Genomic DNA, 57,671 nt, shown 5'->3' on the forward strand with positions numbered 1-57,671 from the left:
CGAATCAATATCGGCATAATATTCGGTCAGATCACGGACATTATTCAGTTTTTGATGGGGCAGGTGAGCGCGGCCGTATTTGCGCAGGTCAACAGCATAAAAATTATAGTTGTGCTGGGTAAATTCTTCCGCCATTTCCTTCTGGAAGAAATAATCGTTAAAACCGTGAATGTACAGTACCGCCCTGTTAGTGGTATGGACTGCCTTTTTACGGATCAGGGTTGTAATTACGCTGCCTTCGTAGTCGTCCGGCTGCCGGATAACGGTTTGCTCAAAACCGGCTCCCAGTATATCTTCTTTATAGTCCTGTGCTTTTATTGTCATGTGGGTTGTGATTAGGATCAAAAAAATGAAGCGAAACGATTTCATACAGCTGCCGTTTTGATTGTTCTTAAAGTTACAAAAAGTTTTAAAAAAGAACCCTATAATAACAGTGATTCGGCCTTGCAGGAGTCCTGCTTTATTTTTTCTTTAAAATCCGGACAAAGTGCAGCCGCAAAGCATTTTTGACGACCATTAAAATTTTGGATAAAAATAGCAGGTGCATTATTTTATCTATTAAAAACCGGAAATTCCACATAAATATTAACTAAAAAAATAATTTTTTGACATTAAGAAATCTCTTTTATTTTTATTTAGTCTAAATAAGTAATTTTACCGGATTAATAATAAAACTATGCAGTAAAACTATTTATTTATGTATTCAAATGACAAAAAACAAAGCAACCTCAGGTTGTATCAATGGAAAATGAAATGTTTTCTGTTGGGACTCTTTATCCTGCCAACGACCACTTTTGCGCAGGTTTCCAATTACATTTTCTCCCAGAATCCGGGAACTTATACAGAACTTGCCAATCCGGTAGTTCTGGCAACGGCAACAGCGTTGTCCGGTTCGGCCTCTTTAGACGATGTGATCTACACTATTCCGGACAATAGCATACCGTTTGCTTTTACGCTGAACAATATTGCTTATTCCGGTGCGAAAGTAAGCACAAACGGTTTTGTTACATTGGGAGCTACCGCTCCGAGCTCGTCGCTAACAAGCCCGATCTCGAACAGTACCGGATATACTGCTGCAATCAGTGCTGTGGGTTCCGATTTAAATGCCTTATTTAATATTGAGGGCAAAACCGGATCCATAGGATATGAAGTAGTGGGAACCGCTCCAAACCGTGAGTTTGTAATTGAGTGGAAACATTTCAGACCGTATTCGTCTTCTGCTACTGTAAGCAGTTATTTCGACTGGAATTTCCAGATCCGTTTGCGGGAAAACAATACTGTCGCCATTGTATATGATTTAAAAATCACCGGAGTGCCCACTTCGGCACTGGTTCAGGTTGGATTAAGAGGCGCTTCGGATGCAGATTATACAAACCGGTCTGCAGGCGGAACGGCAAACAGCCACTGGATGGCTACCGCAGCGGGAACCTCAAGTTCGTCAAGTGTTACCTGTAATTCAACTTCATTGCCAACATCCGGATATACTTTTGTATGGACACCACCGTCACCATGTGTGGCACCTGTTGCACAGCCATCCAATTTAGTGCTAACAGTGGCCGGAACTACGGTTAACGGAGTGTTTGAAGCGGCATCACCGGCAGTTGACAAATACCTGGTTGTGAGAACACCGCTGGGAACAGCTCCAACGCCGCCGGTTAACGGTATGACCTATGCCACCGGAACAGGACTGGGCGGTTATATTGTTTCCAATACCGCATCACTAACGTTTGTGAGTTCTGCATTAACCGGAAATACGGCTTATACCTTTACCGTTTTTGGCTATAACAGTGCCTGCTCCGGCGGACCGCTTTATAATGCAGTCAATCCGGTATCGCAAAACATTACCACCTGTCCGGCAGCACCGGGAACGGTTACAAATGCAAACATTACGGCAACTTCTTTCGATTTGAATTGGGTTGCTTCTGCCGGCGGATCGGCAGCAGCAGTTGCCTATTTTGTAGAAGTGGCTACCGATGCTAATTTTACCAGTCAGATTGCCGGTTCTCCTTTTAGTGCACAGGCAGCGTTGACGTATGCTGTTCAGAATATCAGCAACAGTACAAAATATTACTACAGGGTAAGAGCTAATAACGGTTGCAACAGTGCTTATTCAAGCGTTGGAAATCTAACCACTTTGTGTCTTCCTGTTGCGGCGTTTAATGAAAACTTCGACAATGCCGTTACACCGGATTTAGCCGGATGCTGGAGTAAAATAATCAGAGGAACCGGTACAGGCTCTTCATCGGTTGCGACGAGCAGTACCAGTGGCAGCAGTACGCCTAATGCCGTGAATCTATACAATTCCGGTGCGAATACTGATAATGCCGGTGTAGACGTTATATTGGTAAGCCCGCAGTTAACCAATTTAAATGCCGGAAACTACAGATTGCGATTCAAGGCAAGAAGAAGTTCTACGACGGCAGGAAACAATATCCAGGTCGGAACGCTGGATAACAATAGTGCTACAGCAGTATTTACCCCATTTGGAAGTGTTACGGAACTTACAACGGAATATAAAGAGTTTACCGTATATTTTACAAACTATACCGGTACGGATTCTTTTATCGGATTAAAAAGAAAAGGAAGCACAACCTATTCGAATGTATTTGTAGACGATGTGGTATGGGAAGCAATTCCGTCATGTTTATCACCGGTTACCCTTACTGTATCGGGAATTACTCCGAATCAGGCGGCGATCAGCTGGAATTTCGATTCGAATGCAGGAGCGCCAAACGGAGGATATGAATATTTTATTTCCGATACCAATACGCCTCCTGGTTTAACAGATCTTTTATTGCAAACAACACAAACAACCGCGACTATCGGGCAGTTACAATCCGGTACGACATATTATGTATTTGTGAGAAGTGTGTGTGGAGCTAACGATAAAAGTAACTGGACTAAAACATCTTTTACCACCATATTGACCACTCCGGCACCTTGGCTGGAGCCTTTTACAGGAACTACAACTCCGAACGGATGGACAACTACCGGATGGACAATCGGAACCGAGAGAGGTGCGACAGGAAATACCGGTAATAATATCTATAAAAACTTATACAACACGGCACCGACAGGAACATTCAAAACCATAAATGTAGGACCGCTTCCGGCGAACTACCAGTTGAGTTTTGATTATAAACAATCTGCCTTTTCTACACCCTATTCTCCTTTGGCTACATGGGGTAATTATACGGTAGAAGTTTCTACGGATTTCGGCACTACCTGGACCAATATCACCAATATTGAGAATGAACAGGGAACCGGTAATTATATCAGTAAAGTATACTCTCTGGCGGCTTATGCAACGCAGTATGTTTCTATAAGAGTAACGGCCAACAGAACAGCCGGAGATTACGATCTTTCTTTCGACAATTTTAAAATTGATGCCGCACCGGATAATACTGTTCCGGTAACCAGCGTGGTGGTTACTACAGAAAATAATGTACCGGCAGCGATAACCACAAATCACGGTACGTTACAGTTAGTAGCTGCGGCTTTACCGGCAAATGCCAATCAGCAGGTAAGCTGGTCTGTTTCCAATAATATGGGCATGGCAACGGTTTCTGCTACAGGATTGGTAACGGCCGTTACAAACGGAGTGGTTACCGTAAGAGCAACCGCTACTGCCGATACGGCTATTTTTGGTGAAATCCAGATTGCCATCACCAACCAGTTACCGGTTTATTGTACGCCGGCTTTCCCTCAGGGAGTGGAACCGATCACACTGGTTGATTTTGCAGGAATTAATAATGTTACTTCAAATGCCCTGACAAGTCCGGCCTATGAAGATTTTACAGCAATTACCGGAACGGTTGTTAAAGGACAAAACTATCCTATTAAATTAAAAGGAAATACGGACGGAAGTTTGAGCAGCTATTTTAAAGTTTATATCGACTGGAATCAGAACGGAACGTTCGAAACGGAAGAAGGATATGAACTGGGTTATATTAGCAACTCAACGGGAATTGATGCAAAAGAATTAACCGGTACGATTCCTGTGCCGCAGACAGCCTTTTTGGGAACAACCCGAATGAGAGTGCTTAAAAAATTCGCATCACAAAGTATCGCTCCTTGTAATACGGAAAGCTACGGACAGGCTGAAGATTATACACTGCTTGTTGAGGAAACCATGGGTAGTGGCGATTTTGATAAAACAAACTATGTTGTTTATCCGAATCCAACAACTTCAGTGGTAAATATCCAGTCGGATGCAGCAGTGAAATCCGTTAAAGTTTACAACCATTCAGGACAGCTGGTAAAAGAAGATAAAAACAATACACTTGATTTATCAGCAGTTTCAGAAGGGATGTATATTTTACAGATCACTTTTGAAAATGGCAAATCCGCCACCCGGAAAATTATTAAAAAATAGTTTTTCGTTTTTTTGATTTGAAAAGCTCCGGATTTCCGGAGCTTTTTTGTTAAGAAATTTTTCCTACATTTGCACCGGAATGAAAACACAAAAAAGACATATCGCCGTACTATCACAGGATAGTAATAATCGTTTAGGAGGGGATTTCCCGGCCAAACGTAGGGCGTATGGGTATTATTTTGATGTTTAAACAATCCGCAAAATTGTAAGAAACGTTTAAAAATATAGCAAAGCGTCCTGATTTCAGGGCGCTTTTTTTATTGCAGATATGCAAAAAAGGTTGCTGCGAACAGCAAAAAATAGTTAAAAACAGTTACGGAATGGAATTCCGAATAAAAAAATGAAAAAAAATGTTTAATGAATTATCATAATAGTCCCAAATAGCCTTGAATAGTAATCAGATGAGAGACAGCCATTTGAGAAAAACAGTAAACCGCTTTCGTTAGCGGACAGGGATTGCTTTGCTCTAAAATCATGTATAACTATCTGATAATCACAAAAATAAATTAAAAAATACTTGCACGGTTGAAAAATTCAACTTTATCTTTGCAGCAGAAAATTACAGCACAACAATGACAAGAATACAGGCAACATATAAAACACTATTACAAATGAATTTCAATTCAGTAAAAAATACTATCGGAAGCAATCCTCTTACTGGATTTGACTTTCAGCGAATACGGGTGTATCCATAATGCATAAGATCATGATAATCTTATACAATTGATGAGCACCTTATACAAGGTGCTTTTTTTATGCCCTTACAAAAGATTCTGTAGCTCAATTGGCAGAGCGCTTGACTGTTAATCAATAGGTTGAAGGTTCGAATCCTTCCAGAATCGCAGGAGTTCTTAGAAAGGAACCGGACTTATTGGGATTTCCGACTGTCTCTCGGAAATCTCATAAAGTCAGCCGGAATGGTGGTGTACCCGGTGTGCACGTCTGCCTGAAGCGCAGAAGGTATTCGTTCAATTCGGATCCGTTCCACAATAAAATGAAGTTTAATTTAAAAAAGGTACGCTATGAGACCAGACATTTTAAAAAGGTTTTTAACCAATACTGATGAAATAGGAAGATTTTTAATGAAATCAGGAAAAACAGGAATCATCTATTTTGTGGAGCCGCTTTACAATGGAAAAACGCCGGAATGGGGTGATGTGGATCCGGCTACCAAAAAAAATACCGGCAATTGCGGTTCCGGATATACCGGAGCCGTTACCCGGAAGGAATCGATCATTACCGAAGAAAACGATTTTGTAAATATTGGCTATTGCAACGGAAGTTCTTTAGGAGAGACATGCAGGCGGAATCAGGAACATTTAAAACGGATGTACCATGGATAAGCTGTTATATAACCGGATAGCCTTAGTGGGGATTGAACCGGAAGAATACGACATTATACAGGCGAATTACCAGGGCCATATCGTCTGGCATCAGGCCATACCGAAAATACTGATCAAAGACGGAACGCTGCTTATGGAAAAACAAACCGGAGTAGGGATGCTGCCCATTGACAAAGTGGTGTACTATGGAATTTATGAAAACGATTTCGATTTTATAACCGGTCTGGCGCTATGGGGAGGCGATTGTTTCCCAAATGCCCTCGGCATGATGGATTGCCGGCTAAAGATTCCGTGCCTGGTAAAAGCGATGCAGTATTCCCGTTTTAGTTCACCCAGAGGGTTTATTTCGGAAGATACCGAGATGGATACTCAAACGGATACTGTGGCAAAATGGGGCAACTGGCACTGCGGGGAAAACAAACACCGTTTTTCAGGATACTGGAAAAGTGAGGAAGCTTCCGTGATTGAGCCTTTCTTTAGCGGTGAGGCTGTCCGGATCATGATTATCGGTACCGAAGCCTGGCAGATAAAGCTTGAAGGAGCAACCTGGCTAAAATCGATACATCCGGATGAAGCCTGCTTTATGCCGGTCGATCCGGAACTGTTGGAAGATTCGAAACAGCTGATGGAAAAACTCCGGATGGACATGATCGGAAACGATTATATCCTCGGGGATAACGGAACAAAATATTTACTGGAAGTAAACCATATTCCGAATATCACCCGGTTTGAATCCGTCAGATTAACATATTTACACACTGTTATTGCGTGGATTAAAAAATAATTTGAAAAAATATTTATATACGCACATATACTGCGTAGTTGTGTTGAAATCTTTGTCCGGTAATACATGACAACGTTTAAAACACATTTTAAAAATATCAGACAAGTCCTGTTGTGTGTTTCGGTATAGCACCATTGCAATATACTTTGCTTAGCGGTATTAAGTTTTATTGTGCAACTTGATTTGAAGGTTTTACTGTTTTCCAAAAAAGCAGCAATGAATTGCAGGTTCGAGTCCTGCTTCCGGTTAAACGGAATTGCGAAATTGGTAATCGCACAAGTTTAGGGGACTTGTTTCATTTAAAAGGGTTCGAATCCCTGCGTATTTACATACGTTAGCTCGTCCGGTTGAGTACTACACTTCTAATGTAGTTTTTGTTACAGGCCAAAAGTCTGTGAGACCGAGTTGGCATTTCTCTAAAAAATGCACCAGAAAACGATTGTGCCTTTGTTGGTGATTATTGCCTGCAATGTCGATAATCACATTCCTGACAAGACCTGAGATCAGGCTTTGTTTATGGAAAAACAGATTTGCTTTATTGTTTGCTCTTTTTTTAGGAAAAGAAATATAGCCATAAACCATTCCTGCGGATCTGTAAACCACTTGTTTTCCGTCCTTTTCAGGAAACAACGGCCATCGTTTTTATTAAAAAGATTTAAAAATTTAAAAAATACAGTTATGTTAAAAAAAATACATATTAAAGCTTTACAAACCGCTTTGGTTTTCCAGAATCAGAAATTGATTCAGGTATTACAGGAAGGTTCTTACTGGATTTTCGGTAATAAGGAAGTGGTTATTTACGATAACAATACTGCCTTTCATTCCCAGTATGAATTAAATTATATCATGCAGAATGAAGCATTGGCAGCTATGTTAACGGTTGTTGAAGTAGCTGATGATCAGATTGTATTGCAATTTGAAAACGGTAACTTTAAAGAAGTAATGACAGCCGGCCGTTATGCCTTTTGGAAAGGTTTTATCAAACGGGAATTTATTACGGTCGATTTATCCAAAGTGGATATTACAGAAGCTGTTCCGATAACTTTATTGGACAACATCCGCATCAGTAATTATGTACGCCGCTTTTTGGTTTTGAGCCATGAAAAAGCATTGTTGTATATTAACGGTGTGTTCATCAAAGAATTGACAGCCGGAATGCATTATTTCTGGAAGAATAATACCACTGTAGAAGTACGGACAATCGATGTCCGCCAGCAACAAATGGAGATCTCCGGTCAGGAATTATTAACGAGAGATAAAGCGGCCTTGCGCATTAATTTTTTTGTTCGTTATCAGATAACCGATATTATTAAAGCATTGGTTATTAATAAAGATACCGAAAAACAATTGTATATTATGATGCAGTTGGCATTGCGTGCTTTTGTGGGAAGTTTGACCCTGGATGAATTATTGAATAAAAAGGATGCCATTGCCGAAATTATCTTGCAGGAAACAGCAGCCAGAATCAGTGAGTTGGGCTTAACGGTTTCCGATGCCGGTATCCGCGATGTGATCTTACCGGGCGATATGAAGGAAATCATGAACCAGGTATTGGTGGCCGAGAAAAAAGCACAGGCAAACAGCATCATGCGACGTGAAGAAACGGCAGCAACGCGCAGTTTATTGAATACTGCCAAATTAATGGAAGAAAATGAGATGTTATGGAAATTGAAAGAGATGGAATACGTTGAAAAAATTGCGGATAAAATTGGTGAGATCACCATTTCCGGCAGCGGTAACGTCATTGGTCAGTTGAAAGACATCTTTGTAAAATAACAAAACTACGGGTAGGGTATCCGTAGTTTTTAAAAAGATAAAAAATGAAAACAACAGCTAAAATTATCATTATAGATTTAGAAGCCACATGCTGGCAGGGACCGGTTCCGGCCGGACAGGAAAATGAAATTATTGAAATCGGGATTTGCGTGCTGGATAGCCATACCAGTGAAATAACGAAGAATCAGGGGATTTTAATAAAGCCGCAACATTCCGCTGTAAGTGCGTTTTGTACGGAATTAACAACAATTACCCAGGATTTGCTGGAACAAAAAGGAATTCCGTTTGCGGAAGCGTTGGAAAAACTTACGGAACAGTATGATCCAAAAGAATACACCTGGGCGAGTTATGGAGCCTACGACCTGAACATGTTAAAGAAACAATGTGCCCGGTTCAATCTGGATTACCCTATGGGAGCGGAGCATATCAATGTTAAAGTGCTCTTTGCCGAAACCAGAGGTTTGCAAAAACCTACCGGTATGAATGGCGCTTTAAGCATCCTGGATATTCCGCTGGAAGGAACCCATCACCGTGGTGTGGACGATGCCAAAAATATTGCCAAGATCCTGTATTGGTGCTTAAAGCAATAATTGTTTTTTGATGTAAAAGCTTCAGAATTCCGAAGCTTTTTTTATTGGTCAAAAGTGAGTTTACGGCTATTGGGATTACCGGAAATAACAGACCGGTAAATGGATTGTTTTCGGGAAAATTTCTATAATTTAGTAGATTATGTGCACAGTAACTTTTATAAACAGCAACGGTAAATACATCATTACCTCAAACCGTGATGAAATGATTGCCAGACCGGCTTTAGAGCCGCGAAAATATTTTGTTAACGGGCAGCAGGTTTTTTATCCTAAAGACAGTAAAGCAGGCGGAACCTGGTATGCAGTGAGCGAAAAAGGCCGTGTTGTTGTGCTTTTAAACGGAGCAGAGGAAAGGCTTGCCCGGAAAGCTGCTTACAGAATGAGCAGGGGACTGATCGTTTTGGAACTAATAAGCGCTGCATCAGTACTGCAAAGCTGGCGCAACATCAATTTAAACGAAATCGAATCTTTTACATTGGTTGTCTTTGAAGCGGATACATTATACCAGCTGCAATGGAACGAGGTCAGTAAAAGTGAAACGGAACTGGATGCCGCCAAAAACTATATCTGGTCCTCCGCAACCTTGTATCCGAAAGCGGTCAGGGAACAACGGGCTGAATGGTTTGCCCGTTTTGTAAAATCAAATCCGGTTATTACCGAATCGGAGATGATGACGTTTCATCATTATGCCGAAAATGAAGACTGCGAAAACGGACTGGTGATCAACAGGGATAATATCTTGAAAACGCTCAGTATTACGCAAACGATAATTCAGCAGCAAAAAGTGACGCTCAATCATGAAGACCTGACAGCAAACCAACAATTTACAAACACTTTTATTAGTGTTTAATCAGATTTAAGAAAGTTTAAAACTTGTTTTATTTTAAAGAATTATATGCGTTACATATTGTTTTTAGCTCTCAGTTTATTTTTAATCGGTTGTCATCAAAAAAAGGTGGTAGGAATTGTTCCATACAAAGGAATGGCTCCGGATAAGGTAGATACAATTTCAAAAGTTATTTCCAATTTTTATGATGTGAAAATTGTCGTTTTACCGGAGCGAAAACTATATAAGGAAGCTTATACAGCTGTAAAATCACCAAGATATAGAGCTGATAGTATTATAAGGATTCAAAAAAGGGCAGATCTGGATACGCTGGACTATGTTTTAGGATTAACAAACAGCGATATATCCATAACAAAATATGATACAAACGGAAATATTAGAAAACCGGAATCGAGGTATCGTGATTTTGGGATTATGGGATTGGCATATTGTCCCGGCAATAGTTCGGTCGTATCGACTTACCGGATACAACATAAAGATACTGAAATTACACTGTCAAGATTTAAAAAGGTCGTTATCCATGAATTCGGGCATAATTTAGGTTTGCCCCATTGTGAAGACAAGCACTGTGTGATGACCGATGCTGTCGAAAAGATTGCAACAGTGGATAATGCAAAAATGAAACTCTGTAAAAAATGTAAGGGGAAATTAAACTAATTTCCCCTTATTATTTTTATAAAATCGCTCTAACGGTAATGTGTGATTCTTCACCGCTTTGCCACAGATCGCCTTTAACGGTAATCGTATCACCAACAACAACTGTTTTGTATTGTTCGTGTTTGGTTAAATTAGAATGGCTGATGGTCGCAAAGAATACTTTTTTATCAGCAGTTTCCAAGGTTGCGGTATAACCGTCTTTACCGGGCTGGATAGCGGTAATTTTTCCGGAAACCGTTTCTGTTACCTGTGGAGCTGCTTCCGGTTCTGCTGCAGGAGCTGTCTGCTCAACTGCGGCCGGTTCCGGAACACTTTCCTCTTTTTTAGTCTGATTACAGCTTAATAATAAAGCCAGGGCAGCAAAGCTTGCGCTATTTCGTAATATATTTTTCATAGAAATTGATTTTAATACCAAAAATAGAAAATTTAAACAGGGAAAAGATTAATATTTTCCGTTTAACAATTCACCGCCAATAGGCGCTTTTGCTTCCAGTCCGAGTTTTTTCATCATTTCATAGGTCGTACAAACGGCGGCAGAAGTCACCGGAATCCCGATTTCTTTCTGGATCAGGTCAATCGCTTCCAAAGACGGCATCTGCACACAGGCAGAAGCTACCAGTACATCAACACCTTCCAGGTTCAGCCTTTTGTAGATGTCCAGCAGGTTCATCGGATCCTGCGCAGCCACTTCCAGATTATCCGGAATTTCCAGGGCAATCGAATCGACAACCTCAAATCCCTGATGTTCGATATAATCAACAACCAAATCCGTAAGCGGACGCATATAAGGCGTAATAACCGCTACTTTTTTAGCCCCCAAAACCTTTAAACCGTTAATCAGCGCACCGGCACTGGTAACGATAGGAGTAGGGAAGTCATTTTTTATGGTTTCCTGGTGCAGGTTCACTTCCGAAACGCAGTGGTAACCGCGCCCCATACTCATGATGGCTACCAGGCAGGCATAGCCCATAACATCGACATGCGCATCGGATAATTCCTGAGCACATTTCAAACTCATGGCATCCATTGCTTCCAGTTCTTCTTTGGTCACTTTTTTCATTCGCATACGGCTGGAATGAAAGGTAAAACGTTCCGGTAAAATCGTTTCACGGGAACGGAAAACAGCCGGAATTTCGGTTTCCATAGTTACGTTGGAACTGGGAACGATCTGGCCGATTCTGTATTTTTTCATGGGTATAATCGGGATATTAATTTTTATTTAATTCTTTGATTGTATTGGTTATAGTACCAATTCCTTCAACTGTTGCTTCAACCGTGTCGCCATCCCACATCCATTCCTGCGGATTGCGACCGGCACCCACACCGGCAGGTGTTCCGGTAGCAATAATATCGCCCGGTTCCAGGGTAAATACCGTACTCAGGTCTTCAATCAGATCGTTGATGTTGAACAACATAAACCGGGTATTGGAATTTTGTTTTTCAACCCCATTCAGCTTTAAAGACAGGTTCAGGTTATGCGGATCCGGGATTTCGTCTTTGGTAACCAGAACCGGTCCCATCGGTGCAAAAGTATCCTGTCCTTTTGAAACGATCCATTGCCCGGAACGACGGCAGTCTCTGGCACTGATATCGTTGATTATCGTATATCCGAAAACATAATCCAAAGCTTTTTCTTTGGCTACATATTTTCCTTCCTTACCGATAACAACGGCCAGTTCCACTTCCCAGTCCAGCTGCTGTGTTAGTTTCGGATTGTGAATGATAGCAGTATCTGTTCCGGTAACCGCTGTTGGCGGTTTTGAAAAAATTACCGGCTGTTGCGGCAATTCTTTGGATGTGTCCAGTGTTCTGGCACTTTCGGCAACGTGTTCGGTATAGTTTAATCCGATTCCGATAATATTTTTGCGGGGTTTCGGGATAGGAGCCAGGAACGTTACATTCGATAGCGGATAATAGCAATTGCTCTTTTGTTCTTCTGTCAGGCTGTCAATCAGGCTTTGTATTCGCTTAACCTCATCCAGCCCGAGGTCAATCAGATCCAGCATTGTCAGCGGAAGCGTTTCTTCTTTTATTCGGGCAACATCTTCAAGATCGATCATGTGATTGTCCTGAACAACTCCTAAACGCGGAGCAACATGGTTAATTCTGTAAGTAGCTAATTTCATTGTGTATTTTGATTCTTCGTGTAATTAAATGGTTTGAAAGCCGTTGTTTTCCGTATATGCCTGTTCCTGATACAATCCCAGCGATTTGATAACCGGTAAATCGTTAAACGAGAAAAGACAGGCGTCTTCTGTTTCGGAAAGGTTTACATGCTCGTGATATACCCATGACGGTACGCAGAAAATATCGCGCTCTTTCCAGTCATAGCGTTTTCCGCCAATGATGGAATAGCCTTTTCCTTTGGCACACTGGTATACGAACGAACCAGTATGCCTGTGGGCTTTGGTGTGTTCACCGGCACGCAGTAACTGCATCGAAGCACCCATGGTCTGCATAACCGGTCCGCCGGTTAGCGGATTGGAGTAATCCATGATGATGCCGTCATAAGGAGAGCCTTCGTTTACTTTTGCCGCTTCCAATAAAGCAGGATAAACAGTTTTCCAGGAATATTTAAACAATGGAGAGTACGGCTTATCCCAAACCCTGTCGGCAGGGATTAACCCGGCGCCGCTATAAGTTAACGGCAAATGGTTTAAAGGCGCTTCCAGAGGCTGTTTACCTTCATGAACGGCATAATCATTAGCTTCCAGGGCATTGACCAGCGGAATATCCAAACCATCCTGCCAGATACAGGTTTTGCCATCGGCTTCAACGCCGTGTTCGTGCCAGCTGGAATTGGGAGTGATCACAAAGTCATTAACTTCCAGCATGATCTTATTCCCGTCCACTACGGTGTAACCGCCGGAACCTTCCATGATAAAGCGCAGGGCAGAAGCCTTATGGCGGTGAGCCGAAGTACTTTCGCCCGGTCGGGTAACCTGAATACCAGTGTATAGCCAGCCTACGGCGGCACTTACGTCTTTTCGTTTGTCATTTACCAGATAAACCACACGGCGGCCGGCTTGTTCCGGTGTAACCAGTTCGGATGATTTTAGTACCAGTTCGCGTAAGTTTTCATATTTCCACAGCATCGGAACCGAAGAAGTCCGCGGTTCCCAGGGCTCAATATCGTTGGCAACGGTCCACAAGGCACCGGCACCTAATGTTTCCAGTTCTTTATAGTAGGCTTCCAGTTCCGGAGTATCTTTTACCCGGGCTCTGCCAATAACATCATCATTAAATGGATCATTCATAATTATTCCTTATTAAATGCTTCGTGACTGTTAATAAAAGTTATTTTTCGGGTTGGCGCCGTGTTTACGCGCAAATCGAAAATATCGAATCGGTTGTAATGCCCTAAAATGTCATGCATCTGTTTGGGCTGTATGCATTTTGCCAGATCAATATCGGCATATACGATACCTTCCTCATCAATTAGCGGTTCGCCGATCACGGCTCCGTTTGGTCCTATAAACCCGGAGAAAGCCGAGTTTTTTCGGGTTAGTAATTCTTCCACATTCGGGACATCTTCTTTTAGTGCATCCATAATTTCCTGTGAAATTGTAGAGCAGGAAACAATGGTAAACAGTTTGCCTTCAAAAGAATGTGCCGCTGCCCGGATTTTAATAGCTTCCGCCATATTGTAATCCGGCGGAGCTACCGGAAGGGAAATATAATTGGCAATGTGAATCAGTTCGCCTTGTGCCAGCAGCGTAAACCGTGCCAGCGTATTGGTGTTTTCACCACAGGCCAGCGTTCCGATAGGGCCAATTTCGGTGGGATATACTTTAAGGGACGAACCGTCGCCGGAAGTCCATGTTAGTTTTTCTGCCCAGGTAGGGACTAATTTCCGGTGTTTGCCAATGCAGTTTCCCTGATTGTCAATGATCAGATTGGTGTTGTAAATTTCGCCATAGCTGGTACCGCGCTCGTTAATACCCATAACAATATGGATGTTATGCGTTTTGGCAGCCTGGTAAATCCGTTTCATTTCCGGATCATCCACCGCTACAGCATTGCGGTATAACACTTCATACCATTTGCTTCCCTGAACCGGTGTCATGATCCAGTTCCAGTACGGATAACCGGCAATAAAAACCTCCGGAAAGGCGATGAGCTGTGCGCCGTTTGCGGCGGCTTCTGCAATTATACCGATGGCCTTGTCAACCGTTTTCTCCACGTTTAGAAAAACCGGAGCTGTCTGGACGGTGGCGGCTTTAAATTTTGAAAAATCCATTGTAATTTTTGATATATGATTTTTGAGGTATGATATATGATTTGGGATGTTTGATATATGATGTATGATATACCATTTGGGATGTGAACAACAACCGGATCTTATAGCGTTACCAATAAATACTTATTAATTTTATGCTTCATGTCTTCAGAAAAAGCTTCGGCTTTGATATTGTTCCGGTTTTCGGTAAAAGCAACATTAACAAGCGTTACTTCGCCTTCCAGGCATATTGTTCCCTTTTCATCCTCAAACTGAAATCCGCACAACAGGGAAGCACCGCCCAGGTGTTTTACCCATAATTTTTTGGTCAGGGTTTCTCCCAAACGGGCCGCTTTTTTGAATTGTACTTTTAAATCTACCGTTGGGATGCCGTTTGTTTCGTGCATTTTGGAAAACGGACGTTCCAGTGCTTCTTCAAACCAGTCTTCAACCAGGCAGTTCAGCATTTCCAGAAAGCGGGGATAAAATACGATTCCGGCATAATCAACATGCTGGAAGCGGACTTTTTCAGTTTTTATAAAATATTGGTTCATGGTATTGTAATAATTAATTTAGAAACTTTCCGCAACGGCTTTTTTCCAAAAGAAGGCAAATTCTTTAGGAACGGTTGTTTCGTTTAACAAACAACCACGCTCGATTTCCGGATACATTTCATAATAGGTTTCTATTTTTGTTCCGCTCACGCGGGCACTGATAACAGTCCGGTCAACATCGTCCGGATGTTCCAGTCCGGCAGAAGCCATCAGTTCCATGGCACTTTTAACGGTTTCATGCTGAAAACGGGCAACACGCACGCTTTTTTCTTCCGGAACCAGTCCTTTTACCAGTTTGGGATCCTGTGTGGCAACACCGGTCGGACAGGTATTGGCATGGCATTCCAATGCCTGAATACAGCCCAAAGCAAACATCATTCCGCGTGCCGAATTGCAGACATCTGCACCAATCGACAGGCATTTGATAATGTCGAATCCGGTAATTACTTTTCCGCTGGCAATGATCTTGATCTCATCCTTAATGCCAAAACCGTTTAAACAGTCATATACAAAGGCTAAAGCTTCCCGTAACGGCATACCCACATGATCGGAATATTCCTGAGGCGCCGCCCCGGTTCCGCCTTCGCCGCCATCGACAGTGATAAAGTCAAAATAGGTCCGGGTTTGTACCATTGCTTTGCAAATGGCTAAGAATTCCGATTTGTTACCAATACAGATTTTCATCCCGATCGGTTTTCCTCCGGAGCCTTTGCGCAGGATTTTGATAAAGTCCATCAATTCCAGTGGTGTCGAAAAAGCGGAATGTCTTGGCGGGGAAATAATATCGTTCCCTTTTTCGACCAGACGAATGGCTGCAATTTCATCGGTTACCTTTTGTTTCGGTAAAATTCCGCCATGTCCCGGTTTGGCTCCCTGTGAAAATTTGATCTCGATCATTTTTACATTGTCCAGAATGGCTCTTTTGGAGAATTCTTCATACGAGAATTTGCCTTCTTTATCGCGGCAGCTGAAATATCCGGTTCCGATGTTCCAGACAATATCGCCGCCGTTTTGAAGGTGATAAGGTGAAAGTCCGCCTTCGCCGGTATTGTGGTAAAAACCACCTTGCTTAGCACCGGAATTTAAAGCCAGGATAGCATTTTTACTTAGGGAACCGTAGCTCATCGCACTGATGTTGAATAAGCTGGCCATATACGGTTTTTCACATTGTGAGGAGCCGATCTTGATTTTCGGATCGGGATCCACTTCCGAAAAAGGAATGGCTTTAATACTGTGGTTGATCCATTTGTAGCCGGGTTCGTAAACGTTTAACTGCGTTCCGAACGGCATGGAATCCGTTTCTTTTTTACTGCGCTGGTACACCAGGCTGCGCTGCAAACGGTTAAAAGGTTTTCCGGCCGTGTCGGTTTCGATAAAATACTGGCGCATTTCCGGTCCGATCGATTCCAGCAGGTAACGCATTCTTCCCAGTAAAGGGAAATTTCGTTTGATACTCTGTTTGGACTGGTACATGTCATGTAGTCCCATCGCTATTAACGGAAGGAATATTAATAGCAGAAAACTGAATTTCCAATTCACATAGATTAAAATCGCTGTTATGGATAAAATGGTTATACTGAAAACTACAAATGCTTTTCTCATCCTGTTACTATTTTAGTTTATATCGTTGAATTTTTCCTGTTTCCGTTTTGGGAAGACTATCTAAAAAACGAATTTCTCTCGGATATTTATACGGGGCAGCCACATCTTTAAACCAGTTCTGAATCGATTTTCCAAAATCGTTGCCCGCTTTGGATTTGTCTTTCAGAACAATATACGAGCAAACCAGCATACCGCGTTCTTCATCCGGTAATCCTACAACGGCACATTCGGCAATTTCCGGATGAGTGAGCAATACGCTTTCTACTTCAATGGCAGCAATATTATAGCCGGAAGAGATGATCATGTCATCCCCGCGGGCGATAAACCAGAAATAACCGTCTTCATCTTTTTTAAAGATGTCACCCGTCAGGTTCCAGCCGTTTTGTACATATTCTTTTTGTTTGTCCGTTCGGTTCAGGTAACGGCAGCCGGTAATTCCGCGAACGGCTAATCTTCCCGGTTCGTTAACCCCAAGATCGTTTCCTTTTTTGTCTACTATTTTGGCTTCATAACCGTGAATAGGCAAACCGGTAGCGCCTTTTCTCATATTGTCGTCATTGGACGAAATAAAAATATGCAGCATTTCGGTAGCTCCGATTCCGTCTATTATTTTTAACCTGGTGGCATCATACCAATCTTCCCATACCTTTAAAGGTAATGTTTCTCCTGCAGAAATACACTTGCGAAGCGAAGAAATATCATATTCTTTAACTTTTGTTGCCAAAACACGCCATGCGGTAGGAGCAGTAAAGCAAACCGTTATTTTGTGTTTCTGAATGGCTTCCAGGAGCAATTCCGGTGACGGTTTTTCAATCAGAAAAGTGGAAGCACCATAATAGAAAGGAAACAATACCAATCCGCCTAATCCGAAAGTAAAGCCTAATGGCGGGCTTCCGGTAAAAATATCTTCCGGTTTGGGCTGCAGGGAATATTTTGGGAAAGCTTCACAAATCAGGACAATGTCGCGATGATAATGTGCGGTCATTTTAGGATTTCCGGTTGTACCGGAAGTAAACCCAATCAATGAAACAGAATCGGATTTGGTTTTATAATTGGTAAATGTTTTGGATTTGTGCTGAAGCATGTCTTCAAGTTCACAATTGGTTTTTTCGGAACCGTCATAGTGTACCACTTTCTTTAAAAAGGGAGAACGAACCAGATCCATTTCCTCTTTCAGGCGGTAATCGCAAAACACGTGCGTGATTTCGGCACTTTCGATCATTACCGATAATTCTTTTTCTCTTAAAAGCGGCATAGTGGCCACTACGATTCCACCGGCTTTTAAGATGCCGAACCAGCAGGCAACAAACATCGGATTGTTGGCAGAACGGATTAAAACCCTGTTGCCGCTAACGAAATCCATGTCGTCAGTAAGTGCATTGGCAATCTGGTTAGCCTTGTCATACAAATTCTGAAATGTCCAGGTGGTTTCAAAGGTGCGTATCGCAATATGATGGCCGCGGTTTTCTTGAATGTGAATGTCCAGTAATTGCTCGGCACAATTCAGATCTTCCGGAAATTCAAAATCCGTATGATTGAAAATATAGTCCGGCTGGTGTTTGTCTGCCGGCAGATTGTTATGAGCGAAATTATCACTATAATGTTTCATTATTAATTACAAATTAGGAATTAAGAATTACGGAGTGTTTTTTGAATGGAGCCTATTATTCGTAATAGTTCTTCTACATCATCCGGCAAACTCTTCGATAATTCTTTGGTTAAATAATCAGTATCTTTTAAAAGTCTGATTCAATAATGTGTTTCTCTGGCTTCTTTATAAGAAACAGAGCGTTTGGCATAAAAATCTTTCCCCGACTGCCTGCCGATTGCTTCTTCTATGTTCGCACCAATGGAGGTGCCGGAAGTAGCAATTGCTTGCTGAGTACAAATTCTTTCCTGTCATTACATAAGAATTGATACACTTTGATTATTCTAACAGCAAAAGCATAGCTTTTTAACTGCACAATGTTATCTTTTCTCATTTCCTTAATTTTGTTTAGATGGCTTATAGTGTCTTTATTCAGGCGTAACTCATAATTCGTAATTATGAATTCTTCTTATGGCTTTCCGGTTTCAATGCTTTCTTCATGCCTTCGGCAGCTTTTCTTTCGGCGCTTTTCAACGGATACAAATGCGAGATACCCGCCTGATATTGTTTGGGGATATCGTCAGTTTGATACTGTTCGTAAGCCTGTGCATTCCGCACGAAATTAGGATCGATCAGTAAAGGTCTTCCCAGTGCTACCAGATCGGCACGGCCGTTTAGCAATATGGTGTTGATCTGGTCAATATCCTGGATATAACCCGTTGTTATCGTAGGGATGTGAACCGTATTCCGGATCGTGTCCGAAAAAGGCGTCTGCCACATTCTGCCTACCTGTGGTTTTTGTCCGGAAACAGTATTTCCGGTTGAAACGTTTATAATGTCTGCTCCGGCATTTTTAAAGGCTTCAGCAATCGCGATTGTATCGTCTTCCGATATTCCGTTTGTAGCCCAGTCGGAAGCAGAGATACGAACCGACATTGGTTTTGCAGCCGGGAATACTTTACGGATGGCTTCAAAAACCTGTAGCGGGAATCGCAGGCGGTTTTCGATGCTGCCGCCAAATTCGTCCTGACGGATATTGGTTAAAGGCGACAGGAAAGAAGCTAACAGGAATCCGTGATGTGCCTGTAGTTCGATCATGTCAAACCCGGCTTCATCCGCATTTTTTGCAGCCTGGACAAATTCAGTAATTACCTGTTCCATATCCTGTGCTGTCATTTCTTTCGGAACGGCTGTTTTGTCGTTAAAAGCAAGGGGTGAGGCAGAAAGCAGTTCCCATGGTTTTTCAATCGATTCGGTAGCGCCTTCCCACGGTTTTTTTGTGGCACCTTTTCGCCCGGAATGTCCGAGCTGAATCCCTATTTTAGCAGTGGTATTTTGGTGGGTAAAATCTGTTACCTTTTTCCATGCAACTACTTGTTCCTTAGTATATATACCGGCGCAACCTAAAGTAATGCGTCCGGTTTGGGAAACGGCGGTCATTTCGGTTAAAATTAAGCCGACACCACCGGTAGCACGTGCACCGTAATGCATTAAATGCCAGTCGGAAACCAATCCGTCTTCAGCCGAATATTGTCCCATCGGGCTCATTACAATCCGGTTTTTTAATGCCATTTCCCGTAGTTGGAAAGGTGTAAATGCTGCAGGTGTATTGGCAGTATTGTTGTTCTTATGGTTAAATTCGGCAAGTACTTTTTGTGTAAAAGTAGTATCCCGCAATGCCATATTTTCAAACGTAACTTTTTTGGAACGCGTCATCACGCCAAAAGCAAACTGCATAAAATCGTGCTCGATATGGCGATCCATGTGCTCAAACCAGTCCAGCGAAACATTCGCAGCATATTGAATCATTTCAACACGGTTTCTGCGCATTTTTTCATATTGCTGAAAAGCTGCTGTTACGTTACCGGGATTGCTGATCACCGCTTCCGACAGGGCAATGGCACATTCCATAGCCAGTTTGGTTCCGGAACCAATGGAGTAGTGGGCGGTTGCTTTGGCATCACCCAATAAAACAATATTGTCTTTGTACCAGTTGTCATTGGTTATAGCCGGAAACTGGCGCCAATGAGAACGATTGGAGATCAGGCCGTGTCCCTGCAGTTCTTCTTTAAACAGGGATTCGATTTTTTGTATCGTATCTTTTTCATCAGTTACACTAAAGCCGGCTTTTTGCCAGGTGGCATCCGAGCATTCAAAAATCCAGGTACTCATACCTTCCTGGTACTGATAGGTATGGGCAACAATAGTTCCGTATGGTGTTGTTCTGAAAAAATATGTAAAAGCGTCCAGAGGTCGTGTAGAGCCCATCCAGACAAAGCGATTCTTTTTTAATTCGGTTTTAGTGCCGAAATCGGAAGCAAACCGATCGCGGATCGCACTGTTGATACCGTCGGAAGCAACAATGATGTCGCTATCGCTCAGTTGGCTCAGGTCGTCAATATTGGTTTCAAAATGCAGGTTAACACCTTCTTCGCGGCAGCGCTGCTGTAATAGTTCCAAAAGTGTTTTTCGGGAGCAGCCGCAAAATCCGTTTCCGGTAATGCGAACAACTTCACTGTCACGGGCAACATCCAGGTCGTCCCAGTAAGCGAATTTGCTTCGTATTAATTCATAGGATTCCGGATCTTTCGTCAGGAATTCACTCAGGGTTTCATCTGAAAAAACGACTCCAAAGCCAAAGCTGTCATCAGCCTTATTGCGTTCGTATACGTCTATCTGGCAATCGGGCTGCGCCTTTTTGGTTAAAATGGAAAAATATAAACCGCCGGGACCACCGCCAATAACTGAAATCTTCATTGTTTATGCTCTTTTAATGGAGAATATCTCTCCTAATTTTGAATAATTGGAACCGGCCAAACGCGCTACGGGCTTGTAGGTTTCCATATTAATTTTATAATTGTCGAGTAATACATCTTCTGCAACATGAAACATGACCACTTTGCCAATAACAATTGTTGCGCCGCCATGCTTGTGGTTTTCCAGTGTATAGTGGTGTACCAGTTCGCACTCCATAGTGATCTGGCATTCTTTTACCCGTGGTGCTTTTACTTTTAAGGAAGGGATCGGTGTTAGTCCGGCCAGTTCAAATTCACTTTGGTCGGAAGGAATATTCATCGAGGTCATGTTCATTTTTTCAACCAAATCTTCCGTAACCATATTGACTACAAATTGTTTGGTTTCCAGTACATTATTCAGTGTGTCTTTATTGGTGTTGTTGGGGCGCACTGTGGAAAACATGACATGCGGCGGATCTTCGCCAACTGCATTGAAAAAAGAAAAAGGAGCCAGGTTGTAAACGCCTTCATTATTCACGGATGATATCCAGCCGATAGGGCGCGGAATCACGGCGCCGGTAAGTAGTTTGTATATTGCCGATTGGTCTAATACAGACGGATCAAGATGCATAGTGTTGTTTGTTTTATTGCAAATTAAAGGTTTTTTTTTGCAATTAATATTTTTAAAATGATAAAAATATACACTATGTATTTTTATTCTATATTTTTTAAGAATTGTGTATTTTTTGTGATTTTATTGCGTTTTCGGAGCGTTTCAACCTGTTTTAAACGGAATGCCGGTTATAGGTGTTTTTAAGACTGATGGTTGTGAATATATTACCGGTTTAGTCGTCCTTGATTTTTCGCCATTCCTTTAGCGGCAGGTATTCGCCATCGCGATTGGCAACAAATATCTTGTGGCTTTGGAAATGCACTTTTACAAAACCGATACCCGTACAGATTCCAAATCGTTCCAGGTACAGTCGCCGGACTTCTATATAGTAAAACGGATCGTCAGCTGTAGGTTTTTGTGTCATCCAGGTAGCCAGGGTATGCAATCCGCCATCGCCGGATATTTGTTCCCGTACTTCTTTTAATTTCCAGATCCTGTCAAAAATGATGTGGTCCTCTTTTGGTATGGCACTCATCATTTTTTGATAATAAGCCTCCCTGTTTTCTGCGGTCAGGTATTCGGTAGTATTAAAAAGCTGTTTTGTGGTTTCGTTATGGAGCTGATTGATATATTCTTCATCAATATAGATATAGGCACAATCTTTCGGATGCAGGCGGATAAAACTGCTGTAAAACAGTTTCCCGTCTAAAAAAGCCCTTTCTACGGAATCAACCGGAAAATCATAATGATTTGCAGTTGTTTCGGACTGATGATTTGGCAGGGAATGTTTACAGGATAACAGCATGAATGATAAGACGGCAGCTGACAAAAGCAAGGATTTCATATACATGACCGGATATATGGATTAAAACGGTGTGATTTTTTAAAAAGCATATTTACTGTTTTAATCGTAAATATAGTGCTTTAAATATGTGTAAAGTGTAATTTTTTATTTAAAAAAATAGCAAATTGATGAATGTATTGTTGCTAAAATACTATATTTATGCAAAATTTATATACATGGAGATTTTAGCCTGCCCGAAATGCCAGAACGACAAGATCGTTAAAAGCGGTGTGATCAACCAGCGTCAGCGGTATTTGTGTAAAAAATGCCAATATTACTTTACCGTTAATAAACTGGGTAAAAAGATCGATAATTACTATGTAACAAAAGCATTGCAGTTGTACCTGGAAGGGCTGAGTTACCGCGAAATTGAACGGATTATCGGGGTTTCCCATGTAACGGTGAGCAACTGGATAAAGGAATTTAAGATCAAAAAGCCTTCACACGCCGATTATCATCCTACCTACAAGATTTTTAACCATATAGAACTGATAGAATATCTTAAAAACAAAGAGCAATTATCGGGAGCCGGAATGATCATTACGGAGCTTGGGGACAAATTTATGCTGATAAAATGGGAGCGTTTTAAAGATTAGCTATACTGCTTTACAAAAATATATACAGCAATATTTTTTTTCCGTTTCCTTTTCAGAATTTGGTAAAGCAAAAAACAAATTAACAACCAAATTTTAACACCTTATGAAGCGGATCATTTTATTAGCCGGCTTACTGTTTCTCTCGGTAGAAAGCTATTCTCAGGGTTCCACGGATTATGGTTCAGGATTAAAAGTAAATTTCAATGAAGACGGATCCAAATACATGCGCTTTATTGCATGGAATCAGATTTGGTTTCGTTCCTCCGAAATGAATCCGGGAACAATGATTGGTGATGAACCGGCCAGTACGAATACCGATATTGGCAACAGACGTTTGCGAATGCTGGCGTATGCACAGATTTCAAAAAGATACATGATTGTGACCCATTTCGGGATTAACAATCAAACCTTCAGCAGCCCGGCAGGTTCTACAAAAAAACCGGGTATGTTTTTTCACGATGCCTGGAACGAATATGCAGTTGTATTGCCGGAAGCCGATAAGAAATTCAGTTTATCGATAGGCGGCGGATTGCATTACTATATGGGACTTTCCCGTATGACGATGGCCTCCACACTGAATTTCCTGACAATTGATGCCCCGATTTTTAACTGGCCGTTAATTGATAATGCCGATCAGTTTGCCCGACAGGTGGGAATATTCGCCAAAGGGAAATACGGAAAACTGGAATACCGTATGAGCATCAACAAACCTTTTGCCACCAGTACGGCTCCTGTGGATGTGGCGGTCGCCGATAATGCCGTTGCCGTGGATAACAGCGGAAATACCCGATGGTCGAAAGCCGGGTATTTTGAATACCAGTTTTTAGATCAGGAATCGAATTTGCTTCCTTATAAAGTAGGTTCTTACCTGGGTACCAAAAGAGTTTTCAATTTGGGAGCCGGATTTTATACGGCACCGGAAGCGACCCGTACCTCGGTAAACGGTATTGTTTCAAAACATGACATGAAATTATTTGCAGCCGATGCCTTTTTGGATATGCCATTGGGAGCAAAGGACAAAAAGATGGCTTTAACAGCATATTCCGTGCTATACGATTATGATTTCGGGCCCAATTACCTGAGAAATATCGGGATTATGAATGTAGGAGCTTCCGATCCTGGTTTTACAGGCGACAGAGCTTTGGCAGGAGCCGGTAATACACAGCCCATGATTGGTTCCGGAACGATCTGGTATACCCAGGCAGGTTTCCTGCTGCCGTGTAAAGCCGAAAAACCAACGGTTCGCATTCAGCCTTTTAGTGCCTATACCTATAAAAAGTTTGATGCATTGGAAAAATCAAGCTCTCAGTTTGATATCGGTGCCAATTTCTTTCTGGACGGACACCATGCTAAAATCACCACTCAGTATTCCACGCGCCCGGTTTATATTGCAAAAGACAATATTGACGGCATGAAAGGGGATTTATTGATTCAACTGCAAATCTATTTATAAACAACTTTGACTAATCATTTATGAGTAATAAATCAACAAAAGGAATATGGAGTGTTATCACAGCATCGTCTGTAGGAACACTTATCGAATGGTATGACTTCTATATTTTCGGAAGTTTGGCAGTAGTTATTTCCACCAAATTTTTCCCGTCCGACAATCCCACTGCGGCATTTTTGTCGACACTGGCAACGTTTGCGGCCGGATTCGTGGTTCGTCCGTTCGGAGCTTTATTTTTCGGACGTCTGGGCGATTTGATCGGTAGAAAATATACGTTTATGGTTACCCTGCTTTTAATGGGTGGTGCCACTTTTTTAATAGGCTGTATTCCCAGTTATGAAACGATAGGCTTTATGGCGCCCTTACTGGTATTGCTTTTAAGACTTTTACAGGGACTGGCATTAGGCGGAGAATATGGCGGTGCGGCGACCTATGTGGCCGAACACGCACCAATAGGACAAAGAGGTTACTGGACGTCCTGGATTCAAACAACGGCAACGGCAGGTTTATTTGTTTCCCTGATGGTTATTCTGGTAACAAAAACCTCCTTATCCTCGGAAGCTTTTGACGAGTGGGGATGGAGAGTACCGTTCTGGGTATCGATATTAATGGTGCTGGTATCCTATTTGATCCGTAAGAACATGCATGAATCACCGGTTTTTGCCAAAGCGAAAGCCGAAGGAAAAACCAGTACAAACCCGCTAAAAGAAAGTTTCGGAAACCGCTACAATCTAAAATTTGTCCTGCTGGCTTTATTCGGAGCGGCAATGGGGCAGGGAGTTGTCTGGTATACCGGGCAGTTTTATGCGATGAACTTTATGAAAACGGTAATGAGTGTCGATTCCACGCAGGTGGATACTTTACTCGGGATTGCCCTGCTGATGGGAACTCCTTTCTTTGTGGTTTTCGGCTGGCTGAGTGATAAGATTGGCAGAAAAAGCATTATGATGACCGGAATGCTGCTGGCGATATTCTTATACCGACCCATATATAAGGCCATGTACAGTACAACAGACGTGGCGTTAAAAACGGAGATCGTTGAAAAAACAAAACTGGTTGCCATCACGAAGGAAAATGCCCACCAGACAATTGATTCCGTGTACACAACAACAAAAGAATTCTCAGACGGTACCCAATGGGAACAGATAAAAACCGTACATTTAGAAGACGGGAAACCGGTAATGGTGGACGGAAAAGCAAAATCGGATATTAAAACCACTGTGCATATCAATGCTTCAGACAAATGGCTACTGATTTTCTTAGTGTTTGTTCAGGTGATTTTTGTAACGATGGTTTACGGACCGATAGCAGCCTTTTTAGTGGAAATGTTCCCGGTAAAAATCCGATATACGTCCATGTCGCTGCCATACCACGTTGGAAACGGAATATTTGGTGGTTTGCTGCCAGCCATTTCCACATATCTGGTGACTGTGGCAAAAGACAACGGCAATGCCGAGTTTTACCTGGAAGGATTATGGTATCCGATTATCATTGCAGCCATCAGTTTTGTGATTGGAGTGTTCTATATTAACGGAAAAGATAAAAATATTAACGACTAAAAGCAGTATCATGAACAAAATAAAAAGAATTCTCGGAATTGTCTGGCTTTTATTAGCTTTAGCCGCAGCCTATTTTTGTATCTTTATATTCGGTCTGCCTAAATTTACAACCGGAAAACAAGACGATTTGGTGTTTGGAATCATCATTTTATTCATCTTAACGCCGTTAATCGTTTTAGGTTTGGGAACGTTTGGCTATTATGCCCTGATAGGAGAATATGACAGTAAAGAATAAGTATATAACTACCTAGTTGCTAATTGTACTCCGGTTTCCTTGTTTGCAAGCGCCGGAGTCATTTGGTTTCGTATATTAAAATGAAAAATCGCCACGAACAGAAGTTAATCGTTTTATCCTTATTGCTTTTATTAGCTTTTAACCTGCCTTTGGTTTTACTTTTCGATAAAGCCGAAGCGATTGGAGGAATTCCGATTATCTATTTTTACTTTTTTTCCTTATGGGTGTTTTCAGTATTGGTTTCATTATTAGTGATTAAGCGGTATTATGAATAGTTTAGGATTGCTGATCATTTTATTGCTCTATCTGGCCATACTGTTTTTTGTGGCCCATTGGGCAGAGAAAAAAGCCCATAGCAAATGGACCAATAACCCTTATGTATATACGTTTTCGCTGGCGGTATATTGCTCGGCGTGGACCTATTACGGAAGCATTGGCGTGGCGGCCAAATCGGGACTGAGTTACCTTACGGTGTACCTGGGACCGGTGATTATCATTCCGGCATGGATTCTGATCCTGCGAAAGATCATCCGGATTTCAAGAGTTAACAAGATTTCCAGTATTGCCGATTTTATTTCCCTGCGTTACGGGAACAGCCGTTTTTTAGGAGCGTTGGTTACCTTTATCAGTGTGGTCGGTATTTTGCCGTATATTTCGTTACAGCTAAAAGCCATAGCCGAAACCTTTACGATAGTAACCAAAACATCACTGAGTTCCAATGTTTTTAATGATACCACAACCTACGTGGCTATCGCTTTAGCCCTTTTTGCCTCTTATTACGGTACCCGTTATGTGGATGCCTCCGAAAAAAGAAAAGGAATCGTTACCGCCGTTGCAATGGAATCGGTTTTAAAACTGTTCTTTTTTATCCTGGTTGGTGTATATGTAACCTTTTTTGTTTTTGACGGTTTTGATGATATTTATGCACAGGCAAGCCTGTTGCCCGGATTTAAAGAAAAAAACACTATTGGCGGTATTCCGCAGGCTTTAAACTGGTTTTTTCTGTGTTTACTGTCCCTTTTTGCCATTTTTCTGCTGCCGCGTCAGTTTCAGATGGCAGTGGTTGAAAACAACAGGGAAAGCCATATCAAAACGGCCATCTGGCTGTTTCCGCTGTATTTGCTGCTTTTTAATGTTTTTGTATATCCCATTGCATGGGGCGGGAATATCCTGTTTTCGGGAAACAGCGTAAATGCCGATACCTATTCGTTATTGATTCCGCAGTTTTTTGATAATTCCGTTATCACGGTGTTGGTGTTTTTAGGCGGATTTTCAGCTTCAATCTCGATGATAGTCGTGGCTTCAATCGGATTGTCGATCATGCTGAGCAACAACCTGCTCATTCCGTATGGCTTTTTGGGAACCTTACAGAGTGAAGTTCAGGACGAGAACAGCAAGCGTATCGTAAACATCCGTAAGGTTTGTATTTTTTTACTGATTATCGTTTCGTATCTGGTTTACCGCTTTTACGTACTGGATTACAATTTGTTTTCCATCGGACTGGTTTCGTTTGTTGTGATGGCACAGCTGGCTCCGGCCTTTTTTGGAGCATTAATGTGGCGGAGAGGTTCCCTGTTAGGGGCTGTTTCCGGAATGATTGCCGGATTTTTAGTGTGCGTGTACACGCTTTTAATTCCGTATTCCATCGGGATTACGAATATCGATAACAGCTTTATTACCGAAGGATTTTTGGGTATTTCCCTTTTAAAGCCCTTTCAGTTGTTTGGACTGGATTATCTGACGCCCATTCCGCATGCGCTGTTCTGGAGTTTGTTCTTTAATACAATTATTTATCTTGCCGTTTCCGTCAGTTTTAAAGGAAACTACCGCGAACGCAATTATGCCGAGATGTTTATCGATATCGACAAATATATTACGATGCATGAAAATGCTTTTATATGGAAAGGAACAGCCTATACCAGTGATATTGAAAAAGTTTTAAAACGCTTTTTAGGAGAAGAACGCACCAAAAGAGCATTGAATATTTTTAACCTTAAATACAATGTGGATAAAAACCAGAAACTGGCCGATGCAAGGCTGGTTAAGTTTGCGGAAAACCTGCTAACCGGACACATCGGAACGGCATCGGCAAGGATCCTGATTTCCAGTGTGGTTAAAGAAGAAAAAATATCCCTTCAGGAAGTGTTGCACATTCTGGAAGAATCCAAAGAAAATATCATTATCAATAAAAAGCTTACCGAAACATCTAACGAGTTAAAACAGATTACTGCCCAGTTGCAGCAGGCCAATGAACAGCTGATCGAAAAGGACTTGCAGAAAGATGAGTTCCTGGATACCGTTACCCACGAACTGCGTACGCCGATTACAGCAATAAAAGCCTCCAGCGAGATATTATTTCACGACGATGATATTCCGGAAGAATTGCGCAAACAGTTTTTAAAGAATATTATCTCGGAATCCGATCGGTTAAATCGTTTGATTAACAAGATACTGGATCTGGAAAAATTTGAAACCGGAAAACAGCGGATCCACGCTACAAAAAACAGTCTGAACAGTACAATAGATAAGGCTTTGGAACCGTTAGAACAACTGATACGCAACAAGACGATAACCATCGTGTTTGAAGATAGAGAAGAAGTGGAAGCTTTTTATGAGGAAGAACGCATTATCCAGGTAGTCAACAACCTGATTTCGAATGCCGTGAAGTTCTGTCCGGAAAAGAACGGGTATATTTCGATAACTTTAAGCGTAACGGAAAACAGTGTGCAAACCAGTATAAAAGATAACGGTAAGGGAATCAACCCTGAAGATCTGGATGCTATTTTTGACAAGTTTTACCAGTCCACCAACCAGAATATCAAAAAACCGGTGGGAAGCGGATTAGGATTAGCGATCTGCAAACAGATTATTGAACACCATAAAGGCAAAATATGGGCAGAGAACAGGGAAGACGGAACCGTGTTTCATTTTACGCTGCCAAGGTATAATACAACGGAAAAGGAATAATATGAAGAAAATTTTAATTGTAGATGACGAACCCAATATCGTTATGTCATTAGAATATACGTTTAAGAAAAATAATTATGAAGTATTCATTGCCCGTGACGGACAGGAAGCATTGGATATTTTAAAGATCCAGCTGCCGGACATCATTATCCTCGATGTGATGATGCCGATGGTAGATGGATTTGCCACTTTAGAGCAGATTAAAAAAGACGAACGCCTGCAGCACTGCAAAGTGATTTTCCTGTCGGCTAAAAATAAAGAAAAGGATATAGAAAAAGGGCTTTCCCTGGGAGCCGATCTGTATATGACCAAACCATTTTCGATTAAGAAACTGGTGGAACAGGCTAATGAGCTGCTCACCAGTTAAAAACAAACTGACTATGAACTACAAGGAATGCTACAACAGGAGTATTAATGCTCCGGAAGATTTCTGGAAAGAGCAGGCCGATGTTTTGGAATGGTATTCCAAACCGCAGGCGATACTTTCCAAAGATGAAAACGGTTATGCGCGCTGGTTTGCCGATGGCGAGCTGAATATCTGCTATCTTGCGATAGACAAGCATATTCAGGACGGTCACGGCGAGCAGGTTGCTTTTATTTATGACTCGCCGGTAACGCAAAATGTCAGGAAATATACGTTTAATGAAGTGAAAACCGAAGTAGCGAAGTTAGCCGGCGGATTGGTTTCGTTGGGGTTGACCAAAGGCGATACGGCGGTGATTTATATGCCCATGATCCCGCAGGTAGCTTTTGCCATGCTTGCCTGTGCCCGTATCGGGGTTACGCATTCGGTGGTTTTCGGCGGATTTGCCCCGCATGAGCTGGCTATCCGGATAGACGATTCCAAACCCAAAGCGATCATCACGGCTTCATCAGGAATTGAAATTGACCGGCTGATTGCCTATAAACCATTAGTGGATGAAGCTATTGAAATGGCAAACCACAAGCCGGAAAAAGTAGTTATTTTTAACAGGAAGTTGGGCGCCAGGATTCCGTTCCAGACGTATGATGTGGATTATGCCGATCTGGTTGCCAGATCGGAAGAAGTACCTTGTGTACCGTTAGAGTCCAGCCATCCGCTGTATGTTTTGTATACATCCGGAACAACCGGAAAACCAAAAGGAATTGTCAGGGATACAGGTGGTTATGCCACGGTACTTAAATTTTCAATGCGCTATATTTATAACGTTAATGAAGGCGAAGTTTTCTGGGCAGCTTCCGATATGGGCTGGGCGGTAGGACACAGTTATATCCTGTATGGTCCGTTGCTAAACCGCAATACGACCGTTATTTTTGAAGGGAAACCGATCAAAACTCCGGATGCGAGCACCTTTTGGCGTGTGATAGCCGAACATAAAGTAAGTGTTATGTTTACAGCACCCACCGCAATCCGGGCGATTAAAAAAGAAGATCCGGACGGATTATTTATAAAAAAATACGATTTGAGCAGCCTGCGTATCCAGTTTCTGGCAGGAGAACGCTGCGATGTTGCCACACTGGAATGGTACCGGAAACATATTCCGATTCCAACAATTGACCACTGGTGGCAAACGGAGTCCGGCTGGCCGATGATTGCCAATATGATGGGAGTGGAATACCTGCCGATCAGACCCGGTTCTGCCGGAAAAGCCGTTTCGGGTTATGATATCCGGATTTTTGATGAAAACGGCAAAGAATTGGGTGCAAATGAGGAAGGATATGTGGTAATAAAACTACCTTTGCCACCGGGAATGATGCTGGGTTTATGGGAAGACGAAGTGCGCTTTAAAGCCGGATATTTAAACCGTTTCCCGGGCTATTATTTTTCCGGCGACGGCGGGTATAAAGACAAAGATGATTATATTTACATAACAGGGCGTGTTGACGATGTTATCAATGTTGCCGGACACCGGCTTTCTACCGCAGAAATGGAAGAAATTGTAGCGGCACACGATTCAGTAGCAGAATGTGCGGTAATCGGGATCAACGATGCCTTAAAAGGGCAGGTTCCGTTAGCGATGGCGGTGGTAAAATCAGGACATGATATTGAGCACTTTCAGCTGGAATATGAAATAGTACAGCTGGTAAGGGAGCAGATTGGTGCGGTAGCTTCCCTGCGAAATGTAGTCGTGGTCCAGCGACTGCCCAAAACGCGTTCCGGTAAAATCCTCAGAAAATTGTTGCGCAGTATTGTTGACGGAGAACAATATCAGGTTCCGTCTACAATTGATGATGAAGCCATTATCGGAGAAGTGACCGACGCTTTTAAAAACTACGGAATAGGAATATTTAAAAAAGATGCAAAAGAATAAACAAATTAGTCATGAGTTATTATAAAATAAACAATCTCGAAGAATATTTTAAACACTATAAAAAGTCTATTCGTGAACCGCGTAAATTTTGGGGAAAAGTAGCAGAAGAGAATTTTACCTGGTACCAGTTGTGGGATAAAGTAATGGAATTTGATATGGCGGAAGCCGATATTAAATGGTTTGTGAATGGAAAGGTCAATATCACAAAAAACTGTATTGACCGCCATCTGGCAAAAAGAGGGAATAAAACCGCGATTATTTTTGAACCGAACGATCCGAAAGAAGCAGCAGAACACATTACCTATAACGAGTTGTACGACCGTGTGGCCAAAATGGCTAACGTTTTACGGGAACAAGGTATTAAAAAAGGGGACAGGGTTTGTATTTACCTGCCGATGATCCCGGAACTTGCCGTTGCCGTTTTAGCCTGCGCCAGAATCGGAGCGATACACTCGGTGGTATTTGCCGGATTTTCAGCCTCTGCCATCGCTTCCCGTATTATCGACTGCGAATGTAAAATGGTTATCACCTCCGATGGTGCTTTCAGAGGAAACAAAACGATTGACTTAAAAGTCATTGTAGATGAAGCCCTGGAAAAATGCCCTTCGGTAACCAAAGTATTGGTTGCGAAAAGAACCAATACAACTGTTACAATGAAAGAAGGCCGTGACCTGTGGTTACAGCCGCTTTTAGACGAAGCGATTCCGAACAACGTAGCGGAAATAATGGATGCGGAAGATCCGTTGTTTATTTTATATACTTCCGGCTCTACCGGGAAACCGAAAGGAATGCTGCACACGACTGCCGGTTATATGGTATATACAGCCTATACGTTTAAAAATATCTTCAATTATGAAGAAAACGATATTTACTGGTGTACGGCCGATATCGGCTGGATTACCGGACACTCTTATATTTTATACGGACCGTTATTAAACGGGGCGACAACGGTTATTTTTGAAGGGGTTCCGTCTTATCCGGATTTCGGACGTTTCTGGGATGTTATCGACAAACATAAGGTTACCCAGTTCTATACGGCGCCAACAGCGATCCGTTCGTTAGCCAAAGAAAGTACCGAATGGGTTGATAAACATGATTTATCCAGCTTAAAGGTTATCGGTTCGGTAGGTGAGCCTATTAACGAAGAGGCATGGCACTGGTATAACGACCATGTGGGCAAGAAAAAATGCCCTATTGTAGATACCTGGTGGCAAACAGAAACGGGAGGAATCATGATTTCACCGGTACCTTTTGTAACACCAACAAAACCAACGTATGCCACGTTGCCGTTACCGGGTATCCAGCCGGTTTTAATGGACGAAAGGCGCAACGAGATTGAAGGAAACCAGGTTGTGGGAAGTTTGTGTGTCAAGTTTCCGTGGCCGTCCATTGCCAGAACCATCTGGGGCGATCACCAGCGTTATAAGGATACCTACTTTTCGGCTTTCCCGGGTAAATATTTTACCGGCGATGGCGCTTTACGGGACGAAGTAGGCTATTACAGAATTACCGGAAGGGTAGATGATGTGGTGATTGTTTCCGGGCATAACTTAGGAACAGCGCCAATTGAAGATGCAATCAACGAACATCCGGCGGTAGCAGAATCGGCTATTGTTGGCTTCCCGCACGATATTAAAGGAAATGCCCTTTACGGATTTATTATCCTGAAAGAGATCGGGGAATACCGTGACCGTGACAATCTGCGTAAGGAGATCAACGAGCATGTGGCGAGTCATATCGGACCGATTGCAAAACTGGATAAGATACAATTCGTATCGGGATTACCAAAAACACGTTCCGGAAAGATCATGCGTAGAATCCTACGTAAAATAGCCGAAGGTGATTTTTCTAATTTTGGGGATATCTCCACGTTATTAAATCCGGAAATTGTAGAGGAAATCAAAAACGAGAAATTGTAGTTTATTCATTTCTATATAATAAAAAACCACTTTCAATTTGAAAGTGGTTTTTTGTTTATCAATGTTATGAAGTGAAGTTTTTTCTTTCTGACTTTTTGGTATATTTGTGAATATCAGCCATAAAAGCTCCATCATATTAAAGCCGACGGGGCGTTTCTTATACATCTTTTAATCCCATTAAAAAGTAAAAATGAACTTTACAGAAGGTATAGTAATTGCCAATAAATTTCCAAATCACAAACGTGAAGTCAGCGTGTACTTTAGCGACAGCGGCAATACAGATCCTAATAGGGGTTTAAGCGGGTTAGATATTGATTATCTGGAAGAAATCGTTACGGTATTAGAGAAACTGGTCAGTCAGAATGATCCTGATGAATATTATCAATGGGGTGCTGATTTGTTCTCTGTTGTATCGAATTGTCAAATTTCAAAATGCCGCAATGCTATTTGGGATGAAGAATTTAAAGATATAAATACAGGTTCTTTATTGTTATTTGTCAGAGCGTTAGAAAAGTTTAAAAGGAAATACAGTGTACCAGACGTTTTAAAAAGTATTGTTGGAGAAGCTTTTGAAACAATAAAAAACAATCCGTCATATTTTAAAGTGATCGAACATGGAAGCTATTACGAAATTCAAATAGATCAACTACTGGTGTCATTAAATTTGAATGAAGAAGATTTGAAGCTTTCCGTTTCGGAATATTTAGATGATATAAGCGAAAACCTTGACTGAAAAATAACGTATAGCAGCGGTTCAAAACCATTACCGGTTTTATCCTTTAAATGAAATCCTGCGCTATAATTTCAGTTTTTTCTTTAGCTTTAAAAACAGTAAAGCAATAATATAGGCATCGCCCGAAGCGGTGTGACGGTCGCTCTTTTTGATTTTAAAAATATCACACAATTCATCCAGGCTCTGGTGTTTGTCTTCCGGCAGGTTTTTAAATTTCTGATACATGACATCCACATCCAGGATCATATTTTTTAGTTTTCCCAGATTCAGGCGTTTTAATGCCTGATTGATCATTTCCACATCAAAGTTAATGTTGTGGCCGATTAAAGTAGCGTCTTTAATAAAATCCAGAAAACGGATAATAGCTTCCGCTTCAATGATTTTCTCTTCTTTGCCTTCTTTTAAAATACCGGTAAGAATGGCGTTTTCGGGATTAAAAACCTCTTGTTTCAGGTAAACTTCAAAAAAATCACCAACTTTAATTTCGTTATCAATTACAGCAATAGCACCAATGGAAAGGATTACATCATCTTTCCAGTCCAGTCCGGTGGTTTCTGTATCGAAAACAACATAGCGCTTTGTCCCGTTTTGTTCTTCTTTGTCAAAATGAGCTGCGTATTGTTTCCAGAATTGGGGAATATCTTTACCTGTAAGCCAATCTAATACCATAATCTATGTAAAATAGGTCAGTTGAAAACGATTTTTAATTAAATCCTGTATGTCATTTATCGGCTGAAAACAATTTTTCAGCTTCACTTTATCTACTTTCGATAGTTCCTGCAGGTTAATGTAACTGCCGTTGGAACTATTCTGCAGGCCTTCTTCGGTTCTGAACCAGATCAGGGTGTTAAAAGCTTCGGCGCATTCCAGATACAAATCGGCATTTTGCGGCTCTAAATCGGCCAGTTTTTTAAAACGCTGGTAGGTATTGGTAATGCCTTTGATGTTTCTGCTGATGCACAGCACACGGGCAGCATCAACCAATGGCATGATGGCACGGTTCTTAATATCGAAAGCATCTTTGTGTTCTTCATCCTGTTCTAACAGGAACTGGCGGAAAAAGCCTAATGGTGCCGGTTTTTTTATGGCATTTGTTCCTAAGAAAGCATAGAACAGCTGGTTGTTATCGGTACTGTTGAAAATGCTTTCCGTCAGGGAATTTTCAAAAGAAACATCCCCGTAAATCAGGTCGTAATCAAAGAAAATAGTACTTAGATTAATTCCTTTTTCACCTGGAGTATTAATCCAGGTATTGTATTGTTTTATCCAGTCTGTCAATGATTTACACCATAGTTCATTATTAGCCATTAACTCCTGCGGACAAGGTGTGTAACCCACTTTTTCAAGTGTTTCGATTACCTTGTCTGCCAGCTGCATAAAGTACTGTTTTACGTCGTCATAACGTTCTGCTTCAACATCTTCAAATACCAGAATGTTGTCGATATCCGTTAACAGCAATTGCTCTTTTCGGCCCTGGCTGCCCAGGTTAAACCAGGCAAATCGGGTAGGAGGCGGTGTTTCCATTTTTTCAATAGCCAGATCGATGGCTCTTTTGGTAATGGCAATATTGATTTCTGCCGCCACATTGGTGATGTGCGAAATCGGGATATTTTTATCGATAGAATTCTGAATCAGGTCAGTCAGTTTTTCCCGTATCGTTTTCAGCTCTTTGGAGCGTGTGGCACGACGGGTTAATTTTAAAAGGATTCCCGGATTACTGGCTTGTGCCGCTACGATATCGTGTTCTGTTATAATTCCGGAAACAGCACTTTTCTCGGTTCCGTCCCTGGTTACACACAAATGCCCGACATTGTGTTTGAGCATCATCATTTGTGCTTCGGCAATTGAAATGTTTTCCGGAACGGTAATTACCGGAGAAGACATGATCTTATCGGCTGCCGTGTCGATAGGGAAAGCCCCGGTTGCAATTTTGGAGCGCAGGTCCTTATCGGTGATAATCCCGATGGGTAACTGGTTATCGTGAATAATAACACTGCCAATCCTGCTGTTGGACATTGTTTGTGCAATGTGTTTGATAATATCGCTGGAACTGGCTGTAATGGGGTTTTTAGTATATTTAACCGGCTGGAAATACTGGATATCCGCGGCACTTTGTTCATCAAAAATAATATTCTCCGAGATTAATTTCCCGCGGTGGTCTTTGTCATAAGGATTCCGGGTATTGGAAGCGAAACTTTCCAGCAGGAAGCTTAGAACGTTGGCATTTTTAGCCACATACGGCTGAAATACGGCAATCGGAATCGCATAAATAATACTCTCTTCACGGGCTTTTGCCGTCATCAGGTAATTGTTTTTGGCAAAAAACGGACGCAGTCCCAAAATATCGCCCTCATCACATTTATCAATCAGGAATTCCTCGGCATCGGAAATTACCGAAAGACCAATCGCACCGTTTGCCACCACATAAAAATTCTGATGGGTCGCGTCGCCAACTTTAAACAATACCTGATTCTTTTCTAAATAGATCACACTGATAGTTTGTGAAATATCCACCAGTTCCTGATAGGAAAGGCTGATAAAAGGAGGATAATGCTTTAAAAAATCGGCTATGCGCTCTGCAATTGGGTTTTTCATAACAGGGATTTAATTCCTAAAAATACTAAAATTAAAACAATTTCAAAACAGAAAATTCACTTAAAAAGTATACAACTGTGAAAAAGTAATCACAATAATGGCAATTAGTGCCAAAATGATTCCGATATAATTGGTACGGCTGATTTTTTCCTTAAAGACGATAATGCCGACAAGGCTGCCCAAAAGGATCACACCAAAGTTCATCGTGGCAAACACGGTTGAAGGGTTATCGGCTAAGGCTTTGTGTGCTTTCAGATAAAACAGGATATTCCCGAAGTTAAGCAGTCCTAAAAGTACGCCAAACAACAGACTCAAACGGTTTAACCGTTCCTTTTTAATGACTGTTTTATACAGTGTTATGGCGGTAGAAACGACTAAAGCACCACAAAAAACAACAAATAAAGAAGTTGTATACGGAATCTCTTTATAGGAAGCGATTTGTTTGAAAAAAACATCAATTGTACCAAATCCGAGTAAAACAATTGCCGGGTACAGCCAGTTATTTTGGTTGTCCTGCCGGCTTTCCTTTTTGTATAACGTCAGGAATATGGCGGTAAAACCGATAAACAGTCCGCAGAATTTTAACGGGCTTATGGCTTCCTTAAAAACAAAATAGGCGATCAGGATCGGAATAAAAAGAGAAAAACGCTGGGCAATATCGGTTTTAACAATACCAATATGGCGCACTGAGGCTGCGAGAACCAGAAATATGGTAGGCAGCAGGATGGCGAGAATAGTATAAACCGGCCATGGTGCATTTGCATTTACAGCGCTGATCTCAGGTTGGTAAAACAGGTAACACAACGTAATGGCAATAACATAATTCCAGTTGATTACCTGCTGAAAAGAAACGGAATACCGTTTGGCTATTTTGAATAAAATACCAACAGAAACGCTACAGAGTACACTAAATAATAGGAAATGCATTTTGAATTTTTGTTATTTGAAAAGTCCTGTAAAGGTAAACGATAATGAATTTCAAAAATAGCGATTGCCGCAATTTGATACAAAAAAATCCTATAATCTGATTTATAGGATTTTATAAGATACCGTATTGTAGGTGCTTATGGATTGGTCGACCAAAGGCCTACATCTTTTACAAATGCTCTACGGTTTAGTTTCAGATGTGCTACTAATAATTCGGCAAAATCTTCCGGCTGCAATACACTTTCCGGATTGCCATCGGTTAAATTCAGGCTAACGGATAAATCGGTAGCTATCGTACTCGGATTCATCGTAAACACCCGGATATTCGATTTACGGACTTCCTGCATTAAGGATTCCGACAAACCGATCAAACCGAATTTTGAAGCACTGTAAGCACTTGTCAGGGCCGAAGCGCGTACGCCGGCACTTGAAGAAACATTTACAATATCGCCGGACTGACGTTCCAGCATTTCCGGTAAAACGGCATGGATAACATAATAAGCCCCCAAAAGGTTTACTTTGATAATGTTTTCCCACTCGCTGATTTCAAAATCCATGAATTTTGCAAATTTACCGATACCGGCATTGTTGATCAGGATATCAATAGCACCCAGCTGTTCTTTTAGTTTTGTGATAGCGGCCGTTACCGAGTTGAAATCGGAGATATCGGCAGTTGCGTAAGCCACATTCAGGCTGCTGTCGATGCTTTTTACTGCAGCGGCAACGTCAACCAGATCTTTTTCCGTTCTTGATAGTAAGGCAAGATGAACACCTTCTGCGGCTAATGCCAGCGCAACGGCTTTACCCAAACCTTTTCCGGCTCCGGTAATTAAAGCTGTTTTTCCTTTTAATTGTTCCATTTGATATATAATTTATGCTTTACACGCGATCAGCGTATTTTCTTTTTGTTTTCTATGGTAAAATAAAGCTATTGCAATCAGAATACCTACAAAAGCCAATCCGAATCCAACCCAGTCCGGTGACGTATAATCATAGCCCATCGTTAACGGTATTCCGGCCAGATAAGCTCCTAAGGCATTTCCGGCATTCATCGCAGCCGGACTGATGGAAGAGCCTAATATTTCGGCTCCTTTTGCTGACTGCATCATCATGATCTGAACCGGGGCAACGATCGCAAAAGCTACTGCACCGATAACAAATGTCATGATGATTACCGTTATCTTATTGTCGGCTACAAAGGTCAGTAACATTAAAACCAGGCACATGCCTACTAATAACCCGATTGAGGCAAAAAGGGGAGAATAAGTATCGGATAGTTTTCCGCCCAGGAAATTACCGAAGGTCATGCCCAATCCGGCAATTACCATTAAATAGGTAACCGTTCCGGCATCGAATTTGGAAACTTCCGTAAACAAAGGGGCGATATAACTGTACCAGCTGAAAAATCCGCCTGTACCGATGATAGCAATTAACAATACCAGCCATAAATCCAGTCGCTTAAAGATAGCCAGATCCTTTTTAAAGCTCGATTTTTCGGAGGCTTCAAATTCAGGCATCCAGTACATAACACTCAATATGGTCAGTAAACCGATAACGCCTACGATACAGAAGGTAATGCGCCAGTTGATGTAATGCCCGATATAGGTTCCCAGCGGAACACCAATCACATTGGCGATCGTAAGTCCGGAGAACATAATGGCAATAGCCTGTGCCGTTTTTCCTTCTTTGGCCAGTTTTCCGGCAACAACAGCACCAATACCAAAAAAGGTTCCGTGCGGTAAACCGGATAAAAAGCGCAACACCAGCAATGAGGTATAATCGTTTGCCAAAGCCGATAGACTGTTGAAAACCGTGATCCAGACCGCTAATGCGATTAAAGCTGTTTTGGGTGGTTTATTCTGTAATAATATGGTTAATAATGGGGCACCCACAACTACTCCGAGTGCATAAGCCGATATGAAATGACCGGCCTGGGGAATGCTCACTTTCAGGGAACTTGCCAGATCGGGAAGGATTCCCATCATTACAAATTCGGTCATTCCAATAGTAAAAGCTCCGATTGCCAGAGCGATAAGTCCTTTTTGCATATAATAAAAACGCTTGTTTAGTTTGCAAAATTCTACTAATTTTGAATATTATAAATGGATTTTCTTTTGAAAAACTGTTTTATTCATCATTATTGAATTTTATGATACAATCGGTAAAAAGAGCTTTTGATATACTGGAGTATATCACGCAAAACGGAAACCTGGTTCGCCTCAATGATATTGCCAATGCGTTGAACTTACAGAATACAACGGTTCATAATTTTCTGAACACCCTGAAAGATCTGGGCTATGTGGAACAGGACGAATTAACGCCCCGTTACCGGGTGACCACCAAGCTGCAATGCATTTATCCGCCTTCGGCTTCGGTTTCCCTGTTAAAAAGCCAGCTGCGTCCCATTTTGGAACAAATCACCGCACTGACGAATGAAACGTCTTATTTGTCTGTACAGATGGGCACGTATTTCCGGCATGAACTTATTTCGGAACCGGACCGTTCTGTTAAAATATCGCTGGAGCTTAATAAAGATTATGGTATGCTGCGCACAGCCATCGGGAAAGTATTTATGGCACATTCCGAACATTTACAGGCTACGTTAATGAAAAATATGGAAGAAGCAGACCGTGAAAGTCTGAAAAAAGAGATAGCCGAAATACAGCAAAACGGCTATGCTTTAGACCTGGAACAGTTTGAACCGGATTTGAATTGTGCCGCCATTCCGTATTACAGTAACAATAGAGTAGTGGCTGTTTTAGGTGTTTCCGGACCCGCTTTCCGCTTTAAGCTTCCCGAAATGCTGCAGGCAATTACCATTATGAATTCCCTTAAATAATATAGAAGCACATGACCATAGAAAACAGTACCCTAAATGATCTGACAACAATTTTTGAATTTTATGCTGCCGCTGTAGCTTATCAGAAAACGAAGTTTAACAAACACTGGCAGGATTTTGATAAGGAAATGGTACAGACAGAGATCCGGGAAAACAGGCAATGGAAGATTTTGATTGACGGAAAAACAACCTGCGTTTTTGCCACAACCTATGAAGATCCTTTTATCTGGGGCGAAGCCAATGCGATACCGGCGGTTTACCTGCATCGGATTGTGACCCATCCGGATTTTAAAGGGAATAATTTTGTGGTGCAAATTTTAGCCTGGGCAAAAGAACACGCTAAAACATTAGGTATGGACTATGTACGCATGGATACCTGGGGCGATAATGAAGAGTTAATCCAGTATTACTGCAAATGTGGTTTTCATTATTTAGGAAATACGACACCTACAGAAACGGCTGCTTTACCCAAACACTATTCGGCTATTTCGCTGGCGCTTTTTGAGGTAAAAGTAGATTAAATAAAAAAGTCCCGGATTTCCGGGACTTTTCTTTTTTATTAGTTGATGATAATCTTTCTGACTTCTTTTCTGTCGCCATCCTGAACGGTCACTAAATAAATACCGGACTGTGTGTTTTTTAACTGTAAATGCTGATCGAACAAACCGGTGTTCTGATAGGCTTTACTGAAAATTTCCCTTCCTCTGATATCGTGTACGTTTACTCTGATCTCATTGCTTGAAGCAGATCGGAACTGTACATTGAAGTTTCCGTTATTCGGGTTTGGATAGATTGCAAAATCCTGTAAACCGAAACTTTCTGTTCCTAAGGTTGCTGTCTGGAAACAAACTTCAACCGACCAGGAGTTTAACGTTCCTGTGTCGCCCTGGAAATAGTCGTTAATCAATAACTGCCAGTTTCCGTTGGTTGCTTTAGTGTTTAAAGCTGCCAAAGGCTGATTAGGAGCATAGGTACCGCTGGTGATTGGTGCTGTACAAACGATGTTCGGAGAACCGTCGTTGAAAGTAATGTTATAACCATCCTGATCGTTACAGATTCTGTTTCCTAAGATAACTTCTGTTCCGTCCGGGTGTTTCACTTTCGAAACCAAATCCCTGATCCAGGTGTGGGTCACGTTTACGTTTACATTCACATCGGTAATGGTTTGTGTAACAGGAACATTGATTGTAGACGTTAACGTTGGTCCCGGTGTCGCAGTATTAGGATTTGGTCCGTCCGGAATGTTCACAACGGTATTGTTGCTGAACGTCTGGCAGGTGTTTGAAATTGTATAGCCGATAGCAACGCTTTTTGACACGGCATAAAATATATTTCCTACAGCTTCTACCATGATTCTACAGTATGGAGCGGCTACATTGGGAACGGTAATTGCTTCCGAACCGTCATTTGGAGTGTTAGCCACCAATGTTGTAAAAGTAGCCCCGTTATCGGTTGATAATAATATGTTCACGTTAGCGGTATTGATTCCGTTTGCGGTTGTTCCGGCAACATCCCAGGTAATGGTTTGCGATGTTCCCTGAGTCCAGGAAACATTTTCAACATTTGGCGATGTAATTCGGAAAGGTCCGGTGTTTGCAAAAGTGATCACGGTATTATCACGTCCGGTTTGTCCTCCGTTTGGTGTTTTATTATCTCTAACGGTTAAGGCAAAATTCATTGTTCTGGCAGCACTTGGCACCACTTCCCAGGTAGGGATCAGGTTGCCGGCCAAAACGCTCTGGAAGTTTGGCATATAACGGTTGGGAGAAGTAGCCGGCGGTAAGGATCTGAAGTTTGGTCCTGATGTTGCGGTTGCTACCGGCGGCTGTGTCGATATTTGCGTATCGGTTTGTTCCCAGCAGTAGGTTAAAGCTTCACCGGCAGTATCGGTTGCACTTCCTTTAAGTATAAACGCCGTTCCGTATGGAATCGTAAAATCGGCACCGGCATTTACTACCGGAGCAGCATTTCCGTTGCTGGTTGTTACCGCACAGCTTCCTGTTCCGTTAACAAAAGTCTGCATTTGCGCAAGACTCACGGCGTGAAAGTGTGCATCAGAATTGCTCTGAACATCCGGCGGACAGATTCCGGCATATCCCATAATGGTGTTTCCGCTGCCCGGCTCAACAGCTGTTCCGGCCGATCTGTTTCCGCCGCAAGAGTTGTTAAAAGTGTGGGTTGCCCCGAACTGGTGGCCCATTTCGTGTGCTACATAGTCAATATCATACGGATCGCCAACAGGAGCCGGTGAACCGGTAATTCCTCTGGCTTTGCTGGTTGTACATGGCGAATTTAACTGCGCCAGACCACCGCCACCGGTACTTACCGTATGCCCGATATCGTAGTTGGCCAGTCCGATATTGGCATCAATAACTGTCTGGCTTTCATTGATTAAAGTATTGGCATTGTCATTGGAGAAATTATCACTGTCAATAAAAATAATAAGGTCGTTATTAGCAACCAGGTTCATGTGCAGGGACATATCTCTTTCATACAAACCGTTTACACGGGTCATCGTAACATTCATTGCGGCCAAAACGGCTGCTTTTTTCTGAGCCAGTGTGCCGCTGCTAACGCCTGCTGCATTCACATGATAGGCCGCATATTCAATGGTACACGCCATAGCCAGACGATATACACGGTAGTTTCCGTCGCTGGCAAGCGCAAGGGAAGTATCCTGTAGTATTTTACCGGAAACCTGTTCGTGATCGTCCTGAACCATACAGCTGAAAGAACGGTTGGTTACCAGTCCTTCTCTCGGGTAAACAATATAATTATTCAGGTCTTTGGTATAGGTATCAATATATGAGGTTCCTGTTTTTCCGGACAACGTCATGGTATGCAGACCAAAAATCGTAACACTGAAATTAATCGTAGCGGTAGGATCGTCAATCCCTTTACCGATATAGGATTTAATGTCCGGATATTTGGCGGCCAATGCCGGATCCATTACCGGTGATTCGTAAACGCGATAGTTTTCGAGTTTTCCATCCGGATTCGGGAAGGCGACAATAACATTGGATAATCCATTAAAATTTTGTCTGGAGGGTGCCGTTTGCAGTTTTGATTTTAAAGCGGCCAGATCAAGGGAAAACAATTCGAATTTCTGAGGCTGAGAACTGCGTTCCATTTTCTCGTACATCCTGATTTTTTCCTGACTAACTTTAGTCCATAATGAACTTTGCCCATAAGATGAAGCGAACGCACAAAATGCAATCGCAACAAAGAGTAGCTGTTTTTTCATTCATTTAGAGTTTTAGAGATTAATTTAGTTGGATAGGTAAAAATACAATTTTTTGACAGAATAATTGTGAAATGTTTGATTTTAAAGGGATATTTACGATTAAAATGCTGTTTATTGGGTTAAAGAGCACTTTTGTTATTGAAAGTTGAAGTGTTGCAAAAAAGTTAAAATATAGCCATAAAGTTGCCTGTATAAAAATAGTAAAGTAACTTTACAAAGTAAATTAATAAATTTTCTTTACTACTTATGGAAACACCCCTTATTGAAATGGCTTCCGATCTGAGAACCGTTTCAACCCGCCTGGTTCGCAATCTCCGACAACAAAGCTCGAATACTGCTTATTCCCACGTAGATCTTTTAACGATGGGGCTACTGCATGAACACGGTTCTTTATTGCCCTCTGAATTAGCCCAATTGGAACGCGTTTCTGCGCAGGCCATTTCGCAGGTTATCCAAAGGCTGCACGCCGATGGCTGTCTTGTAAAAACAATTGATAAAAACGATAAACGAAAAACAGCCCTTTCGCTGACTCCAAAGGGAAATAAAATCCTGGATGAAATATGGGAACAGCGCAATCAATGGCTTGTAGCGGCTATTGACTCCCTTTTTGATGAAGCGGAAAGAGCCACGATAGCGGAATCCTTAGTGTTACTTAAAAGACTGTCTGAATACAACAAATAATGCCGGAAGAAGATGACCTATTTAAGAGCTTTTCGATTTCGTAATTTCAGATTACATATCAGCGGTCAGATCATTTCCCTTATCGGGACATGGATGCAGCGCGTAGCGATCAGCTGGCTGGTTTACCGGTTAACGGATTCGGCTACTTTACTGGGCTTTGTAACCTTTTTGAGCCTGATACCGTCTTTATTCCTTTCGCCTTATGCCGGAAGTTTTGCCGACAGACACAACCGTTACAGTATTGTGAAGGTGACCCAGTTCCTGTTAATGCTGCAGGCTCTGGTACTGGCCATACTGGTTTGGTTTCAGTTTTATAATATTGTTATCATTTGTGTATTGAGCCTTGCCCAGGGAATCATTACCTCATTTGACACTACGGCGCGTCAGGCAATGATGGCGGAGATTGTTCCGGATAAAGACGATTTGCCCAATGCCATAGCCTTGAATTCATCGGCCTTTAATATCGCCCGGTTACTGGGACCTGCCTTTGCCGGTTTTATCCTGAGTACTATTGGTGAATTTGCCTGTTTTTTTATCAATTTTATAAGCTTTATTGTTGTTTTGGGCTGTTTAATGTCGATGCAGCTGGATAAAAGACCGCTGCCCAAACGAAAAGCGGATACCTGGACCGAACTGAAAGACGGTTATACTTACCTGAAAACATCACCGGATCTGTTGTCCTTAATATTGCTGCTAACCAGTTCCAGTTTGCTTTTAATACCGTTTACAACCTTACTGCCGGTTATCGCCAGGGATCTTTTTCATGGCAATGCGGTAACGTTCAGCTGGTTTGAGAGTGCGGGTGGGATAGGAGCGCTGGCCGGCGCTTTATATATGACGACTATAAAACCGGGTAAGGCGCTGGCCAATACGATACTGGTGGCTACGATGATCCTTTCGATCGGGCTGTTGTCGCTGGCATTTTCATCTAAATTATCGGTAGCCATCTTTTTTACGATCATGGCGGCTTTGGGACTGATGATCCAGACTTCTTCGATCAATACTTATATTCAGACGCACGCTTTACCGGAAATGCGGGGCAGGGCGATCAGTTATTACATCATGGCATTCCAGGGAATATTGCCCATCGGAAGTTTGCTGATCGGGTTTATGGCCGAAAAAATCGGTCTGGAAAGAACACTGGCTTTTGAAGGGGTATTGGGTATTGTAATTCTGGCTGTTTTTTACTGGAATAATAAAACCAGACTGCAAACGAAATCCATACAGATTTAATGCAGTTCAACGCACAAATATCCCAAACACTTCAAAAAAACGGTTATTTCCGTTGCGGCAAACGGGCTGCCTTCAATTCTTAGAATACGATCGCAGTCCTGCAGATCAAAATTGATCCGGTAACCCGGATATCTGGTTAAAAGGGAAGCTACTATTGCTTTGGCATCGTTTTGATGGTGTACCGAAGTTTTAAAAACCTTAATCATTTTGCTTAAAATAGGTATGCTGTTAATTTCTTCCTTTTTTTATTTTATGAAACGGATTAAAGGACAGTCCGATACTGACATAAAAAGAGGATTGTGGATTTGCTTTAAAAATATAATCGTTCGGAGATTCGTTCTTTTCGAATATCCTGCTGGTTGGAATGGTTTTTAAGCCGGTTTTCAATGTGCCGACAAATGTGCTGCCGAAATAGTGTTCGTACATCGCACCGGAATTGATTTCAAGCTGTTGAAAGACATGCTTTTGGGGACTGTTGTTAAAGTTGTACAGGTAAAAAGAGGTTACGGCCAATTCACTTCCGAAAGAAAGTCTTCCATCGTTAAAAAGGAGTTTTCTTAAATAGACTTTCTGCGGCAAGAAAACATCTGCCATCCATCCGTTGGAAAATTTATGTTCATACGAGAATGACGGTATAACCGGAAATTGCGAATTGGGATCGATCATCAGCGATAAGCCCGCACTCATTTTTGTCTGCGCATTTGCTTTGAGGATTACGATTCCGGTGAGCATTCCTTTAACTCTTTCAAAATGTTTGTCGCTTCCGTCCACGGTTAGTCCGCTTGAATAAATGACTGTTTTGTTCCAAAGTCTTGAAATATGCGTAAAGTTAAGAGTGGTAGCATGGTAATGAAAATCATGCTGACTGCTCACCAAACCGGAAGGGGTGTCGGTTTCTGTGGAAGCGGCGCTATACCTGTAATTGAATGCGGCACCCAGGATCCATCTGTTTTTCGTAATAAAATTGATGTTGCCGTCTATTTTGGTCTGGTTCAGGTTTTTTACCGTTGTTTCGGGCAATGCTGTACCGGACAGGTTAGACGTATAATCATAAGGGGTAAGCTGGCTGTATTCTATATTGAAAGCACGGGTTGCCGGGAACTTATCGGCCACATAGGCCACAACTTTTTTCGGAATACTGTCCTTTGTTTGCGAATAACTTACTTTTGACAGCATTAAAACGATAATAACCAGCACTCTTTTCTTTAGGATTCCCATTGTTTACGTTAGATTAATAATGCTTTGAAACCGGATGATCTCAAAAACTTTCCGCAAAGAAAATTCTAAGGACTATGGCAATCCGGGTTTTTATACGAACACCGTTACTTATTATACCAAATCTCGATTTAGTATAATAAAAAGGATGTTTTGTATAATTTAACGGCTGTCAACACAGATAAGGGCTATTTTTGTGGCAGTAAATTATGGTAAGTGAGTATGATCAACAGTATTTCGGGTAATTTTAAAAACAGGCAGCTCATCCATTTGCTGGTTGATGACCGTTACCGGCTTTTAAGGCATTTTATATTCCTGGCAGGGTTCTTCCTGGTCTTTTTTTATACCAACGACCGGCTTGATGAATACCGGTACACCGGCATGGTTTTTATTTATGCGGTTCTTATCGGAATGTTTTATATCAATATGTACCTGTTGCTCCCGCGGTTTTTCTTCCGGGCGAATTATCTGGTTTATATAATACTGCTCCTGATCATGGTGATATTGGGATTGCGACTGATGGGCTATATCTTAAATGTCTTTCTAAACAGGTATCATGTGGCGGGTGATTATAAGATGTTGCTGATTAATGCGGAAACCATTAGATGGACTTTTATCGTTTGTTCGGTAATTTTAATATCGACCACGATCAAGCTGCTGCAACGCTGGATCCTGGACACCGAGAGAATGGCCGACCTCCGGAATATCACCTTAAATATGGAGCTTAATGAGTTAAAGAACCAGATAAATCCCCATTTTTTATTCAACATGCTTAATAATGTGAATGTGCTGATTAAAAATGATCCGGAAAAGGCTTCGGTGGTTATTTTTAAGCTATCGGAATTTTTGCGCTACCAGCTTTATGAAAACAATGAGGAACAGACTTCGTTAGCTTCGGAAGTCCGTTTTTTGTCCAATTTTCTGAATCTTGAAAAAATAAGAAGGGATAATTTTCAATTTAGTATTGTTGTAGCAGAACAGGATATGCATCATATTTACCTGCCTCCGAATTTGTTTACAACCTTTGTTGAGAATGCGGTTAAACACAGTATTGATATTACCGGCGGAGATTCCTATATTAACATCAGTATAACCGCCGAAAATAAAAAAATACATTTCAAATGTATCAATTCGAAGAAGAACAGCTCCGATATACCGGAGCCAAAGAGCAGCGGATTGGGGCTTGCGAATATACAACGGCGACTGGAATTACTGTACCGGAATAACTACAGTCTGGATATTGCGGTAACAGCAGAGGAATATATTTTAAATTTAACGATTCCAATATGAATTGCATTATAGTAGATGATGAACCGCTGGCAAGAGAAGGTGTGCTGTCCATAGTTAGCAATATTGGTTCCATTCAGGTTATCGGATCGTTTTCGAATGCATTAACGGCATTGGATTTTATGAAGCACAACCCGGTTGACCTGATATTTCTGGACATACACCTGCCACAGGTAACCGGACTGGAATTTGCCGCACAGTTACCGAAAGAAACCTTAATAATATTTACAACGGCCTATCCGCAATATGCTTTAAAAAGCTATGAACTGGATGCGATTGATTATTTGCTGAAGCCTTTGGGAAAAGAACGGTTGGAAAAAGCGGTGAATAAAGCGGTTGCATACAAAAAACTGCTGTCGGCAGAAACTGTAAAAAATACCATTGAGGGCAACACAACCGATTTTTTGCTGATTAAATCGGACCGGCGTTATTATAAGGTTCCTTTCCAGGAAATACGGTTTATTGAAGGGCTTAAGGATTATATTGTTATCCATACGAATAAACAAAAGCTGATCACGGCAATGAATTTAAAAACGGTGCATCTGAAGATTGCCACCAAAAAAATGATCCGCGTCAGTAAATCGTATATTGTAAATATGGATCATATTGATTCTTTTGATAATCATACTATTTATATCGGTGAGTTTGAAATTCCGCTTGGGGAAATATTCCGGAAGGATTTCTTTGATAATTATTCCAAAGGGACTTTGGGAAGTGAGCTATAGGCAACCGGATAGGCTAAAAACTTATAAGCAGCAGGATTGAGCAAAGCATTATTAACGGTGGCATATATTCTTATTTTATATTTTACATAATGTATATTATAGTTCAAAATATAAAATAGTAATTTTAGGAGAATAGTCCGGTATTCGGAATATTTTGTGCTGTGATTAGTTGGTCTATTATACAGCGCTTCTGTTTGTTGGTCAGTAAAATTAATTGTTTCAAATTGCCTGTTGCCCTTTGCTATTTGCTATTTTTTTATAGCGCTAAGGAAAACTAAATTTTATTTTTTGTGGAGTTTGCTGGTGTATAAAAAACGTATACGTTTTTTTCTATGCTTAGGTTTATGGTCTGATTAATTGGTTCATTTATGTTGGTGCTAAATCAAAGAAAAAAATCTGTCTGGGCAATACTCCTTTGTTATTTGGAATAGTTTTTATTCTATTTGACATAATGTAGTAGATTCTTCTCTTTTATTGGTATTTTGAATACTGTTATTCTTTTTATGTATTATGGTAAACCGTAATTATATTAACTAAAAATATTATATTTGATATTATCACTCGTACCAATATGTAAAATGAGGGATATATGTAAGTTTCAAGAACAGTAGGAAATGATTCAGAAGTTGATTTAAGGAAAATAAATGCGATGGCTGATGTACATTCTAAAGAGATAAGGAGTTTTAATATGAGTAAAATAAAAGGAAAGGATACTAAGCCTGAACTACTCGTAAGAAAGTTTCTTTTTTCACAAGGCTTTCGTTATCGCCTGCATGATAAAAAATTACCAGGTAAACCGGATGTTATTTTACCTAAGTATAAAACAGTAATATTTGTAAATGGATGTTTCTGGCATGGACACCAGGATTGTAAATATTTTGTTGTTCCTAAAACAAGAACAGAATGGTGGCTGAATAAAATAAATGTTAATATTTCAAATGATAACAAAGCCCTGTTAGCTTTGCAAAATTCAGGTTGGAAAGTAATTGTGATCTGGGAATGTGAACTAAAGCCTGAAAAAATAAATGTAACATTAAATCAATTACCCTTTTTAATACGAGATTAGTAATGTATATAAAATCCAATATTGTACATTTGTGATTATTTAATGATTAGAATGAATAGTATCCCGGAACCAAAATTAATGCTTGAAAAAATTAATTTTTCAATAAAAAATTTAGTAGAAAAAAATAAAATTTTAACAGATAAAGAAGCTGTAATAACGCATTTTGCTCATACAGGTGAGTTTGAATATGAAGCACTTATATATATAACAGAAATTCTTGAAAAAGAATATCCTGATGTTGTTTTTAATGAAGAAAAAATATCTGAATTAATAAATTCCGGGAATATAAGAAATGAGAATATAGTTTTTGCTGAACAAGCCAATCCTACATTTAGGTTCATAGACTTATTTGCAGGTATAGGAGGCTTTAGACTTGCACTTCAAAATATTGGAGGGAAATGTGTTTTCTCCAGTGAATGGAATAATTATGCAAAAAAGACATATAGTTCTAATTTTGGCGAAGTTCCATTTGGAGATATTACTCAAATTGACGAAAATACCATTCCAGACCATGATATTCTGGTTGGCGGTTTTCCTTGCCAACCCTTTTCTCTTGCCGGTGTAAGCAAAAAAAATGCATTGGGCCGGAATCATGGATTTAGAGACGAGACCCAGGGAACTCTCTTTTTTGATATCGTAAGAATACTGGAAACCAAGAGACCCGGAGCTTTTTTATTAGAAAATGTAAAAAATTTAGTTTCACACGATAAGGGTAATACGTTTAGAATAATTCAGGGAACGTTAAATGAACTTGGATATAATATTCATTGTAAGGTTCTTGACGGTAAGCATTTTGTGCCACAACACAGAGAAAGGATTGTAATTGTTGGTTTTGACAGAAATGTATTTAATGGAGAGGAAAATTTCAATTTCCCTGAAATACATAATAATAATAATAATAATGCTATTAGAACCATTCTGGAGCCAAATATTTCAGACAAATATACCTTAAGCGATAAGCTTTGGAATTATCTTCAGGAATATGCGGCAAAGCACAGAGCAAAAGGCAATGGCTTTGGTTATGGTCTTACTAATTTAAATGGTATTAGTAGAACACTTTCAGCCAGATATTATAAAGACGGTGCAGAGATTTTACTTCCACAACATGGAAGAAATCCACGACGTTTAACTCCACGTGAATGCGCAAGATTACAAGGATACCCTGATAATTTTAGAATTCCTGTTTCAGATACACAAGCATATAAACAATTTGGCAATTCGATTGTAGTTCCACTTATGCAGGCAGTTGGACAGGAAATTGTTGAAGTCTTGAATAGAAATAATATCTGATAATTAACTTTCTTACTCCATCTATAAGAAAGTGTTTAATAAAAAGTATTACGAAATTAATATTTTTTCATATTTTTAGTTCTTCAAAACATATTTCTATGTCTGAAACTCTTTATACAGCAATAAATACAGTTAAAGTCAGTAAATTTTCATTTTGTAAGTTTGCGAGTCCTAATGATGCAGGTACAACAGGAGCCCATCAGGCAGGCCTTTATATACCTAAAAACTCATATAAGCTTCTTTTTGATGAGCCGGGAGTCAAAGGAAAAAACAAAGAACGTTTTGCAGAAATTACCTGGTCAGATGGCACTATTTCAGAATGTTGTTTAAAATATTATGGAGGTGGTACCCGTAATGAATATCGAATTACTCGTCTCGGAGTACATTTCAAAGAGGATGAACTTGTTATTATATCTAAAATCTCAGAAGATGAATATTCCGGATTTAAAATTTCAGATGAAGTGGAAAAAGGTATCTTCTTAAAGGAATTTGGGATTGAAAAGCAACATACAAATGCTTTAATTCCGTATGAGCCCAATACATCAGAAATAAAACAGCAAATATCCGAAAAATCTGTAGCTCAACATCAGATTGAACTATTTCCTTCTGAAGGAATAGAAGTTATGACTGCAAGTTTCAAACCTAAAGCACATATACTTACATTATTGGGAGAAGAACTCATTAAAGACCCAGTAATGGCAATTTATGAGTTGGTTAAAAACAGTTATGATGCAGACTCAAAAGGTACTTTTGTTAAATTTGAAAATATCGAAGATTTAGATAAGGCTTCAATAACAATTACTGATTCAGGTACAGGCTTAACAAAAGAAGTACTTGAAGAAGTGTGGTTTGAACCAGGAACAGATTTTAGAAAACCTTTCAACAATGATGGTTCAAGAAAAATAAAAAGAAGCCCTATTTTTTGGAGGGTTCCAATGGGAGAAAAAGGAGTTGGTCGTTTTGCAGTTCATAAATTAGGTCATACAATTAAATTAATAAGTCGCCCTGCAAAAGTAATTGTTGACGAGTTTGGTAAAGCCCAGTCAGTAAATTTATTGGACTATGAAGTTATAGTTAATATTGACTGGAGATCATATTTACAAAGTAAATATCTTGAAGATGTAAAGGTTAAATGGGAAGTTAATAATAATCCCGAGACATTTCATTTTAAAAATTCTCATGGAACAGAAATTACTATAGGAAATCTTAAAGAACCTTGGAGCCGTGGTATGGCTAGACAACTTAAACGTCAAACTATATCAATGTTATCTCCTAAAAATGACTCAAATAAATTTGATATTAAACTTGATTTTGGTAATTGGTGGTTGAATGATTTTCCAAGTATTGATGAAGCTTTAAGGTCTGCTCCTTATAAACTTGCAGTATTGGTGGAAGATAATTACGATATGACTTTTGAATACAAATTTGCTTTGTCAAATAATGAAATGATTGGAATTCGTTCTATAGACTCTAAAAGTAGTGATGAGCGCAGTAAGCAGAAATACAAGTGGAATATTAAAGGAGCATTAAGACCTTACTACAAAGAATATCTTCTTAAAAAGGAATATAATCAAGAAGAAGTTAATGTTTTTCTAGTAAAATATGACTCTGGTGATAATATAATACCTTTTGGCTCTTTTATGGTCGAATTGTATTCTTATGATTTAGATTCTGTTTCATTGCGTGATTATACCATATCTCCCTCCTTTATAAAAAGCATTTTGAGAGAACATTCAGGTATAAAAGTATTTAAACAAGATTTAAGGGTTTTTGATTACGGAGATCCTGGCAATGATTGGTTGGGCCTTGATATAAAAAGGGTTAACAACAAAACATGGTTTTCTAATAATCAAAATATAGGTTTTGTTTATCTGGATGATGAAAAGTCTGGTACTCTTATTGAGAAAACAAACCGGGAAGGATTTATAAATAATTATTCTTTTGATTTTTTGGTAGTTATACTCGATTTCGTATTAAATGAATTTAAATCTGAAAGAACATCAGATAGAGAAAGATGGTTAAAATTTAATAAAAAAGGAGCAGAAGGATCGTTAGAACAACAATTGGATACTTTTAAAGAAATAGTAAATAGTACTGATTTTTCTGATGAAGAAAAAAAACAGTTGGTACTGCAAGAGGCTGAAAAAATAGAAGAACGATATGCAAAAGATAAAGAAACATTATTAATACCAGCAGGGGTTGGTATGACAGCTTCTTTTGCAATGCATGAAATAGAAAAATTGGTACCCCGAATGGAAGAAACTATTATGGAGGACCCAATTAATTCAGCAACAATAGCGGATCAGGTATTGGAATTAAAAGATTATGTAGAAGGAATAATATCTGTTGTTAAAAAAGGCAATGACAAACCTATTTCTTTAACTGGGAGTATTGACCAAGCCCTTAAAAATTATACTACAAGGTTAACAAATCATAAAATAAGTGTAGATTTAGATTATGATTCAAATATTGAAACCATAAAATGTGATAAAAGACTTTTTATCACAATGATAATGAATCTTATTGACAATAGTATTTATTGGATTGATACTATTTATAAAACAGAGAAAGGCATATATATTAAAACTGAAAAAACAAATGAAAAAGTTACTATTCTATTTGTTGACAATGGTCCCGGTTTTAAAGATAATATTGAAGATATTGTCCGTCCTTTCTTCTCACGAAAAGATGGTGGTATAGGAATAGGAATGTATCTATTAGACACTGTTATGATGAAATATGGTAAACTTAATATTATTTATGACAGTGAAATTTTAAAAGATAGAAATGTTCCGGAAAAATATAGAGGAGCAGCAGTTGAACTGATTTTTAATAAAATTAACTAAAGATTATGTTTATAGATGATTTAGCAGGGCCTGATATCGTGGTCATAGATGATACGGAAAGAGAAGTAAGAAGTCTTTTAGAAGCATTAGAAACACGAGGTATAAATACAGAATATATTAAGGTAGATCTGGCTGGAAATATGCCAGAACATGAACCTATAAATTCTGTTAAATTGATATTTCTGGACCTCAATTATAATATTGGTTTTGGTTCGACCTTTGATGCTGAATATTGTGCAGAGTTAGTCTCTCGTATTATACCCAAAGATAAACAATACTATTTAGTAGCCTGGACTAAAGACGTCGATAAAACAGAAGCAGTGGTTGAAGTTTTAAAAGAATATAACGTAGCTCCTGTAAAATATTCAAGCAAACTTAAAGAAAAATACAGAACTGGTAATGATACTTATAATATTGATACCTTGCTTGATGAACTTAATGCTGAATTTAATAAAATTATTAAACTGGATGAATTTTATGGAGAAATTATTGAAGTTGAAGATAATTCAGTTTTAATAAATTGTTTACTTGATGAAGAAAAAGGAGTTTATCAAATACGAAAATTTGATCTGGCTCCTTTTGCCGATTATATTGATTTGGAAGTGGGAGGTATTATCTTGATACGGTCAACAACTAAACCTGGCAGTAGAATATTTGAGTTTTTTAATGAATCAAATGATAAAAAAGATTTGTTTAAAAAACCTAATTACTTTAAAGGATTAGATAATTCTAGATTTTTTACAGAAAAATAAACTATAGAATCTTATGAAAATAACGTTCAAGGATGTTGGCCAAGGAGATTCTATAATTATAGAATGGACTGATAAAGTAGACAAGGTTGGGATTATTGATTGCAAAAAGAAAGGTAAATCGAATCCGGTTGTTGAACATTTAGCAGAAAAAGGATATTCTGAGATAGAGTTCATTATTTTATCTCATCCTCATTCAGATCATTACTCTGGTTTTTTAGAACTATTCGATTATATTGAGCAAAATAAAATTAATGTTAATTTATTTGGAAATACTTTAAAAGAAATTGGGTCTGGTTATTGGGAATGGTTTGAAGTATCATCAGAAGACACAAGAATTTTGGCAGAAATTGTTAGAAAGTCAGATTCATTAAGTGATTTAGGTTTATTGAAAAAACACTTTTATGTTAACGAGTTCGTTCAGTTACCGATAAACGGTATAGAAATGCATGCTCTATCTCCTTCACATCTTGAAATAAAAACTTATCAAGAAGAAGTAAAATTTGATGCTATAGTCAATAAAAAGCACGCAAGTAAAGCCGCTAATTATTTATCATCATTATTTTATATAAAGAAAGGAGATTCTGTAGTTTTACTTACATCAGATACTGAAAAAGTAACTTTTGATAGAATTCATAATGAAGGACGTCTAAATGAATATTCATTTTGTTTATGTCAAGCTCCACATCATGGATCTTATAATAATTATCATGACAATTTTTGGGATAATTTAAAAACCGTTGATGGAAAGGATGTTGTCTTTTCATCCGGAATAAATGAAAAATATAAACACCCTCACTTAATTACGGTTAAGTCATTTGTAAAAAATGGTTATGGAATAAATCCTACCAATATTGTATATGGAATTCAAGAATTTCTTGATGAAATAGATAATAAAACACTTGTTCTCGATACAATTAGTGAAATTGATGAAGAATCTATTGTTGGTGGAGATAAGGTATTTACATTTTAATTTTTACACTCACTCGGTTATGCTCCCTACTCTATTTTATGCTGGGTTTGCGTGAGGGAAGCGAAAAGCCCACAGCAAGGTACGGGCGAGGACTTGTAGCGGAGAGTCCGACCTGTAGAGACACGCCCAAAGGATTTTTTTTAAAGTTGGTACTCTTTGTGGCTTCGCCACTTATTGTGCTACTCACATCTATAGGCTTTCTCTACATTATTTTGTGAGGCACATTTTGTTTATTTATCACATTTGGGTTTTCAGGCACATTGAGGGTTGTTTGGGTGTGTCCCCTGCCCTTTTTTCGGTTGTTTATTGGTTGGTCAGGCTTTTATTCGCTCCTCTCAATAAATGCCGCTCCGGTTAATTTAGGCAGTAAGTTTGCCTGTTTGTGGAAGTTTTGGGTTCGGATATAAGACAAATCACCTGTCTTGCTAAATTTTTTAATGATATTTTGTATCATAAAACAGGTGATTTTAAAAATAATAGTTACGGATTTGACTGAAAATATTATATTTGAAATTTATGATATATACTGATATGCTGCATAATAAAATATCCAAAGATCTAAATATCAAATGTTTCTATGGAATGCCCGACATCTGGCTGGAAGCCCTGAGCTACGAGTTGGACGATGATTGTAATCAGAAAAAAGTCGCTCTTCCCAAACAAAAACAATCCACAGAACTTTTTTACCCAATATAAATGGATAAAGTACAATATTACGGTGTCGGTTTTACATGGAAAGACGCTGATATTAAAAATCAATTACCCCGTTTTATCGAAGAAGGCATCTGGGAAAATGGTTTTGAAGATAAATATTTAGAGAGAGTTAATACGGTTGCTGTCGGTTCAAGGATAGCCGCAAAAACTACATATACAAAAAAAGAAAACGGTGAGATGATTTCAATCCTTGAAATTCATGCCATAGGAACTGTTCTTGAAAATTTAAAAAACGGACGAACTTTAAAAGTCAGATGGGATCAAAGTATCGAACCGTTTATCATTAAAAATAAAGGTGCCTATCGTTCTACTATTTCAAGAATCAATAATATTGGAACCATCAAAGCGATCTTCAAAAATGATAAACTTTCTGTTAAGTCAGGTGAATTTCTGTTTTACTTGAGTGGAGAATCTGAAAAAGAGGATTATTTATACCCTTGTTTTATTTTAACAAAAGACAAATGGAATGACTTCGGATATCAAACACAATATGAAGTGTATTATTATGATTCTCTCAAAGAACGTACCTATATTGGCGCCACAAAATTTTTAAATAAGGAAAAAGATAATGGGGAGTTACCCAATACCTTTACTTCGCTTGATGATCGTAATATTTGCTCACTTGGGCAATCAAACCACTATTATTTAAATCTTCGGGAAAACTTAAATAAAGAAGTTGCTCACTACTATCTGGACGCCATTAATGATTTAGCGATTAATAAAGGCCTGGCGGAATCATTTGAGCATGAAAAGGGATTCAAAACATCTTTAATCAGAAGCAGTGAAGCCCAAAAAGCACTTCATGAAGGATATAAGATTTATAATGGGTTGGAAACGGATAATACCCTTTGCTTTACTTTTTCAACACAGATTAGCGGGGCAATAGAAAAACACGCTATAAAATTTGATTATTCTGAAAAAGAAGATCTTCCTTTTAGAATCAAAGTCTTAATTGGTAAGAACGGAACCGGCAAAACACAATATATTGCAAAACTGGCCTCAACTTTAAGCGG

At 40.2% G+C, this 57,671-nt stretch carries 52 protein-coding genes, 2 tRNA genes and 1 pseudogene (2 of these 55 cut by a window edge); 32 read left to right on the forward strand and 23 right to left on the reverse strand.

Features of this window, described 5'->3' with window-relative positions:
- Positions 1-324: the start of an alpha/beta hydrolase gene (locus BGO42_RS02370; RefSeq protein WP_273245721.1), read on the reverse strand. Its footprint begins 639 nt before the window's first position; the window shows 324 of its 963 coding nt (coding positions 1-324); its start codon is at positions 322-324; its stop codon lies off the left edge, out of view.
- Between the two features lie 373 nt (positions 325-697).
- Here BGO42_RS02370 and BGO42_RS02375 point away from each other — a divergent pair, with 373 nt between their 5' ends.
- The 5 genes from BGO42_RS02375 to BGO42_RS02395 all read left to right on the forward strand — a co-directional run bounded on the left by BGO42_RS02375 (position 698) and on the right by BGO42_RS02395 (position 6,502).
- Positions 698-4,375, forward strand: coding sequence for an NIDO-like domain-containing protein (locus BGO42_RS02375; RefSeq protein WP_273245723.1), 3,678 nt, complete (start codon positions 698-700; stop codon positions 4,373-4,375).
- A 769-nt stretch (positions 4,376-5,144) separates the two neighbouring features.
- Positions 5,145-5,217: transfer RNA gene (locus tag BGO42_RS02380), tRNA-Asn, on the forward strand.
- 72 nt (positions 5,218-5,289) lie between these two features.
- Positions 5,290-5,362: transfer RNA gene (locus BGO42_RS02385), tRNA-Phe, on the forward strand.
- 35 nt (positions 5,363-5,397) lie between these two features.
- The gene (locus BGO42_RS02390; protein WP_273245725.1) at positions 5,398-5,718 is read left to right on the forward strand and encodes a hypothetical protein; all 321 of its coding nucleotides are present in this window, start codon (positions 5,398-5,400) and stop codon (positions 5,716-5,718) included.
- Positions 5,711-6,502, forward strand: a complete 792-nt coding sequence (locus tag BGO42_RS02395) for an ATP-grasp domain-containing protein (protein ID WP_273245727.1) — start codon at positions 5,711-5,713, stop codon at positions 6,500-6,502. Before BGO42_RS02390 ends, BGO42_RS02395 begins: the two co-directional genes overlap by 8 nt.
- A 354-nt stretch (positions 6,503-6,856) precedes the next feature.
- On the opposite strand, the gene BGO42_RS02400 is transcribed toward BGO42_RS02395, so the two are convergent.
- Entirely contained in the window at positions 6,857-7,132 is a 276-nt protein-coding gene (locus BGO42_RS02400; protein ID WP_273245729.1) for a hypothetical protein, read from the reverse strand.
- A 48-nt stretch (positions 7,133-7,180) separates the two neighbouring features.
- Between BGO42_RS02400 and BGO42_RS02405 the strand changes: the two genes are divergently transcribed.
- The 4 genes from BGO42_RS02405 (at position 7,181) to BGO42_RS02420 (ending at position 10,369) form a co-directional block, all read left to right on the forward strand.
- Positions 7,181-8,278: a slipin family protein gene (locus BGO42_RS02405; RefSeq protein WP_273245731.1), complete on the forward strand. Its 1,098-nt coding sequence runs from the start codon at positions 7,181-7,183 to the stop codon at positions 8,276-8,278.
- Between the two features lie 44 nt (positions 8,279-8,322).
- A complete protein-coding gene (locus tag BGO42_RS02410) occupies positions 8,323-8,868 on the forward strand; it encodes a 3'-5' exonuclease (RefSeq protein WP_177734484.1) in 546 nt (181 codons plus the stop codon).
- A gap of 139 nt (positions 8,869-9,007) precedes the next feature.
- Positions 9,008-9,715: an NRDE family protein gene (locus BGO42_RS02415; RefSeq protein ID WP_273245734.1), complete on the forward strand. Its 708-nt coding sequence runs from the start codon at positions 9,008-9,010 to the stop codon at positions 9,713-9,715.
- Positions 9,716-9,820: 105 nt separating this feature from the next.
- On the forward strand, positions 9,821-10,369 hold the full coding sequence (locus BGO42_RS02420; RefSeq protein ID WP_273245736.1) for a matrixin family metalloprotease: 549 nt from the start codon (positions 9,821-9,823) through the stop codon (positions 10,367-10,369).
- Positions 10,370-10,385: 16 nt separating this feature from the next.
- Here BGO42_RS02420 and BGO42_RS02425 read toward each other — a convergent pair whose 3' ends face one another.
- The 12 genes and pseudogenes from BGO42_RS02425 to BGO42_RS02480 form a co-directional block, all read right to left on the reverse strand.
- Positions 10,386-10,763 (reverse strand): hypothetical protein, encoded by a 378-nt coding sequence (locus BGO42_RS02425; RefSeq protein ID WP_273245737.1) that lies wholly within the window; start codon positions 10,761-10,763, stop codon positions 10,386-10,388.
- A gap of 48 nt (positions 10,764-10,811) precedes the next feature.
- On the reverse strand, positions 10,812-11,561 hold the full coding sequence (locus tag BGO42_RS02430; RefSeq protein ID WP_273245739.1) for a maleate cis-trans isomerase family protein: 750 nt from the start codon (positions 11,559-11,561) through the stop codon (positions 10,812-10,814).
- Between the two features lie 16 nt (positions 11,562-11,577).
- Entirely contained in the window at positions 11,578-12,495 is a 918-nt protein-coding gene (locus BGO42_RS02435) for a fumarylacetoacetate hydrolase family protein (RefSeq protein WP_177734480.1), read from the reverse strand.
- Positions 12,496-12,519: 24 nt separating this feature from the next.
- Positions 12,520-13,626, reverse strand: coding sequence for a cupin domain-containing protein (locus tag BGO42_RS02440; protein WP_177734479.1), 1,107 nt, complete (start codon positions 13,624-13,626; stop codon positions 12,520-12,522).
- Between the two features lie 2 nt (positions 13,627-13,628).
- Entirely contained in the window at positions 13,629-14,609 is a 981-nt protein-coding gene (locus BGO42_RS02445) for a carbon-nitrogen hydrolase family protein (protein ID WP_177734478.1), read from the reverse strand.
- Between the two features lie 101 nt (positions 14,610-14,710).
- The gene (locus BGO42_RS02450; protein ID WP_273245742.1) at positions 14,711-15,142 is read right to left on the reverse strand and encodes an acyl-CoA thioesterase; all 432 of its coding nucleotides are present in this window, start codon (positions 15,140-15,142) and stop codon (positions 14,711-14,713) included.
- Between the two features lie 18 nt (positions 15,143-15,160).
- Positions 15,161-16,744, reverse strand: coding sequence for an FMN-binding glutamate synthase family protein (locus tag BGO42_RS02455; RefSeq protein ID WP_273245743.1), 1,584 nt, complete (start codon positions 16,742-16,744; stop codon positions 15,161-15,163).
- 7 nt (positions 16,745-16,751) lie between these two features.
- Positions 16,752-18,353: an AMP-binding protein gene (locus BGO42_RS02460; RefSeq protein WP_273245745.1), complete on the reverse strand. Its 1,602-nt coding sequence runs from the start codon at positions 18,351-18,353 to the stop codon at positions 16,752-16,754.
- A 20-nt stretch (positions 18,354-18,373) separates the two neighbouring features.
- A pseudogene (locus BGO42_RS02465) lies at positions 18,374-18,726 on the reverse strand (four helix bundle protein).
- 62 nt (positions 18,727-18,788) lie between these two features.
- Positions 18,789-21,089, reverse strand: a complete 2,301-nt coding sequence (locus tag BGO42_RS02470; protein WP_273245747.1) for an oxidoreductase — start codon at positions 21,087-21,089, stop codon at positions 18,789-18,791.
- Between the two features lie 3 nt (positions 21,090-21,092).
- The gene (locus tag BGO42_RS02475; protein ID WP_273245748.1) at positions 21,093-21,698 is read right to left on the reverse strand and encodes a flavin reductase family protein; all 606 of its coding nucleotides are present in this window, start codon (positions 21,696-21,698) and stop codon (positions 21,093-21,095) included.
- Between the two features lie 214 nt (positions 21,699-21,912).
- A complete protein-coding gene (locus tag BGO42_RS02480; RefSeq protein ID WP_273245750.1) occupies positions 21,913-22,524 on the reverse strand; it encodes a hypothetical protein in 612 nt (203 codons plus the stop codon).
- Positions 22,525-22,700: 176 nt separating this feature from the next.
- Between BGO42_RS02480 and BGO42_RS02485 the strand changes: the two genes are divergently transcribed.
- The 10 genes from BGO42_RS02485 (at position 22,701) to BGO42_RS02530 (ending at position 34,274) form a co-directional block, all read left to right on the forward strand.
- Positions 22,701-23,120, forward strand: a complete 420-nt coding sequence (locus BGO42_RS02485; RefSeq protein WP_177734471.1) for an IS1/IS1595 family N-terminal zinc-binding domain-containing protein — start codon at positions 22,701-22,703, stop codon at positions 23,118-23,120.
- A gap of 103 nt (positions 23,121-23,223) precedes the next feature.
- Positions 23,224-24,573: a porin gene (locus tag BGO42_RS02490; protein WP_177734470.1), complete on the forward strand. Its 1,350-nt coding sequence runs from the start codon at positions 23,224-23,226 to the stop codon at positions 24,571-24,573.
- 20 nt (positions 24,574-24,593) lie between these two features.
- Positions 24,594-26,129, forward strand: a complete 1,536-nt coding sequence (locus BGO42_RS02495) for an MFS transporter (RefSeq protein WP_273245753.1) — start codon at positions 24,594-24,596, stop codon at positions 26,127-26,129.
- Between the two features lie 10 nt (positions 26,130-26,139).
- Positions 26,140-26,364, forward strand: coding sequence for a DUF6814 family protein (locus BGO42_RS02500; RefSeq protein WP_177734468.1), 225 nt, complete (start codon positions 26,140-26,142; stop codon positions 26,362-26,364).
- 80 nt (positions 26,365-26,444) lie between these two features.
- Positions 26,445-26,639, forward strand: coding sequence for a hypothetical protein (locus BGO42_RS02505; RefSeq protein ID WP_177734467.1), 195 nt, complete (start codon positions 26,445-26,447; stop codon positions 26,637-26,639).
- Positions 26,632-29,331 (forward strand): ATP-binding protein, encoded by a 2,700-nt coding sequence (locus tag BGO42_RS02510; RefSeq protein ID WP_273245755.1) that lies wholly within the window; start codon positions 26,632-26,634, stop codon positions 29,329-29,331. Before BGO42_RS02505 ends, BGO42_RS02510 begins: the two co-directional genes overlap by 8 nt.
- 1 nt (position 29,332) lies before the next feature.
- Positions 29,333-29,698 carry a response regulator transcription factor gene (locus tag BGO42_RS02515; protein ID WP_273245757.1) on the forward strand — a complete coding sequence of 122 codons (366 nt, stop codon included), beginning with the start codon at positions 29,333-29,335 and terminating at the stop codon, positions 29,696-29,698.
- Positions 29,699-29,711: 13 nt separating this feature from the next.
- A complete protein-coding gene (locus tag BGO42_RS02520; RefSeq protein WP_177734464.1) occupies positions 29,712-31,622 on the forward strand; it encodes an acetate--CoA ligase in 1,911 nt (636 codons plus the stop codon).
- Between the two features lie 11 nt (positions 31,623-31,633).
- Positions 31,634-33,541, forward strand: a complete 1,908-nt coding sequence (gene acs, locus BGO42_RS02525) for an acetate--CoA ligase (RefSeq protein WP_273245759.1) — start codon at positions 31,634-31,636, stop codon at positions 33,539-33,541.
- Positions 33,542-33,731: 190 nt separating this feature from the next.
- Positions 33,732-34,274: a hypothetical protein gene (locus BGO42_RS02530; RefSeq protein ID WP_273245761.1), complete on the forward strand. Its 543-nt coding sequence runs from the start codon at positions 33,732-33,734 to the stop codon at positions 34,272-34,274.
- Between the two features lie 63 nt (positions 34,275-34,337).
- On the opposite strand, the gene BGO42_RS02535 is transcribed toward BGO42_RS02530, so the two are convergent.
- The 5 genes from BGO42_RS02535 to BGO42_RS02555 all read right to left on the reverse strand — a co-directional run bounded on the left by BGO42_RS02535 (position 34,338) and on the right by BGO42_RS02555 (position 39,844).
- Positions 34,338-34,943 carry a 3'-5' exonuclease gene (locus BGO42_RS02535; protein WP_177734461.1) on the reverse strand — a complete coding sequence of 202 codons (606 nt, stop codon included), beginning with the start codon at positions 34,941-34,943 and terminating at the stop codon, positions 34,338-34,340.
- A 3-nt stretch (positions 34,944-34,946) separates the two neighbouring features.
- Complete coding sequence (locus BGO42_RS02540) at positions 34,947-36,869, reverse strand: DUF294 nucleotidyltransferase-like domain-containing protein (protein ID WP_273245763.1); 1,923 nt, start codon at positions 36,867-36,869, stop codon at positions 34,947-34,949.
- Between the two features lie 60 nt (positions 36,870-36,929).
- Complete coding sequence (locus BGO42_RS02545; RefSeq protein ID WP_273245765.1) at positions 36,930-37,796, reverse strand: EamA family transporter; 867 nt, start codon at positions 37,794-37,796, stop codon at positions 36,930-36,932.
- A 137-nt stretch (positions 37,797-37,933) separates the two neighbouring features.
- Positions 37,934-38,656 carry a 3-ketoacyl-ACP reductase gene (locus BGO42_RS02550; protein WP_273245767.1) on the reverse strand — a complete coding sequence of 241 codons (723 nt, stop codon included), beginning with the start codon at positions 38,654-38,656 and terminating at the stop codon, positions 37,934-37,936.
- 12 nt (positions 38,657-38,668) lie between these two features.
- On the reverse strand, positions 38,669-39,844 hold the full coding sequence (locus tag BGO42_RS02555; RefSeq protein ID WP_273245769.1) for an MFS transporter: 1,176 nt from the start codon (positions 39,842-39,844) through the stop codon (positions 38,669-38,671).
- 101 nt (positions 39,845-39,945) lie between these two features.
- On the opposite strand from BGO42_RS02555, the gene BGO42_RS02560 reads away from it, so the two are divergent.
- Both BGO42_RS02560 and BGO42_RS02565 read left to right on the forward strand, forming a co-directional pair.
- Positions 39,946-40,635 carry an IclR family transcriptional regulator gene (locus tag BGO42_RS02560; protein WP_177734456.1) on the forward strand — a complete coding sequence of 230 codons (690 nt, stop codon included), beginning with the start codon at positions 39,946-39,948 and terminating at the stop codon, positions 40,633-40,635.
- An 11-nt stretch (positions 40,636-40,646) separates the two neighbouring features.
- Complete coding sequence (locus tag BGO42_RS02565) at positions 40,647-41,156, forward strand: GNAT family N-acetyltransferase (protein WP_273245772.1); 510 nt, start codon at positions 40,647-40,649, stop codon at positions 41,154-41,156.
- Positions 41,157-41,194: 38 nt separating this feature from the next.
- Here the strand turns inward: BGO42_RS02565 and BGO42_RS02570 are convergent, their stop codons facing one another.
- Entirely contained in the window at positions 41,195-43,879 is a 2,685-nt protein-coding gene (locus BGO42_RS02570; RefSeq protein WP_273245773.1) for a zinc-dependent metalloprotease, read from the reverse strand.
- A 246-nt stretch (positions 43,880-44,125) separates the two neighbouring features.
- On the opposite strand from BGO42_RS02570, the gene BGO42_RS02575 reads away from it, so the two are divergent.
- Positions 44,126-44,560: a MarR family winged helix-turn-helix transcriptional regulator gene (locus tag BGO42_RS02575; protein WP_273245775.1), complete on the forward strand. Its 435-nt coding sequence runs from the start codon at positions 44,126-44,128 to the stop codon at positions 44,558-44,560.
- A 12-nt stretch (positions 44,561-44,572) separates the two neighbouring features.
- Positions 44,573-45,793 (forward strand): MFS transporter, encoded by a 1,221-nt coding sequence (locus BGO42_RS02580; protein WP_273245777.1) that lies wholly within the window; start codon positions 44,573-44,575, stop codon positions 45,791-45,793.
- Here BGO42_RS02580 and BGO42_RS02585 read toward each other — a convergent pair.
- Both BGO42_RS02585 and BGO42_RS02590 read right to left on the reverse strand, forming a co-directional pair.
- Positions 45,790-45,999 carry a hypothetical protein gene (locus BGO42_RS02585; protein ID WP_273245779.1) on the reverse strand — a complete coding sequence of 70 codons (210 nt, stop codon included), beginning with the start codon at positions 45,997-45,999 and terminating at the stop codon, positions 45,790-45,792. The genes BGO42_RS02580 and BGO42_RS02585 overlap by 4 nt on opposite strands.
- A 22-nt stretch (positions 46,000-46,021) precedes the next feature.
- On the reverse strand, positions 46,022-47,011 hold the full coding sequence (locus BGO42_RS02590; protein ID WP_273245780.1) for a hypothetical protein: 990 nt from the start codon (positions 47,009-47,011) through the stop codon (positions 46,022-46,024).
- A 219-nt stretch (positions 47,012-47,230) separates the two neighbouring features.
- Here BGO42_RS02590 and BGO42_RS02595 point away from each other — a divergent pair, with 219 nt between their 5' ends.
- The 7 genes from BGO42_RS02595 to BGO42_RS02625 all read left to right on the forward strand — a co-directional run bounded on the left by BGO42_RS02595 (position 47,231) and on the right by BGO42_RS02625 (position 55,944).
- The gene (locus BGO42_RS02595; RefSeq protein WP_273245931.1) at positions 47,231-48,298 is read left to right on the forward strand and encodes a sensor histidine kinase; all 1,068 of its coding nucleotides are present in this window, start codon (positions 47,231-47,233) and stop codon (positions 48,296-48,298) included.
- Entirely contained in the window at positions 48,295-49,020 is a 726-nt protein-coding gene (locus BGO42_RS02600; protein ID WP_273245783.1) for a LytR/AlgR family response regulator transcription factor, read from the forward strand. The genes BGO42_RS02595 and BGO42_RS02600 overlap by 4 nt, the downstream gene beginning before the upstream one ends.
- Before the next feature lie 649 nt (positions 49,021-49,669).
- Complete coding sequence (locus BGO42_RS02605; protein WP_273245785.1) at positions 49,670-50,086, forward strand: very short patch repair endonuclease; 417 nt, start codon at positions 49,670-49,672, stop codon at positions 50,084-50,086.
- Positions 50,087-50,137: 51 nt separating this feature from the next.
- Positions 50,138-51,376, forward strand: a complete 1,239-nt coding sequence (gene dcm, locus BGO42_RS02610; protein ID WP_273245787.1) for a DNA (cytosine-5-)-methyltransferase — start codon at positions 50,138-50,140, stop codon at positions 51,374-51,376.
- Between the two features lie 98 nt (positions 51,377-51,474).
- The gene (locus BGO42_RS02615) at positions 51,475-54,222 is read left to right on the forward strand and encodes an EcoRII N-terminal effector-binding domain-containing protein (protein ID WP_273245789.1); all 2,748 of its coding nucleotides are present in this window, start codon (positions 51,475-51,477) and stop codon (positions 54,220-54,222) included.
- Between the two features lie 5 nt (positions 54,223-54,227).
- Positions 54,228-54,974 carry a hypothetical protein gene (locus BGO42_RS02620; RefSeq protein WP_273245790.1) on the forward strand — a complete coding sequence of 249 codons (747 nt, stop codon included), beginning with the start codon at positions 54,228-54,230 and terminating at the stop codon, positions 54,972-54,974.
- Positions 54,975-54,987: 13 nt separating this feature from the next.
- Positions 54,988-55,944, forward strand: coding sequence for a ComEC/Rec2 family competence protein (locus BGO42_RS02625; protein ID WP_273245792.1), 957 nt, complete (start codon positions 54,988-54,990; stop codon positions 55,942-55,944).
- Positions 55,945-56,266: 322 nt separating this feature from the next.
- Here BGO42_RS02625 and BGO42_RS02630 read toward each other — a convergent pair whose 3' ends face one another.
- Positions 56,267-56,398, reverse strand: coding sequence for a hypothetical protein (locus BGO42_RS02630; RefSeq protein ID WP_273245794.1), 132 nt, complete (start codon positions 56,396-56,398; stop codon positions 56,267-56,269).
- Between the two features lie 62 nt (positions 56,399-56,460).
- On the opposite strand from BGO42_RS02630, the gene BGO42_RS02635 reads away from it, so the two are divergent.
- Positions 56,461-56,640, forward strand: coding sequence for a hypothetical protein (locus BGO42_RS02635; RefSeq protein WP_273245796.1), 180 nt, complete (start codon positions 56,461-56,463; stop codon positions 56,638-56,640).
- On the forward strand, positions 56,641-57,671 hold the 5' portion of the coding sequence (locus tag BGO42_RS02640; protein WP_273245798.1) for an AAA family ATPase. The gene runs 817 nt beyond the window's last position; 1,031 of the gene's 1,848 nt are visible here — the first part of the coding sequence; its start codon is at positions 56,641-56,643; the stop codon falls past the right edge of the window.

The sequence above is a fragment of the Flavobacterium sp. 40-81 genome (assembly GCF_001898245.1).
GTDB lineage: Bacteria > Bacteroidota > Bacteroidia > Flavobacteriales > Flavobacteriaceae > Flavobacterium > Flavobacterium inviolabile.

What these genes read in the sequence shown, in the direction of transcription:
- BGO42_RS02565 (WP_273245772.1), top strand. Translation starts at nt 40,647, where the DNA reads ATGACCATAGAAAACAGTACCCTAAATGATCTGACAACAATTTTTGAA.
- BGO42_RS02510 (WP_273245755.1), top strand. Translation starts at nt 26,632, where the DNA reads ATGAATAGTTTAGGATTGCTGATCATTTTATTGCTCTATCTGGCCATA.
- BGO42_RS02450 (WP_273245742.1), bottom strand. Translation starts at nt 15,142, where the DNA reads ATGAACCAATATTTTATAAAAACTGAAAAAGTCCGCTTCCAGCATGTT.
- BGO42_RS02585 (WP_273245779.1), bottom strand. Translation starts at nt 45,999, where the DNA reads ATGATTAAGGTTTTTAAAACTTCGGTACACCATCAAAACGATGCCAAA.
- BGO42_RS02500 (WP_177734468.1), top strand. Translation starts at nt 26,140, where the DNA reads ATGAACAAAATAAAAAGAATTCTCGGAATTGTCTGGCTTTTATTAGCT.
- BGO42_RS02580 (WP_273245777.1), top strand. Translation starts at nt 44,573, where the DNA reads ATGACCTATTTAAGAGCTTTTCGATTTCGTAATTTCAGATTACATATC.
- BGO42_RS02595 (WP_273245931.1), top strand. Translation starts at nt 47,231, where the DNA reads ATGATCAACAGTATTTCGGGTAATTTTAAAAACAGGCAGCTCATCCAT.
- BGO42_RS02535 (WP_177734461.1), bottom strand. Translation starts at nt 34,943, where the DNA reads ATGGTATTAGATTGGCTTACAGGTAAAGATATTCCCCAATTCTGGAAA.
- BGO42_RS02495 (WP_273245753.1), top strand. Translation starts at nt 24,594, where the DNA reads ATGAGTAATAAATCAACAAAAGGAATATGGAGTGTTATCACAGCATCG.
- BGO42_RS02470 (WP_273245747.1), bottom strand. Translation starts at nt 21,089, where the DNA reads ATGAAGATTTCAGTTATTGGCGGTGGTCCCGGCGGTTTATATTTTTCC.
- BGO42_RS02490 (WP_177734470.1), top strand. Translation starts at nt 23,224, where the DNA reads ATGAAGCGGATCATTTTATTAGCCGGCTTACTGTTTCTCTCGGTAGAA.
- BGO42_RS02555 (WP_273245769.1), bottom strand. Translation starts at nt 39,844, where the DNA reads ATGCAAAAAGGACTTATCGCTCTGGCAATCGGAGCTTTTACTATTGGA.
- BGO42_RS02550 (WP_273245767.1), bottom strand. Translation starts at nt 38,656, where the DNA reads ATGGAACAATTAAAAGGAAAAACAGCTTTAATTACCGGAGCCGGAAAA.
- BGO42_RS02560 (WP_177734456.1), top strand. Translation starts at nt 39,946, where the DNA reads ATGATACAATCGGTAAAAAGAGCTTTTGATATACTGGAGTATATCACG.
- BGO42_RS02615 (WP_273245789.1), top strand. Translation starts at nt 51,475, where the DNA reads ATGTCTGAAACTCTTTATACAGCAATAAATACAGTTAAAGTCAGTAAA.
- BGO42_RS02575 (WP_273245775.1), top strand. Translation starts at nt 44,126, where the DNA reads ATGGAAACACCCCTTATTGAAATGGCTTCCGATCTGAGAACCGTTTCA.
- BGO42_RS02515 (WP_273245757.1), top strand. Translation starts at nt 29,333, where the DNA reads ATGAAGAAAATTTTAATTGTAGATGACGAACCCAATATCGTTATGTCA.
- BGO42_RS02390 (WP_273245725.1), top strand. Translation starts at nt 5,398, where the DNA reads ATGAGACCAGACATTTTAAAAAGGTTTTTAACCAATACTGATGAAATA.
- BGO42_RS02395 (WP_273245727.1), top strand. Translation starts at nt 5,711, where the DNA reads ATGGATAAGCTGTTATATAACCGGATAGCCTTAGTGGGGATTGAACCG.
- acs (WP_273245759.1), top strand. Translation starts at nt 31,634, where the DNA reads ATGAGTTATTATAAAATAAACAATCTCGAAGAATATTTTAAACACTAT.
- BGO42_RS02625 (WP_273245792.1), top strand. Translation starts at nt 54,988, where the DNA reads ATGAAAATAACGTTCAAGGATGTTGGCCAAGGAGATTCTATAATTATA.
- BGO42_RS02630 (WP_273245794.1), bottom strand. Translation starts at nt 56,398, where the DNA reads ATGATACAAAATATCATTAAAAAATTTAGCAAGACAGGTGATTTGTCT.
- BGO42_RS02590 (WP_273245780.1), bottom strand. Translation starts at nt 47,011, where the DNA reads ATGGGAATCCTAAAGAAAAGAGTGCTGGTTATTATCGTTTTAATGCTG.
- BGO42_RS02520 (WP_177734464.1), top strand. Translation starts at nt 29,712, where the DNA reads ATGAACTACAAGGAATGCTACAACAGGAGTATTAATGCTCCGGAAGAT.
- BGO42_RS02545 (WP_273245765.1), bottom strand. Translation starts at nt 37,796, where the DNA reads ATGCATTTCCTATTATTTAGTGTACTCTGTAGCGTTTCTGTTGGTATT.
- BGO42_RS02620 (WP_273245790.1), top strand. Translation starts at nt 54,228, where the DNA reads ATGTTTATAGATGATTTAGCAGGGCCTGATATCGTGGTCATAGATGAT.
- BGO42_RS02435 (WP_177734480.1), bottom strand. Translation starts at nt 12,495, where the DNA reads ATGAAATTAGCTACTTACAGAATTAACCATGTTGCTCCGCGTTTAGGA.
- BGO42_RS02440 (WP_177734479.1), bottom strand. Translation starts at nt 13,626, where the DNA reads ATGAATGATCCATTTAATGATGATGTTATTGGCAGAGCCCGGGTAAAA.
- BGO42_RS02460 (WP_273245745.1), bottom strand. Translation starts at nt 18,353, where the DNA reads ATGAAACATTATAGTGATAATTTCGCTCATAACAATCTGCCGGCAGAC.
- dcm (WP_273245787.1), top strand. Translation starts at nt 50,138, where the DNA reads ATGAATAGTATCCCGGAACCAAAATTAATGCTTGAAAAAATTAATTTT.
- BGO42_RS02605 (WP_273245785.1), top strand. Translation starts at nt 49,670, where the DNA reads ATGGCTGATGTACATTCTAAAGAGATAAGGAGTTTTAATATGAGTAAA.
- BGO42_RS02600 (WP_273245783.1), top strand. Translation starts at nt 48,295, where the DNA reads ATGAATTGCATTATAGTAGATGATGAACCGCTGGCAAGAGAAGGTGTG.
- BGO42_RS02480 (WP_273245750.1), bottom strand. Translation starts at nt 22,524, where the DNA reads ATGAAATCCTTGCTTTTGTCAGCTGCCGTCTTATCATTCATGCTGTTA.
- BGO42_RS02570 (WP_273245773.1), bottom strand. Translation starts at nt 43,879, where the DNA reads ATGAAAAAACAGCTACTCTTTGTTGCGATTGCATTTTGTGCGTTCGCT.
- BGO42_RS02430 (WP_273245739.1), bottom strand. Translation starts at nt 11,561, where the DNA reads ATGAAAAAATACAGAATCGGCCAGATCGTTCCCAGTTCCAACGTAACT.
- BGO42_RS02375 (WP_273245723.1), top strand. Translation starts at nt 698, where the DNA reads ATGTATTCAAATGACAAAAAACAAAGCAACCTCAGGTTGTATCAATGG.
- BGO42_RS02635 (WP_273245796.1), top strand. Translation starts at nt 56,461, where the DNA reads ATGATATATACTGATATGCTGCATAATAAAATATCCAAAGATCTAAAT.
- BGO42_RS02505 (WP_177734467.1), top strand. Translation starts at nt 26,445, where the DNA reads ATGAAAAATCGCCACGAACAGAAGTTAATCGTTTTATCCTTATTGCTT.
- BGO42_RS02530 (WP_273245761.1), top strand. Translation starts at nt 33,732, where the DNA reads ATGAACTTTACAGAAGGTATAGTAATTGCCAATAAATTTCCAAATCAC.
- BGO42_RS02540 (WP_273245763.1), bottom strand. Translation starts at nt 36,869, where the DNA reads ATGAAAAACCCAATTGCAGAGCGCATAGCCGATTTTTTAAAGCATTAT.
- BGO42_RS02410 (WP_177734484.1), top strand. Translation starts at nt 8,323, where the DNA reads ATGAAAACAACAGCTAAAATTATCATTATAGATTTAGAAGCCACATGC.
- BGO42_RS02445 (WP_177734478.1), bottom strand. Translation starts at nt 14,609, where the DNA reads ATGGATTTTTCAAAATTTAAAGCCGCCACCGTCCAGACAGCTCCGGTT.
- BGO42_RS02475 (WP_273245748.1), bottom strand. Translation starts at nt 21,698, where the DNA reads ATGCATCTTGATCCGTCTGTATTAGACCAATCGGCAATATACAAACTA.
- BGO42_RS02405 (WP_273245731.1), top strand. Translation starts at nt 7,181, where the DNA reads ATGTTAAAAAAAATACATATTAAAGCTTTACAAACCGCTTTGGTTTTC.
- BGO42_RS02425 (WP_273245737.1), bottom strand. Translation starts at nt 10,763, where the DNA reads ATGAAAAATATATTACGAAATAGCGCAAGCTTTGCTGCCCTGGCTTTA.
- BGO42_RS02415 (WP_273245734.1), top strand. Translation starts at nt 9,008, where the DNA reads ATGTGCACAGTAACTTTTATAAACAGCAACGGTAAATACATCATTACC.
- BGO42_RS02455 (WP_273245743.1), bottom strand. Translation starts at nt 16,744, where the DNA reads ATGAGAAAAGCATTTGTAGTTTTCAGTATAACCATTTTATCCATAACA.
- BGO42_RS02485 (WP_177734471.1), top strand. Translation starts at nt 22,701, where the DNA reads ATGGAGATTTTAGCCTGCCCGAAATGCCAGAACGACAAGATCGTTAAA.